The sequence below is a fragment of the Micromonospora sp. NPDC002575 genome (genome assembly GCF_042889525.1).
In the GTDB taxonomy this organism is placed as follows: Bacteria; Actinomycetota; Actinomycetes; order Mycobacteriales; family Micromonosporaceae; genus Micromonospora; species Micromonospora carbonacea.
Map to the genome: position 1 here is coordinate 1 of NZ_JBIARA010000012.1, position 56,480 is coordinate 56,480.

General features: G+C 73.5%; 51 protein-coding genes, 2 tRNA genes and 1 pseudogene (1 of these 54 running past the window's edge). 20 read left to right on the top strand and 34 right to left on the bottom strand.

The features are described from left to right. The first annotated feature begins 560 nt into the window (after positions 1–560). Positions 561–788 (top strand): hypothetical protein, encoded by a 228-nt coding sequence (locus ACFYWL_RS18650; protein WP_386974198.1) that lies wholly within the window; start codon positions 561–563, stop codon positions 786–788. A gap of 16 nt (positions 789–804) precedes the next feature. Here the strand turns inward: ACFYWL_RS18650 and ACFYWL_RS18655 are convergent, their stop codons facing one another. The 6 genes from ACFYWL_RS18655 to ACFYWL_RS18680 form a co-directional block, all read right to left on the bottom strand. Continuing rightward, positions 805–1,602 carry a carbon-nitrogen hydrolase family protein gene (locus ACFYWL_RS18655; RefSeq protein WP_386974201.1) on the bottom strand — a complete coding sequence of 266 codons (798 nt, stop codon included), beginning with the start codon at positions 1,600–1,602 and terminating at the stop codon, positions 805–807. A gap of 88 nt (positions 1,603–1,690) precedes the next feature. After that, the gene (clpX, locus tag ACFYWL_RS18660) at positions 1,691–2,986 is read right to left on the bottom strand and encodes an ATP-dependent Clp protease ATP-binding subunit ClpX (protein ID WP_386974204.1); all 1,296 of its coding nucleotides are present in this window, start codon (positions 2,984–2,986) and stop codon (positions 1,691–1,693) included. A 209-nt stretch (positions 2,987–3,195) separates the two neighbouring features. Next, positions 3,196–3,858 (bottom strand): ATP-dependent Clp protease proteolytic subunit, encoded by a 663-nt coding sequence (locus tag ACFYWL_RS18665; protein WP_386974207.1) that lies wholly within the window; start codon positions 3,856–3,858, stop codon positions 3,196–3,198. A gap of 14 nt (positions 3,859–3,872) precedes the next feature. Continuing rightward, positions 3,873–4,514 carry an ATP-dependent Clp protease proteolytic subunit gene (locus ACFYWL_RS18670; protein WP_386974210.1) on the bottom strand — a complete coding sequence of 214 codons (642 nt, stop codon included), beginning with the start codon at positions 4,512–4,514 and terminating at the stop codon, positions 3,873–3,875. Between the two features lie 171 nt (positions 4,515–4,685). Then, positions 4,686–6,038 (bottom strand): trigger factor, encoded by a 1,353-nt coding sequence (gene tig, locus ACFYWL_RS18675; RefSeq protein ID WP_386974213.1) that lies wholly within the window; start codon positions 6,036–6,038, stop codon positions 4,686–4,688. A gap of 145 nt (positions 6,039–6,183) precedes the next feature. Continuing rightward, positions 6,184–6,257: transfer RNA gene (locus tag ACFYWL_RS18680), tRNA-Pro, on the bottom strand. Between the two features lie 249 nt (positions 6,258–6,506). Between ACFYWL_RS18680 and ACFYWL_RS18685 the strand changes: the two genes are divergently transcribed. Further along, positions 6,507–6,580 (top strand) — tRNA-Gly (locus tag ACFYWL_RS18685). A 771-nt stretch (positions 6,581–7,351) separates the two neighbouring features. Here ACFYWL_RS18685 and ACFYWL_RS18690 read toward each other — a convergent pair. After that, a complete protein-coding gene (locus ACFYWL_RS18690) occupies positions 7,352–9,877 on the bottom strand; it encodes a CHAT domain-containing protein (RefSeq protein WP_386974216.1) in 2,526 nt (841 codons plus the stop codon). A gap of 49 nt (positions 9,878–9,926) precedes the next feature. Between ACFYWL_RS18690 and ACFYWL_RS18695 the strand changes: the two genes are divergently transcribed. After that, on the top strand, positions 9,927–11,567 hold the full coding sequence (locus ACFYWL_RS18695; protein WP_386974218.1) for a glycosyltransferase family 4 protein: 1,641 nt from the start codon (positions 9,927–9,929) through the stop codon (positions 11,565–11,567). Between the two features lie 42 nt (positions 11,568–11,609). On the opposite strand, the gene ACFYWL_RS18700 is transcribed toward ACFYWL_RS18695, so the two are convergent. Together ACFYWL_RS18700 and ACFYWL_RS18705 are read right to left on the bottom strand one after the other, a co-directional pair. Continuing rightward, entirely contained in the window at positions 11,610–12,434 is an 825-nt protein-coding gene (locus tag ACFYWL_RS18700) for a helix-turn-helix domain-containing protein (RefSeq protein ID WP_386974221.1), read from the bottom strand. 112 nt (positions 12,435–12,546) lie between these two features. Further along, positions 12,547–12,900 carry a hypothetical protein gene (locus tag ACFYWL_RS18705; protein ID WP_386974223.1) on the bottom strand — a complete coding sequence of 118 codons (354 nt, stop codon included), beginning with the start codon at positions 12,898–12,900 and terminating at the stop codon, positions 12,547–12,549. 480 nt (positions 12,901–13,380) lie between these two features. Here ACFYWL_RS18705 and ACFYWL_RS18710 point away from each other — a divergent pair, with 480 nt between their 5' ends. Further along, positions 13,381–13,881, top strand: a complete 501-nt coding sequence (locus ACFYWL_RS18710; RefSeq protein ID WP_386974225.1) for a DUF1772 domain-containing protein — start codon at positions 13,381–13,383, stop codon at positions 13,879–13,881. A 196-nt stretch (positions 13,882–14,077) separates the two neighbouring features. On the opposite strand, the gene ACFYWL_RS18715 is transcribed toward ACFYWL_RS18710, so the two are convergent. The 3 genes from ACFYWL_RS18715 to ACFYWL_RS18725 all read right to left on the bottom strand — a co-directional run bounded on the left by ACFYWL_RS18715 (position 14,078) and on the right by ACFYWL_RS18725 (position 16,989). Beyond that, the gene (locus ACFYWL_RS18715) at positions 14,078–15,517 is read right to left on the bottom strand and encodes an RICIN domain-containing protein (RefSeq protein ID WP_386974228.1); all 1,440 of its coding nucleotides are present in this window, start codon (positions 15,515–15,517) and stop codon (positions 14,078–14,080) included. A 127-nt stretch (positions 15,518–15,644) separates the two neighbouring features. After that, a complete protein-coding gene (locus tag ACFYWL_RS18720; protein ID WP_386974230.1) occupies positions 15,645–16,394 on the bottom strand; it encodes a cellulose binding domain-containing protein in 750 nt (249 codons plus the stop codon). A gap of 124 nt (positions 16,395–16,518) precedes the next feature. Further along, positions 16,519–16,989: a MarR family winged helix-turn-helix transcriptional regulator gene (locus tag ACFYWL_RS18725; protein ID WP_386974233.1), complete on the bottom strand. Its 471-nt coding sequence runs from the start codon at positions 16,987–16,989 to the stop codon at positions 16,519–16,521. Between the two features lie 77 nt (positions 16,990–17,066). Between ACFYWL_RS18725 and ACFYWL_RS18730 the strand changes: the two genes are divergently transcribed. From ACFYWL_RS18730 to ACFYWL_RS18740, 3 genes are all read left to right on the top strand, one after another. Continuing rightward, complete coding sequence (locus ACFYWL_RS18730; RefSeq protein WP_386974237.1) at positions 17,067–17,663, top strand: YceI family protein; 597 nt, start codon at positions 17,067–17,069, stop codon at positions 17,661–17,663. 41 nt (positions 17,664–17,704) lie between these two features. After that, entirely contained in the window at positions 17,705–18,469 is a 765-nt protein-coding gene (locus ACFYWL_RS18735; protein ID WP_386974239.1) for a pirin family protein, read from the top strand. Between the two features lie 90 nt (positions 18,470–18,559). Next, a complete protein-coding gene (locus tag ACFYWL_RS18740; protein ID WP_386974242.1) occupies positions 18,560–21,283 on the top strand; it encodes an Hsp70 family protein in 2,724 nt (907 codons plus the stop codon). Between the two features lie 129 nt (positions 21,284–21,412). Here the strand turns inward: ACFYWL_RS18740 and ACFYWL_RS18745 are convergent, their stop codons facing one another. Together ACFYWL_RS18745 and ACFYWL_RS18750 are read right to left on the bottom strand one after the other, a co-directional pair. Continuing rightward, positions 21,413–23,293 carry a propionyl-CoA synthetase gene (locus tag ACFYWL_RS18745; RefSeq protein WP_386974245.1) on the bottom strand — a complete coding sequence of 627 codons (1,881 nt, stop codon included), beginning with the start codon at positions 23,291–23,293 and terminating at the stop codon, positions 21,413–21,415. 280 nt (positions 23,294–23,573) lie between these two features. After that, positions 23,574–24,128, bottom strand: a complete 555-nt coding sequence (locus ACFYWL_RS18750) for a hypothetical protein (protein WP_386974247.1) — start codon at positions 24,126–24,128, stop codon at positions 23,574–23,576. Positions 24,129–24,237: 109 nt separating this feature from the next. On the opposite strand from ACFYWL_RS18750, the gene ACFYWL_RS18755 reads away from it, so the two are divergent. Beyond that, positions 24,238–25,470 carry a GNAT family N-acetyltransferase gene (locus ACFYWL_RS18755; RefSeq protein ID WP_386974249.1) on the top strand — a complete coding sequence of 411 codons (1,233 nt, stop codon included), beginning with the start codon at positions 24,238–24,240 and terminating at the stop codon, positions 25,468–25,470. 122 nt (positions 25,471–25,592) lie between these two features. Continuing rightward, positions 25,593–25,916, top strand: coding sequence for a hypothetical protein (locus tag ACFYWL_RS18760; protein WP_386974252.1), 324 nt, complete (start codon positions 25,593–25,595; stop codon positions 25,914–25,916). Positions 25,917–25,949: 33 nt separating this feature from the next. On the opposite strand, the gene ACFYWL_RS18765 is transcribed toward ACFYWL_RS18760, so the two are convergent. The 3 genes from ACFYWL_RS18765 to ACFYWL_RS18775 form a co-directional block, all read right to left on the bottom strand. Then, the gene (locus ACFYWL_RS18765) at positions 25,950–26,417 is read right to left on the bottom strand and encodes a ribose-5-phosphate isomerase (protein WP_386974255.1); all 468 of its coding nucleotides are present in this window, start codon (positions 26,415–26,417) and stop codon (positions 25,950–25,952) included. 79 nt (positions 26,418–26,496) lie between these two features. Continuing rightward, a complete protein-coding gene (locus ACFYWL_RS18770) occupies positions 26,497–27,696 on the bottom strand; it encodes a DUF1015 family protein (protein WP_386974258.1) in 1,200 nt (399 codons plus the stop codon). A 163-nt stretch (positions 27,697–27,859) separates the two neighbouring features. Beyond that, positions 27,860–28,483 carry a disulfide bond formation protein DsbA gene (locus ACFYWL_RS18775; protein WP_386974260.1) on the bottom strand — a complete coding sequence of 208 codons (624 nt, stop codon included), beginning with the start codon at positions 28,481–28,483 and terminating at the stop codon, positions 27,860–27,862. 222 nt (positions 28,484–28,705) lie between these two features. On the opposite strand from ACFYWL_RS18775, the gene pepN reads away from it, so the two are divergent. Beyond that, positions 28,706–31,261 (top strand): aminopeptidase N, encoded by a 2,556-nt coding sequence (gene pepN / locus ACFYWL_RS18780; protein ID WP_386974263.1) that lies wholly within the window; start codon positions 28,706–28,708, stop codon positions 31,259–31,261. 256 nt (positions 31,262–31,517) lie between these two features. On the opposite strand, the gene ACFYWL_RS18785 is transcribed toward pepN, so the two are convergent. From ACFYWL_RS18785 to ACFYWL_RS18840, 12 genes and pseudogenes are all read right to left on the bottom strand, one after another. Next, a complete protein-coding gene (locus ACFYWL_RS18785; RefSeq protein WP_386974266.1) occupies positions 31,518–31,925 on the bottom strand; it encodes a DUF5130 family protein in 408 nt (135 codons plus the stop codon). Then, entirely contained in the window at positions 31,912–32,196 is a 285-nt protein-coding gene (locus ACFYWL_RS18790; RefSeq protein WP_043966299.1) for a hypothetical protein, read from the bottom strand. The genes ACFYWL_RS18785 and ACFYWL_RS18790 overlap by 14 nt, the downstream gene beginning before the upstream one ends. A 73-nt stretch (positions 32,197–32,269) precedes the next feature. Next, positions 32,270–33,733, bottom strand: a complete 1,464-nt coding sequence (locus ACFYWL_RS18795) for an amidase (RefSeq protein WP_386974268.1) — start codon at positions 33,731–33,733, stop codon at positions 32,270–32,272. A 54-nt stretch (positions 33,734–33,787) separates the two neighbouring features. Then, on the bottom strand, positions 33,788–34,852 hold the full coding sequence (locus ACFYWL_RS18800; RefSeq protein ID WP_386974270.1) for an amidohydrolase family protein: 1,065 nt from the start codon (positions 34,850–34,852) through the stop codon (positions 33,788–33,790). Continuing rightward, the gene (locus tag ACFYWL_RS18805; protein WP_043966295.1) at positions 34,852–35,376 is read right to left on the bottom strand and encodes a 3-hydroxyanthranilate 3,4-dioxygenase; all 525 of its coding nucleotides are present in this window, start codon (positions 35,374–35,376) and stop codon (positions 34,852–34,854) included. The genes ACFYWL_RS18800 and ACFYWL_RS18805 overlap by 1 nt, the downstream gene beginning before the upstream one ends. A gap of 16 nt (positions 35,377–35,392) precedes the next feature. Further along, a complete protein-coding gene (locus ACFYWL_RS18810; protein ID WP_386974273.1) occupies positions 35,393–35,821 on the bottom strand; it encodes a RidA family protein in 429 nt (142 codons plus the stop codon). A gap of 208 nt (positions 35,822–36,029) precedes the next feature. Further along, positions 36,030–36,800, bottom strand: a pseudogene (locus ACFYWL_RS18815) (2-keto-4-pentenoate hydratase); the annotation flags it as partial. After that, entirely contained in the window at positions 36,797–37,591 is a 795-nt protein-coding gene (locus ACFYWL_RS18820) for a 2-keto-4-pentenoate hydratase (protein ID WP_386974276.1), read from the bottom strand. The pseudogene ACFYWL_RS18815 and the gene ACFYWL_RS18820, both read right to left, overlap by 4 nt. Continuing rightward, entirely contained in the window at positions 37,588–39,069 is a 1,482-nt protein-coding gene (locus ACFYWL_RS18825) for a 2-hydroxymuconic semialdehyde dehydrogenase (protein ID WP_386974644.1), read from the bottom strand. Before ACFYWL_RS18825 ends, ACFYWL_RS18820 begins: the two co-directional genes overlap by 4 nt. A gap of 23 nt (positions 39,070–39,092) precedes the next feature. Further along, on the bottom strand, positions 39,093–40,427 hold the full coding sequence (locus ACFYWL_RS18830) for an FAD-dependent oxidoreductase (RefSeq protein ID WP_386974279.1): 1,335 nt from the start codon (positions 40,425–40,427) through the stop codon (positions 39,093–39,095). Then, entirely contained in the window at positions 40,424–41,704 is a 1,281-nt protein-coding gene (kynU, locus tag ACFYWL_RS18835) for a kynureninase (RefSeq protein ID WP_386974281.1), read from the bottom strand. The genes ACFYWL_RS18830 and kynU overlap by 4 nt, the downstream gene beginning before the upstream one ends. Positions 41,705–41,718: 14 nt before the next feature. Then, positions 41,719–42,894 carry a tryptophan 2,3-dioxygenase gene (locus ACFYWL_RS18840; protein WP_386974285.1) on the bottom strand — a complete coding sequence of 392 codons (1,176 nt, stop codon included), beginning with the start codon at positions 42,892–42,894 and terminating at the stop codon, positions 41,719–41,721. On the opposite strand from ACFYWL_RS18840, the gene ACFYWL_RS18845 reads away from it, so the two are divergent. From ACFYWL_RS18845 to ACFYWL_RS18855, 3 genes are all read left to right on the top strand, one after another. Beyond that, positions 42,884–43,318: an Lrp/AsnC family transcriptional regulator gene (locus ACFYWL_RS18845; RefSeq protein WP_043966285.1), complete on the top strand. Its 435-nt coding sequence runs from the start codon at positions 42,884–42,886 to the stop codon at positions 43,316–43,318. The genes ACFYWL_RS18840 and ACFYWL_RS18845 overlap by 11 nt on opposite strands. Positions 43,319–43,619: 301 nt before the next feature. Continuing rightward, positions 43,620–44,120 carry a hypothetical protein gene (locus ACFYWL_RS18850; RefSeq protein WP_386974646.1) on the top strand — a complete coding sequence of 167 codons (501 nt, stop codon included), beginning with the start codon at positions 43,620–43,622 and terminating at the stop codon, positions 44,118–44,120. A 12-nt stretch (positions 44,121–44,132) separates the two neighbouring features. Continuing rightward, positions 44,133–45,020: a class F sortase gene (locus ACFYWL_RS18855; RefSeq protein WP_386974288.1), complete on the top strand. Its 888-nt coding sequence runs from the start codon at positions 44,133–44,135 to the stop codon at positions 45,018–45,020. Between the two features lie 42 nt (positions 45,021–45,062). Here ACFYWL_RS18855 and ACFYWL_RS18860 read toward each other — a convergent pair whose 3' ends face one another. Beyond that, positions 45,063–45,605: an HNH endonuclease gene (locus ACFYWL_RS18860; protein WP_386974291.1), complete on the bottom strand. Its 543-nt coding sequence runs from the start codon at positions 45,603–45,605 to the stop codon at positions 45,063–45,065. 263 nt (positions 45,606–45,868) lie between these two features. Between ACFYWL_RS18860 and ACFYWL_RS18865 the strand changes: the two genes are divergently transcribed. The 3 genes from ACFYWL_RS18865 to ACFYWL_RS18875 all read left to right on the top strand — a co-directional run bounded on the left by ACFYWL_RS18865 (position 45,869) and on the right by ACFYWL_RS18875 (position 49,179). Beyond that, the gene (locus ACFYWL_RS18865) at positions 45,869–46,948 is read left to right on the top strand and encodes a mechanosensitive ion channel family protein (protein WP_386974293.1); all 1,080 of its coding nucleotides are present in this window, start codon (positions 45,869–45,871) and stop codon (positions 46,946–46,948) included. 325 nt (positions 46,949–47,273) lie between these two features. Next, a complete protein-coding gene (locus ACFYWL_RS18870; protein ID WP_386974296.1) occupies positions 47,274–48,659 on the top strand; it encodes an MFS transporter in 1,386 nt (461 codons plus the stop codon). Between the two features lie 100 nt (positions 48,660–48,759). Next, positions 48,760–49,179 carry a globin gene (locus ACFYWL_RS18875; protein WP_353900860.1) on the top strand — a complete coding sequence of 140 codons (420 nt, stop codon included), beginning with the start codon at positions 48,760–48,762 and terminating at the stop codon, positions 49,177–49,179. 49 nt (positions 49,180–49,228) lie between these two features. Here the strand turns inward: ACFYWL_RS18875 and ACFYWL_RS18880 are convergent, their stop codons facing one another. The 4 genes from ACFYWL_RS18880 to ettA all read right to left on the bottom strand — a co-directional run bounded on the left by ACFYWL_RS18880 (position 49,229) and on the right by ettA (position 52,855). Next, complete coding sequence (locus ACFYWL_RS18880; RefSeq protein ID WP_386974299.1) at positions 49,229–49,813, bottom strand: YbjN domain-containing protein; 585 nt, start codon at positions 49,811–49,813, stop codon at positions 49,229–49,231. Between the two features lie 131 nt (positions 49,814–49,944). Then, on the bottom strand, positions 49,945–50,724 hold the full coding sequence (locus ACFYWL_RS18885; protein ID WP_386974302.1) for a hypothetical protein: 780 nt from the start codon (positions 50,722–50,724) through the stop codon (positions 49,945–49,947). Next, entirely contained in the window at positions 50,721–51,176 is a 456-nt protein-coding gene (locus ACFYWL_RS18890) for an acyl-CoA thioesterase (RefSeq protein WP_386974304.1), read from the bottom strand. The genes ACFYWL_RS18885 and ACFYWL_RS18890 overlap by 4 nt, the downstream gene beginning before the upstream one ends. 2 nt (positions 51,177–51,178) lie before the next feature. Next, complete coding sequence (ettA, locus tag ACFYWL_RS18895) at positions 51,179–52,855, bottom strand: energy-dependent translational throttle protein EttA (RefSeq protein ID WP_386974307.1); 1,677 nt, start codon at positions 52,853–52,855, stop codon at positions 51,179–51,181. A gap of 212 nt (positions 52,856–53,067) precedes the next feature. Here ettA and ACFYWL_RS18900 point away from each other — a divergent pair, with 212 nt between their 5' ends. From ACFYWL_RS18900 to otsB, 4 genes are all read left to right on the top strand, one after another. After that, positions 53,068–53,346 carry a hypothetical protein gene (locus ACFYWL_RS18900; protein ID WP_043966268.1) on the top strand — a complete coding sequence of 93 codons (279 nt, stop codon included), beginning with the start codon at positions 53,068–53,070 and terminating at the stop codon, positions 53,344–53,346. Further along, the gene (locus ACFYWL_RS18905; RefSeq protein WP_052503876.1) at positions 53,343–53,729 is read left to right on the top strand and encodes a hypothetical protein; all 387 of its coding nucleotides are present in this window, start codon (positions 53,343–53,345) and stop codon (positions 53,727–53,729) included. The genes ACFYWL_RS18900 and ACFYWL_RS18905 overlap by 4 nt, the downstream gene beginning before the upstream one ends. 140 nt (positions 53,730–53,869) lie before the next feature. Continuing rightward, entirely contained in the window at positions 53,870–55,270 is a 1,401-nt protein-coding gene (locus ACFYWL_RS18910) for a trehalose-6-phosphate synthase (RefSeq protein ID WP_043966266.1), read from the top strand. Continuing rightward, positions 55,267–56,480, top strand: partial view of a trehalose-phosphatase gene (otsB, locus tag ACFYWL_RS18915; protein ID WP_386974312.1) — the start only. Its footprint extends 1,393 nt past the window's final position; only the first 1,214 of its 2,607 coding nucleotides appear in the window; the start codon lies at positions 55,267–55,269; the stop codon falls past the right edge of the window. Before ACFYWL_RS18910 ends, otsB begins: the two co-directional genes overlap by 4 nt.

Below are 56,480 nucleotides of genomic sequence, written 5' to 3' on the forward strand. Positions count from 1 at the left end.
CAAACGCTCGGCCAGTCCGGGGTATCAAACAATCTTGGCACTGGCTTATCAAGCACCCTGTTGAGTTCTCAAAGAACAACCACACACCATCCGAAGGTTCTACACCGTAGAACCGCCTTCCGGGGCAACCTCTCCATCCTACCCGATCTCACCCTCGCGGTCAACCCTGTTTCCAAAGTTGACGCTTGGCTTCGTTCGGACCCACGTCAACGCACGCCGCATAGCGGCGGTCGCTTCTGTCGTGGAGAGCCGCAGACCGGCCGATCGCCGCTTCGCGGCCATCCGCCCGGCTCCTGCCGGCTTCAGCACTCTACCCGGTCGGCTTCGCGATCGCAACTCCATCTCGCCGGAGTCGCCTCGCACCGCCCGGAACAGCCTCGCTCGACGTCTCCGCCGTGAGCCTGTGCCCGCTCTCAGCCGGTTTGTCCGGCCTCCCGCGTGCAGAGAGAAAGTTACGCGTACCGCCCCGCGAAGGCAAATCAACGACTGTCACTGTCCTGACCAGAAAGGCCCCGTCGGCGCAGACCGAATGTGCGCCTGCGCATGTCAGAGTGTCTGGCATGGATGACGCCTTCCCCCGCCCGGTGCCGCCGCTCGCCGAGGAGGCCCTGCTCGGACTGCTGATGCCGTTCTGGCAGTTGGTCATCGGCGCAGTGGTGGTGGCGGTCGTCCTGCTCTCCGTGGGTCGGCTGGCGCGGCGCGGACGCTCCCGGATGTCCGCCGCGCTGCTCATCACGGCCACCGCCATCGCCGGGCTCACCGTGCTCGGCGTCCTCCTCCAGGGCTGACCCCGCCCAGGAAGGCTCAGAGCCGGCGGTTGGCCAGGCTGGGCAGCTCGGTGCGGATCGTCCGGAGCCGGTCCAGGTCGAGGTCGACGACGGTGAGGCCGGGACCGTCGGGCACCTGGCCGAGGACCGTCCCCCACGGGTCGACGACCATGCTGCGGCCGAAGCAGATGCGCCCCGGCTCGTGGTCGCCGGTCTGGCCGGCGGCGGCGACGAAGCACTGGTTCTCGATGGCCCGCGCCCGCAGCAGGACCTCCCAGTGGTCGCGCCCGGTGTGCACCATGAACGCGGCCGGCACCACCAGCAGCGTGGCGCCCGCATCCGTGGCCAGGTGGCGGTACAGCTCGGGGAACCGGAGGTCGTAGCAGATCGACAGGCCGACCCGGACACCCTCGACGTCGACCACCACCGGCTTGTCCCCCGGTGCCACCGTCGCCGACTCCAGGTATGACACCCGGCCGGGGATCTCCACGTCGTACAGATGGATCTTGCGGTAGGTGCCGGCGAGCGTGCCCGTGCGGTCGAAGAGCAGGGAGGTGTTCCAGGTGTGCTCCCGGTCCGGGCCCGCCTCGTGGAACGAGCCGGCGTGCACCCAGATGCCGAGCCGGCGGGCGACGTCGGCGAAGAATCGACCCACGGTGCCGTCCACCGGCTCGGGCGCCGGCATCCCGGCTGCGGTGCCGAGATAGTCGACGTACTCCGGGAGGACCGCCAGGTCCGCGCCGGCCGCCGCGGCCCGGACCAACAGGGCCTCTGCGGCCGCGAGGTTGGCGGCCCGGTCGTCGCGGGAGTTCAGCTGGCAGACGGCGACGCGCATGCCCTCAGCGTACGGCTGGCGAAGCCCTCGCGACAGCCTCCACCGCCGGCGGTGGGGCCCACGCCCCCTGCCCGCCGGGCGGAGCGGGTCAGGCGGACTTCTCCTCGCGGTCCCGGCGGGCCCGGCGGCCGGTGAACTCCCGCGGCACGATCGTCGGGTTCACGTTCTCCAGGACCACCTCGCGGGTGATCAGCACCCGGGCGGCGTCGGGGTTGCTCGGCACCTCGTACATCACGGAGAGCAGGACCTCTTCCATGATGGCGCGCAGGCCCCGGGCGCCGGTGCCGCGCAGCATCGCCTGGTCGGCGATGGCCTCCAGGGCCGGCTGCTCGAACTCCAGCTCCACGCCGTCGAGCTCGAAGAGGCGCTGGTATTGCTTCACGAGGGCGTTGCGCGGCTCGGTGAGGATCCGCACGAGGGCGGACCGGTCGAGGCTGCGGACGTTGGTGATCACCGGGAGCCGGCCGATGAACTCGGGGATCAGGCCGAACTTCAGCATGTCCTCGGGCATGACCTGGCTGAAGATGTCGTCGGTCGACCGCTCGGAGACCGAGCGCAGCCGCGCGCCGAAGCCGGTGCCGCCGTGGCCCGTGCGGGCCTCGATGATCTGGTCGAGGCCGGCGAAGGCGCCGCCGCAGATGAACAGCACGTTGGTCGTGTCGATCTGGATGAACTCCTGGTGCGGGTGCTTGCGCCCGCCCTGCGGCGGCACGTTGGCCACCGTGCCTTCGAGCATCTTCAGCAGCGCCTGCTGGACGCCCTCGCCGGAGACGTCCCGGGTGATCGACGGATTCTCCGACTTGCGGGCGATCTTGTCGACCTCGTCGATGTAGATGATGCCGGTCTCGGCGCGCTTGATGTCGTAGTCCGCGGCCTGGATCAGCTTGAGGAGGATGTTCTCCACGTCCTCGCCCACGTAACCCGCCTCGGTGAGGGCGGTGGCGTCCGCGATCGCGAAGGGGACGTTCAGCATCCGGGCGAGGGTCTGCGCGAGGTGGGTCTTGCCGCACCCCGTCGGCCCGAGCAGCAGGATGTTGGACTTGGCCAGCTCGACGGCGTCGCTGCCGGAACCCGGCGCGCCGGCCGCCTCGGCCTGGATCCGCTTGTAGTGGTTGTAGACGGCGACCGCGAGCGCCTTCTTGGCCTGGTCCTGGCCGACCACGTAGTTGTCGAGGAACTGGCAGATCTCCATCGGCTTGGGAAGCTCTTCCCACTTCACCTCGCCGGACTCGGCCAGTTCCTCCTCGATGATCTCGTTGCAGAGATCGATGCACTCGTCGCAGATGTAGACCCCAGGCCCCGCGATGAGCTTCTTCACCTGCTTCTGCGACTTGCCGCAGAAGGAGCATTTGAGTAGGTCGCCGCCGTCACCGATCCGTGCCACCTACGTTCTCCCTGCACTCATCGGCCGGTGCACCGGCCATGACCTGCGGACGCTGCGCTCCGTCCGTCTCCGTTCGCTTGCCGGACCGTCCCGACGCAGCGGTACGGGCCCGACGTTACCCGCTGGCGGAGGTTTCTCCGACCCCCAAATCGGGCGTGTCAGAGGCCGGCCGGGAACGCGCCCGGCCGACCTCCGACCCCATGCTCGTCTCACCTGGCCGCGTTGGCGGCGAGCAGCCCCTTCTTGCGGCTGGTGAGGATCGTGTCGACCAGCCCGTACTCGCGGGACTCCTCGGCCGTCATGATCTTGTCACGGTCGATGTCCTTGCGGACCTTCTCCACCGGCTGGTTGCAGTGCCGGGCGAGCATCTCCTCCAGCTGCGTCCGCATCCGCAGGATCTCCCGGGCCTGGATCTCGATGTCCGAGCCCTGCCCGTAGCCGCCCTCGGTGGCCGGCTGGTGGATGATGATCCGCGAGTTCGGCAGCGCCATCCGCTTGCCCGGCGTGCCGGCGGACAGCAGCACCGCGGCGGCGCTGGCCGCCTGCCCCAGGCAGACGGTGGAGATGTCCGGCCGGACGTACTGCATCGTGTCGTAGATCGCCGTCATCGCGGTGAACGAACCGCCCGGCGAGTTGATGTACATGATGATGTCGCGGTCGGGGTCGGTGCCCTCGAGCGTCAGCAACTGCGCCATCACGTCGTTGGCGGACGCGTCGTCCACCTGGACGCCGAGGAAGATGATCCGGTCCTCGAAGAGCTTGTTGTACGGGTTCGACTCCTTCACCCCGTACGACGTGCGCTCGACGAACGACGGCAGGACGTAGCGGTTGTGCACGGCCGCGAACTGGGGCGGCAGGCTCAGGTCGGTCATCGTCAGCTCCTCGGTCAGCTCAGGGTCCCGGCGCCTTCCGGAACCTGCGCGGCTCCGGTGATCACCTTGTCGATGAAGCCGTAGTCCATGGCCTCCTGGGCGGTGAACCAGCGGTCGCGGTCCGAGTCCGCCTCGATCTGGGCCTGGGTCTGGCCGGTGTGGAAGGCCACCCGATCCTGGAACATCCGCTTCGTGTACAGCATCTGCTCCGCCTGGATGGCGATGTCCGACGCGGTGCCGCCCATGCCACCGGACGGCTGGTGCATCATGATCCGCGCGTGGGGCAGGGCGTAACGCTTGCCCTTGGTGCCCGCGCAGAGCAGCAGCTGCCCCATGGAGGCGGCCATGCCCATCGCCACCGTGGAGACGTCGTTGTCGATGTACTGCATCGTGTCGTAGATCGCCATGCCCGAGTAGACCGAGCCGCCGGGCGAGTTGATCCAGAGGAAGATGTCCCGGTCCGGGTCCTCCGCCGCGAGCAGCAGCAGCTGCGCGCAGATGCGGTTGGCCACCTGGTCGTTCACCTCGCTGCCCAGGAAGATGATGCGCTCCCTGAGCAACCGGTTGTAGACCGAGTCGTCGAGGTTGCCAATGTTCTCGCCACCGCGGGCATCGATCGCCCGGAGCGGCTTCGCTGGGATGTGCATGTCGGTCATGGCAGCCCTTCGCTCTCCGTACCGTCCTACCCGACACTAACCGCTCGCCCGGGCGGCAGAGTCCCGGTCGGGGCGCTTTTCGCTCTCAGCGCAGCCCCTCCGGGACGTACCCGGGAAAGGGCTCGGGCCGCCACCCACCGCAACCGGTGGACGGCGGCCGCACCCGAAGTGTCAGTGCTCGTGGTCGTGGTCGTGGGCCTCTTCGCCCTCGGCGCGGATGGCGTCGAGGCTGACCTCGTTGCCCGCCGTGTCCTTGATCTTGATGCGCTCCATCACCGAGGCCAGCGCCTTGCCGCGCCGCACGTCGCCGAAGACGGCCGCCGCCGTGCCCGAGCGGACCAGCTGGTCGTAGTACTGCTGCGGGGGCATCCCGGCGCGCTGCGCGCGGTGGACGATCTCGTGGCCGAACTCGTCGTCGGAGACCTGGACCTCCTCGGCGTCGGCCAGGGTGTCCAGCAGGAGCTGGATCTTGACGCCGTCGGTCGCCGCCTCGTTGAGCTCGGCGTCGATCTGCTCCTCGGTCTTCTCCTCGGCCGCGAGGTATTCCTCCAGGGAGGCGCCGATCCGCTCCAGCTGGTCGATCATGGCCTGCTTGCGGCCCTTGACCTCCTCGCGCACCACGCCCTCCGGCGCCGGCACCCCGGCGGCCTCGACGAGCTGCTCCAGGGCCTTGTCGCGGGCGGCGTAGATCTGCTCGACCCGCTTGCCCCGGGTGACCCGCTCGCGCACGTCGGCGCGCAGCTCCTCGATGGTGTCGAACTCGCTCGCCATCTGGGCGAAGTCGTCGTCCAGCTCCGGCAGCTCCTTCTCCTTGACCGTGCGCACGGTCACCGCCACCTCGGCGTCCCGGCCGGCGAAGTCGCCGCCGACGAGCTGGGTGGTGAAGGTGGTGCTCTCGCCGGCGGCGAGACCGACGAGGGCCTCGTCCAGCCCCGGCAGGAGCTGCTTGCTGCCGACCTCGTGGGAGATGTTGGTCGCCGAGCCGCCCGGGACGTCCTCGCCGTCGACCGTGGCGTTCAGGTCGATCTGCACGTAGTCGCCCTCGGCGGCGGCCCGCTCGACGGTCTTGAGGGTGGCGAACCGCTCGCGCAGGCTCTTCACCTGCTCCTCGATCTCGCTGTCGTCGATCTTGAGCTCGTCGACGGTGACCTCGATCGAGTCGAGCTCCGGCAGGGTGATCTCGGGCCGGACGTCCACCTCGGCGGTGAAGTTGAGGGAGTCACCGTCGTTGAACTCGGTGATCTCGACCTCGGGGCGGCCGAGGGTCTTCAGGTCGTGCTCGCGGACCGCGGCGAGGATGTTCTGCGGGATGGCCTCCTGCACCGCCTCGTTGAGGACGGTGCCCCGGCCCACCCGCTGGTCGATCACGGCGGCCGGCACCTTGCCCCGCCGGAAGCCGGGCACCTGCACCTGCGAACCGATCTCCCGGTACGCCTTCTTGAGGCTCGGCTCGAGCTCGACGAACGGCACCTCGATGGCGAGCCGCACGCGCGTCGGGCTCAGAGTCTCGACGGTGCTCTTCACAGGCGTACTCCTTGACGGATCTCAGTTGAGTCTGGGCGTGATTCAGCCCATCGAGTGTAGGCGAGCCGGCGCGGCTCCTCGGCAGCGCCCGGGGCACCAGGCGGGAACCGGCGGCTCCCGGGGGTGCCCCGGCCGCGGACGACAGTCGGGGTGGCGGGATTTGAACCCACGGCCCCTCGCTCCCAAAGCGAGTGCGCTACCAAGCTGCGCCACACCCCGTGGCGACCAGAAGTGTATGCCGTCTGCGCGCGCCGGGGGTGCCGGGGCCGGGCGGGCGGCGCGGCGCGCGGGGTCCGCGCCGGGTCCGCGCCGGGTCCGCGCCGCCATGTCGGCGACATGGCGGTATCCCGGCGCGCGGATACCGCCACCTCGCCGGCATGAGTTGGATCATGGGTACGGGTGGACAGCCCGCGCGCCGAACCCGGGCACCGGGTAGGCTGTCGGCGCGCCCCGTGCACCGGGGCGCACGCGGGCGTAGCTCAATGGCAGAGCTTCAGTCTTCCAAACTGACGGTGCGGGTTCGATTCCCGTCGCCCGCTCCACACCCTCCGGCCGGCAGGGCTGTTCCACGCTCCGGCCCGACCCGGGAAACCACTGCTGCCGCCGCTTCGACAGCCGACTCGCCCGCGTCCCCGGCCAGCCGACCGTCCGCCGACCCGAGGCACCCGTGACAGCCCTCCCGCTCTGACCAGCTTTGGCGTGCGAGGTCCACGGGCTCCATCCGGGCCTGGTCAAGATCCGCACGCGCCGCCATCCGGAGCTGCCAGATCGCCTCGGCGTACCCGTGGTAGGTCTGGTGGTACTCCCGGGAGGAGAGGGTCGCGCCGGACCGGACGGCGTTGCGTACGGCGATCAGCCTCTGGTAGGCGAGCTCTCCGGCCTTGACGAGCTCCACCGTGCCCGCCACGAGCAGCCGTTCCCGGGCGGCGAAGACGTCTGCCTCGTGGACGACACGGTTGGCGCGCCGGAGGCGGCGGGATGGATCGTCGTCGTCCTGGGCGATCTCCCGTAGTCCGCTGTGGGCCGTGTCGAGCGCGACAGCGAAGTCGAGACAGTAGCCGAGGCGCTCTGCCTCCCGGCTGCGCCGACGCTCCTGGCGGCTGTGCTGCGCCTCCACGGTCACCGCGCCGGCGAGGGCGATGACAGCTCCGCAGATCGCACCGATGACGGAGATCCATTCCACGTCTCCACTCTCCACCGACGGTGACGAAACCGCTACGCGTTCCTGTCTCCAGTCCCGTCCACCGCGAGGAGGCGACAGGAGGAAACAGGGGACCGGAAGCCGCCGCGCCCGGCCGAGGGATGCGCACGGGTCACGACCCGGCTCCGACGACGCAGAGACCGGCCCAGTCGAACGGGCCGAGATCGGGATTCTCCGCGCGGATCGCCCGCTGCGCGGCGCGCAGCGCCGCCACCACCGGCACCCCCTGCCCGACCTGTTGGACGAAGCGTGCCCCGACGTGGGCCGAAGCGACGCCACCGATCCAGCCGGTGCCGGCCACCACCGTTTCGGCGCCGCCGATCAGCGCCCCGACGGCCAGGCTCAGCGGGTCGTGCCCGTACCGGCTCGACGCCGTGCCGCTCCAGCAGCCGTTCAGCACCACCAGTCGGGGTAGCCGGCGCAGGGCGAGGGCGTCCATCGTGACGCTGTCGGGGCCGAACAGCGCCGTGGCACCGGGCTGGTCGCCGTGGCCCGACAGGTAGAGCAGGGCGGGGTGGAGCCCGTCGTCGATGGCCGGCAGCGCGGCGAGCTCCCGGTGGCCGCCCGGCCAGGCATCCAGGGCGGATCGCTCCACCCGGTGGCTCGGCAGGCCGGGATCGAGCAGGCTCGCCGCCGGGCCGGTCGCCGGCACGCGAGGTCCGCCGGTCGTCGCGGACCGGGCCAGGAGGAGTTCCATGGTGCGCAGGCTCGGTGCCAGGACGACCTCGGCCACGTCGCAGAGGTACGTTCGGTCGCGCGTCAGGGCCGCGTGCGGCAGGTGCCACAGCCGTGGATCCGGAACGATCATCACCGACCGGGGACGTTCCGGGGAGCCCGCCCAGACGGCCGGATCGGGCAGGAGGAACGCGCCGAGTTCGTCCCAGACGGCGCGGGCCACGCCTCGTCCCGGTGGGACCCCGGTGGTCATGCTGTCGAGCTGCGCCGCCAGGCGGGCGGAGGCGGTACGTAGCGTCGCCCGCCACGCCCCGTGGCGGGGCCTGGTCAGCACCGACGACCACCAGCCGTCCGACCTCGGCCCGAGGGTGATGACCACCACCACGTCGGCCATCGCGTCGAGGGCGGCCGGGGCGGGCAGGTGGCCGGGCAGCGGCGGCAGCGGTATCGGATCGGCCGGTCGCCCCGAGCGAATCGACGCGGCGGCGAGCCGGGCCACCGCGAAGACCTCGTCGACCGCCGCGGGGTCGGTGGGGAGCGCGGCGATCGGAGACCGCGCGACGGCCTCCGCCGACCCGGCCGTCGCGGCCACCAACAGCTGGTTCAACAGGTCGGCGCGTCCGGTCTCGGCGATCCGCGCGGTGGCCTCCGGCTCGCCGAGTTCGGTGTGTGTCAGCAGCGCAGCCGCGTACACCTCCTCCCGCGCGGCGTGCGTCGACCACCGCTCGTCCGGATCGGGCAGCGAGCCGCGTTGCAGGTCGGCGGCGAGGAGAGCGGCCCGACCGGCGGCGTGCCGCAACGCTGGCGGCAGTAGCTGCGTGGGTGGAGCCCGGTGCAGGTCGTACAGCGCGAGCATGGTCCGGTTGAGGTCCCGCCGTTGCGGGCGGGCGGCCAGGCCCAGGACGGCCGCCAGGTGTCCGGCGATGGTCGCCGGGTCGCCGTTGGAGGCGATGAGGTTGCGGGCCATGTGCCGGTGCCAACGCAACGCCTCCAGCGTCTCGGCCCCCTCGTAGTAGGGCTGCGCCTCGCGCAGGGTGGCCGCGACGGCGGCCGGGTCGCCGAGGCTCTGCAGGACCTCGGCCCGTTCCAGCAGGACCTGACCGAGCCGGTAGGTGTCACCGCGAGCGCGGAACCGGGTTGCCAGGTCGTCGGCGAGCCGCAGCGCCTCGCCGAGCCGGCGCAGCTCACGCAGCGCCGCCACCTCGCGCAGCCGGGCGGTGAGGAGGTTCTCCTCGCTCACGCCGGCGAACGCCGCAGCGGCTCGCCGGTATGCGTCCAGCGCTGCTTCGGGTCGCCCGAGCGCGATCTCCAACCCGCCTTCCCGGTGTGCGATCAGTCCTCGGGTGAACGGGTCGAGGTCGCGGGTCTCGGCGAACTCGCGAACCTCGTGCAGGACGTTTCGCGCGACCTCCAGCTCGCCCCGATGCCGGTGCAGCGTCGCCTTCTGCATCAGGACCCGGACGTGCTGCCGGGGGATGCGGGGTTCGTCGGCGTGCCGGCGGCACACCGCGATGGCCTGGTCGCAGCAGGACAGCCCCACGTCGTACCGGCTCTCCATCTCCCGCAGCGCCGCCATCTCCCGCCAGGCGTACGCGTGGAGCCACGCCGTGCCGGCGGGCAACGACTCCCGCAACAGCACGTGGTTCCACAGCTCCGCCGCGGTGAACGCCCCGCTGAGTCGGTGCCACTGGGCGGCGAACGCGATCGCCTCGTGGCAGCGCGAGCGGTCGTCGGCGCGTAGGGCGGTCCGGCTCTCCGCGAGCAGCAGGCGGATCGCCAGCCCTGGACGCCGCTGCCGCCACGCCGCCGTCGCCTGTTCCTGGTAGAGCTCGGCCAGGAGCCGCCACTGCCGTGCGGCGTGCAGCCGTCCGGCGGCGGGCTGGTGGGGGTGGTCGGCTGGCAGCGCGACCGCAGGATCGACGAGGCGGTCGAGAAGCGCCGATCGTTGTGCGGAGTCGAGCATCGCGCCACCGTCCATTCAAGGTCGACTGTGGAATGAGACCATGGGGGCCGTGACACACTCAGTTTCCGGGCGGGCGGTCGTCAAGTTCGTCGAGGAGATCGATGCGGTCGCCCGTGGGGATCTCACCTCCCGGCTGGCGGAGGCAGGGCTCGCGCCACGGGTCGGCTTCGACCTGGGCGAACTCGGTCTCGTTCCGGAGCGGCTGCTGCCGGCCGCGGTGATCACCCTCTTCGACGACCTCGCCGCGGTGGGCGCCCACCAACTCGCCCGGGTCACCCAGACGGCGCGGGACTGGCTGGTGGCCGCCGCCGCGCCGGGCTTCGTCGAGGTGGAGATCGACGTCACCGGTCAGACGGTACGGATCTGGGCCAGCGATCCGGACCGGGCGACCGAGACCGTGGGGAAGGTCCTGTCCGGCGGCCTCGCCTCCGGACCGCTGACCTGGCACGGCGACCGGTGGGACGTCGCGCCGACGCCGGCGACCGGCCGGCTCACCGGCCCACCGCCCCGGGTACTGGCCCTGGACACCGACTGGTTCTCCGCGAAGGGCGGTCTGAGCACGTTCAACCGGTCGCTCTGCGCGGCGCTGGCCCGGGCGGGCGCGGACGTCGTCTGCGTCGTCCTCGAACCGTCCCCGGCGGAGATCGCACACGCCCGCGAGGTCGGGGTGACCCTGGTGGCGGCGCCCGCGGCGGCGACCGGCGGGCTGCGGGACGCGCTGGCCCGGCGTCCGCGGCTGACCGGCGGCTGGGAACCGGACCTGGTGATCGGACACGGCCGGATCACCGGCGGGCACGCCCGGGTCCAGGTCGAGGACCACTTCCCGGCGGCGGCCAGGGCACACATCGTGCACACCTGGTCGGATCACATCGAATGGCAACGCGGTGACCGGCCGGACAGCGGCGCCATCGCCGAGCGACGCTGGAAGGAGGACATCGAGCTGGCCCGCACCGCGACCCGTGCGTTCGGCGTGGGTCCCCTGCTGCACGATCTCCTCAGCCGCGACCTTTCCGGCTATCCCGACGTCCCCGCTCCGGGGCGGATCGATCCGGGCTTCGAGCTCGACGACGAGACCCCCCGCGTCCCGCCGCTGTGGCAGCAACGTCAGGTGATGCTGTCGGGCCGGCTGGACGACTGGTCGGTGAAGGGGCTGGATCTGGCGGCGCGGGCGGTGGGAGCGGCGGTGGAGTTGCTCAGTCTCGGCGGCACCGAGCCGGAACTGGTGCTGCGGGGCGTGCCACCGGACGACCATGGCCGGGTGCGGGAGCTGGTCCTGCAGTGGGCGGGCCGACGCACCCTGCAGGTCACTCCCCGGGCCTACTCCACCAGCGCGGACGATCTCCGGGCCGACCTGCGCCGGGCGTGCCTCGCGCTCATGCCCTCCCGTGCCGAGGCATTCGGTCTCGTCGGCCGCGAGGCCATCGTCGCCGGCACCCCCTTGCTGGTCAGCGCGAAGAGTGGGCTGGGCAGGCTGCTCCACGAGGTGCTGGCACCGCAGGACGCGGCGTTGACGGTGCTGCCGGTCGAGGACGACGAGGCGACCGACACCCGCCGCTGGGCCTTCGAAACGGCTCGCATCCTGCGGGACCCGGCAGGCGCCTTCGCCCTCGCCGAACGGATCCGGCGGACCATGGCGGCGCGGGTCACCAGCGCGTCGGGCGCGGCGGCCGTCCTGGGTACGCTCGCCTGACTGCCACCGTCGGCCGGGCGGCCGTCGGGAGCAGCGAGCCGGTCACGCGGAGGGTCGGTAGCGCTCGCCACAGTCGCGGCACCGTTCACGATCGGACCAGTCCGCCCGGCCGAGCTCTTCCGGGGTCAGCGGTGGCTGTCCCAGGTCGGCCCGCAGGGCCATCCGGAAGGCCCAGAGCCCCTCGGCGAAGGGGTGGTAGACGCGGTGGTAGTCGGCGCCGTCGAGGCGCGCGCCGGCCCGGATCGCGTCGCGGATCGCGATGAGCCGCAGGAACGCGACTTCGGCCGCGGCCACCAGGGGCGCCGCACCCAGCACCAGCAGGCGTTCGCGGATCGCGTACACCCGGGCGTCGTGGAGCGTCTCGTTGGCCGGGTCGTGGCGTGCCGACGGTGGCAGGTCGGCGCGAGCCACCGCGCGCAGGGCGTTGTGGGCCTCGTCGAGCGCGAGCATGAACGCCACGGCGGTCGCCGAGGGGATCGGCAGCTCGCCCCGGGCCAGCGGTGCGTCGGGCCGGTGACCGGTGGTGGCCTCGTCGGGGCGGGGCTGTCGCTGCCATCTCGTCGACGTGGCCCACGTCCGGTCAGCGGATGCGGCCCCCTGGGACGGCCGCGCATCGCGCGCCTGCGCCTGCGCCTGCGCCAGTCTGGCCAGCGCACCGCCTGTCCCCAGCGCCTCGTCGCAGCGCTGGGCCAACTGGACATTGCCCGGCGCTCGACCCGTCTCCACCTTGCTCAGATAGCCCCGGCTGTAGTTGACCTTCCGGGCCAGCCCGGACAGGGACAGCCCGGCGCTCTCCCGGAACCGGCGGAGGCACTCCCCCAGCCGCTCCGGACGGTTGGTCAGTGACTCGCATCCGTCGTCACGCACCGCGGTCATCGCGCAGCGTCGTCTTCGCAAGACACGTCGTAACTGTATCAATGTGAGCCTCTGTTCGACGGTGGTCCAGCGACCGCTGGGGGCCGCCGGACCACCGCCAGGGTCAGCACGCGGGGGTCGACACCTGGTTCGCGATCAGCGACGAGTGGATGTAGCCGCTCGTCGGGCTGTTGACCCGGAACCAGCGGTTGGAGGCGTAGTTGGAGTTCGGCGGGTAGACCCACTGGGAATCGACCCAGCAGACCATCGTGACGCCCGTGCCGTTGCCGTAGTAGCCGTTGGACGAGCAACCGGTGTTGGCGCAGCTGCGGATGTTGGCGCCGCCGGAGTTGGAGCTGATGTACGGTCCCGCCGCCGCCGCGGGCATGCTCGTCACCGCCACGAGAGCGCCGGCGGCACCGACGATCGCGGCGACCCGTGCGAGACGGCGGCGAACCGCCAGGTTGCTCTTCGACATCCTGGATTCTCCTCGTGTCCCGGGGCTGGCAGGGAGGCCAGCTCGCTGCCATCAGAATCGATCGGTCAGTTCCCGTTCCGGAACGGGTTTCCTGTCGCATCAGGCCAGGAGGAGACGGTGCAACGCCCGGGATCCAGCCCCGGCGGCATGACCAGCAGAACTACCGGCCGAGGAGCGTGGTCAGCGGACGAGGACTTCTGCGCCGGGCCGCTTGACGCGGCCGAGGGACGCGAGCCCTGGCGCTCACGCCCCCGCCTGGTACGGCTTTGCGACGTCTTGGGCCTCGCAGCAGGGGTAGGTCAGCGGACCCGCCACACTTCAACGATGGGTTCGACGAACGATACTGGGCAGCCGCGTGCCCGAGAGAGGCTGCGCGTTCACTGAGCCTGCGGCGGCGTCCGGAGTGTCCCGGCTGGTGCCGCCACCCACCGGCACCGCCGGCATCCAGGACACGACGTCTGAGACAAGGGGGAGTACACCATGCGACTTGCACAGCACGTGTCGCTGATCGCCGCCACCATCACCACCGGCCTCATGGCAGGGCTGTTCGCCGCCTTCGCCTACGCGGTCATGCCCGCGCTGAAAGCGGCCGAGGACCGGACGTTCGTGGACACGATGCAGCGGATCAATGTGACCATCGTCAACGGCTGGTTCATGCTGGGCTTCCTGGGCGCACCGGTGTCGGCCACACTGTCCGCCCTCCTGGCCTGGCACGGAGATGGCCGCCCCGCGTTGCCGTGGATCATCGGCGGGTTGGCCTTGTATCTGGCGATGTTCCTCATCACCATCGCCATCAACGTTCCGCTCAACGACAAGCTCGCGGCGGCCGGCGATCCCGGCCACATCGCCGACCTCGCAGCCGTACGGGTGCACTTCGAATCCAGGTGGGTCACCTGGAACATCGTCCGCGCCCTGTGCAGCACGGCCGCGTTCGGCTGCCTCACCTGGGCTCTGATCATCTTTGGTCGTACCACCGATTGAAGCGGCAGCCGAGTGCGGTCGGGCACCGCGTACTCGCTTCCGCCGATCGTGTCCGCGTAGCCGGACAACCAGTCGGCCACCGTCGCGATCCCCTCGCGTGCGGTCAGGTCCGGCTTCCTGCTGAAGGCACCCGGCGAATCACCTGATCCTGGTCGCCCCCCCCTTCTCAATGCCTCGTGACCCTCTGTGCCGCTCGTCAGGACTGGGTACGCGACCACTGCTGGTTGGCGCCGCCGTTGCAGGCGTACTGCTGGATGTCCGCGCTGTCGCCGGTGCCGGCGTTGACCACGTCCAGGCACTTGCCGCTGTGCCGGGCCCGGAGCTGGAAGTGGTCGCCGGCCGCGGCCCACTGCCACTGCTGGTTGGTGCCGCTGCCGCAGGTGTACTGGATGATGTTGGCGCCGTCGGCGGTGGACGCGTTGGCGACGTCGAGGCACTTGCCGCTGTTGGCGTTGACGACGCGGAAGTAGCCGCTGCCGGCGTCCTGGAACTCCCACTTCTGGTTACCGCCGCCGTTCCAGGTGTACTGCCTGACCTCGGCGTTGTTGGCCGTGGAGTTGCCCACCACGTCCATCACCTTGCCGCTGTGCCGGGCGGTGACGCGGTAGTAGGCGGGCGAGTTGCCGGTGACCGTCCCGGTGGCCGTGTCGATGGTGACGGACGGGTACCAGGTCAGGCTCATGCTGGTGCTGGACGGGAAGGTGATCGGCAGCCAGACGTACTGCGAGTCGCCGACGGGGCCGCCCCAGGCCCCCGCCCAGCGGTCGCCCATGTACAGGTAGCTGGTGGTGGAGGTGCCCTGGATGGGCAGCACGTAGGCCGGCTGGGAGCTGAAGGTGTTGCTGTTGCCCACGTCGGTCCAGCCGCTCCACGGCCCGGAGATGCTCGACGCGGTGGCGTACCTCGCCTGGTTCGGGCTCCAGCCCGTCGCTGCGGACGTCAGCAGGAAGTAGGTGCCGCCCCGCTTGAACATGGCGGGCGCCTCGCGGTGCGCGCCGTCCCAGAAGTTGCCCACGAGGGTGGCGACGTTGAGGTAGTCCGAGGTGAGCCGGTAGATGTTCAGGTCGTAGTTGTCGTCGGCGGCCGAGATCATGTACGCCGTGCCGTTGTCGTTGTAGAGCGTGATGTCCCGGGACATGTGCTGTCCGAGCGGCCGGAAGCTGCCGTGGTAGGTGTAGTTGCCGTCCACGGTGGCCGACGAGGCCACGGCGGCCCGCGCCTCGTTGTAGTCGGACCCGTTCTCCTTGTGCATCCACATCACGTAGCGGCCGGTGCTGGCGTTGTAGATGACCTTCGGGCGCTCGATGTTGGCGCGCTGCAACTCGGCGGCCGACGACTGGGTCAGCACGTTGTTGCGGAACTCCCAGGTGCGCAGGTCGGTGGAGCGGTAGACGGAGACCGCGCGGAAGGTGTTGTCGGGGTTGCGGTTCTCGCCGAACCAGTAGTAATAGTCGCCGACCTTGAGGACGCCGCCGCCGTGGGCGTGCACGACGCCGCCGCCGGTGTCGGTGAACTGGGTGCCGTTGGTGACGGTCACCGGCGCCGCCTGGGCGGCCGTGCCCGGCCCGACCAACGTCGCCAGGGTCACGATGAGCGCCGCCCCGAGCGACAGGAGTCGCCGTCCGCTGTTTCCCATCCGATCGTCCCTTCTGGGCCCGGACGACCATTAACCCATCGATGGTCACCCATGCGCAACAGCGTGGTAACCGGACTGTGGGACGCGCGAGGCTTTCCCGCGGGCTGACGGGTCGACGGGTCGACGGCTACCGGCCGCAGGTCAGCGCGGGGACGCCGGCCGCCCCGCTGGACCACACCATCATCCCGAACGTCGTCGACGCGCCGGGCGTCAGCGTTCCGTTGTACGACGCGTTGCGGACAACGACGTCGGCGCTGCTGGCCTCCGCCACCCCGTTCCAGGCCGCCTGGATGCGCTCGTCGCCGGGCCACCGCCAGGCCACGCGCCAGCCCTGGACCGGCTCGCTCCCGCTGGCGCGCACGGTGACCGTCGCGGTGAAGCCGCCGGGCCAGCGGTTGTCGACGGTGGCGGTCGCGGCGCACACCGACTGGTCCGTGGTGCGGGCCGGCCCGCCGATGACGTACGGGTCCCTGTTGCCGTCGGGCTCGCTGAACCGGAACCAGTAGTCGGTGTTCGGGGTCAGCCCGCCGATGGCCACCGTCCCGTTGCGCTCGGGCCCGGTGAGGGCCTGCGCGGCGGGGTTGCGCCACTGCTCGGCGTCCTCGCGGCTGGTGAAGAGGAGGACCTGCATCGGCGGGTCGTAGCCGCAGGGCGGGCTGAGCAGCATCGTGTAGGCGACGGTCAGGCTCGTCGCGGTGGTCGCCGTCACCTGGCCCCAGATCGGCAGCGCCGGCGGGCACGCCACGGTCGGGCTGGGGATCGGCGGCGTCGGGGTCTGCACCGCGGCGGGAGGCGCGGCGGCGGCACCGGCCGCGCCGGCCCAGGTGGCCAGGGTCAGGGTCGCGGCGGCGAGCACCACGCCGGGCATCCGGAACATCCGCACCTCCTCGGATCGCGGGGACGCGCGACCAAGCGACAGCCTTCCATTCGATGAGCGTCGATGCAATGAGCCGTTCCGGCCGGGCGCGGGGCAGCCGTCAGGGCAGCCGGCGGCGGGGTCGTCAGGGCAGCCGGCGCTCGGCGTCGAGGCCGTCGACGACGCGGGTGGCGATGCGCTCCAGGGCGCGTACCTCGTCGGGGTCGAGCCGGTCGAACACGAGCCGCCGGACGGCGTCGACGTGCGCGGGCGCGGCGGCCTCGATGGCCGCACGGCCGGTGGCGGTGAGCGCCACGAACGCACCCCGGGCGTCCTGGGGGCACTCCTCGCGGTCGACCAGGCCCCGCCGCTGCATGCGGCCCAGGTGGTGCGACAGGCGGCTCTGCTCCCACTGGAGGTCGCGTTGCAGTTCGAAGGGGCGCAGCCGCCCGTCGGGGGCCTCGGCGAGCTGGACCAGCACCCCGTAGTCGGCGAAGGAGAGCCCGGAGTCGGCCTGCAACTGCCGGCCCAGCCGCACCGCCAGCTCGGCCTGCATGCGCAGGTATGCCCGCCAGGCGCGCTGCTGGTCGTCGTCGAGCCATCGGGTGCCGGTCACGGTCCCAGCGTACCAGTGATGCATGACACGTCATGGAAGGAATGGATGATGCGTCATGCAGGTTGAGAGCAACGTACATGACACATCATGAGACCCCGGAGGAGATCGAGATGAGCACCGCCACCGGCACCGACCTGGCCCAGCTGACCGGCACCTACACCATCGACCCGAGCCACACCCGCATCGGCTTCGTCGCGCGGCACGCGATGGTGACCAAGGTGCGCGGCGCGTTCAACGAGTTCGAGGGCTCCGTCGCCTTCGACGCGGCCGACCCCGCCCGCACCGACGTGCGGGTGGTCATCCAGGCCACGAGCATCGACACCCGCAACGCCCAGCGCGACGCGCACCTGCGCAGCAACGACTTCCTCGCCATGGAGACCTACCCGGAGATCACCTTCGTCTCCACGGCCTTCCGGCAGACCGGCGAGGACACCTTCGACCTCACCGGCGACCTGACCGTCAAGGGCGTCACCAACTCCGTGACGATCCCCTTCACCTACGAGGGCGCGGCCAGCGACCCGTTCGGCAACCTGCGCCTCGGCTTCGAGGGCGCGGTGACGATCAACCGCAAGGACTACGGGGTGACCTGGAACGCGGCGCTGGAGACCGGCGGCGTCCTCGTCAGCGAGAAGATCACGCTGGAGTTCGAGGTCTCCGCGATCAAGAACGCCTGACCCCGCTCCCCCTCCCACCGGCGGCTTCGAGAGGACATCCCATGAGCGCCACGCTGACCCCCCGGGTGGACATCCGCCGGGCCGACGACCGGTACCGGACCGACATCGCCTGGCTCGACTCCAGGCACTCGTTCTCGTTCGGCAACCACTGGTCCCCCGACAACACCCACCACGGGCTGCTGCTGGTGAACAACGACGACGTGGTCCGGGCGGGCACCGGCTTCGAGACGCACCCGCACCGGGACATGGAGATCGTCACCTGGGTGCTCCAGGGCTCGCTGGTGCACCAGGACTCCACCGGCCACTCCGGCGTGATCTACCCGGGGCTGGCCCAGCGGATGAGCGCCGGCACCGGCATCCTGCACTCGGAGAAGAACGACTCGTGGCGGCTCGGCGGCGAGCGGCACACCGAGCCGGTGCACTTCGTGCAGATGTGGGTGGTGCCCGACGAGCCCGGCGTCACCCCCGGCTACGAGCAGTTGGAGATCGACGACGCGCTGCTCACCGGCGGGCTCGTCCCGGTCGCGTCCGGGATGGACCGGCACGCCGACGCCGCGGCCATCCGGATCCGCAACCGGTACGCCGCCCTGTACGCGGCCCGGCTCCAGCCCGGCCAGAGCGTGCGGTTGCCCGAGGCGCCGTACCTGCACCTGTTCGTGCCCCGGGGCGCGGTGACCCTCGAAGGCTCGGGCGCGCTCGGCACCGCCGACGCGGTCCGCTTCACCGCCACCGGCGGGCAGCGGGTCACGGCCACCGAGCCGGCCGAGATCCTGGTCTGGGAGATGCACGCCACCGTCGCCGGCTGAGCCGGCCCGGCGGCGGCCACGGGACCGCTGTCCGGCCCTGCGTACGATGCGGGGCCGGACAGCGGCTCGTCCCGGCGGAGGTAGCGGCAGATGGCAGGCCAGCACGAGGGGTTCGCCCTCGGCGTCGACCTCGGCACGTCCAACACCGTGGCCGTGCTGCGCTGGCCGGACGGGCGGACCCGGCCGCTGCTGGTCGACGGGCAGCCGGTCGTCCCCTCCGGCGTGTACGCCGACGCCGACGGCCGGCTGCACGTCGGCCGGGACGCCCGGCGGCTGGCGCAGGCCGACCCGGGGCGCTACGAGCCGAACCCGAAGCGCCGGATCGACGACCCGACCGTGCCGCTGGGCGACCGCGGGTACGCCCCCGCCGACCTGCTCGCCGCGATCCTGCACGCGGTGGGGCAGGCGGCCGTCGCCACGGTCGGCTTCCTGCCCCCGGCGGTGCTCACCTGCCCGGCGTCCTGGGACGACGCCCGCCGTCAGGTCCTCGCCGACGCGCTGCTGCGGGCGGGCTGGCCGCAGGCCGCCGAGCACACCCTGTCCGGCCCCACCCCGCCCGGCACCCGGCTGCTGCGCGAGCCCGTCGCCGCCGCCCGCTACTACGCCCAGGTGCTGCGCCGGCCGGTGCCCGTCGGCGGCTCGATCGCCGTGTTCGACCTCGGCGGCGGCACCCTCGACGTGGCGGTGCTGCGTAACGAGGGCGCCGACCCGTGGGGCGACTCGGGCTTCACCGTGACCGCCACCGGGGGCGTGCCCGACCTGGGCGGGCTGGACCTGGACGCGGCCCTGGTGGACCGGCTGGGCGAGCGGGTGTCCGCGACCGACCCGCAGGTGTGGCAGCGGCTCACCCGGCCGACCGACGCGCCGCAGTGGCGCGACCGGCACCAGCTGTGGGAGGGCGTGCGCGAGGCGCGGGAGATGCTGTCCCGGGCGACGGTCGCGCCGGTGGTCGTGCCGGGCCTGCCGGCGGTGGTCGAGCTGACCCGCGAGGACGTCGAACGGGTGGCCGGCCCGCTGCTGGCCCGGGCCGTCGCCGAGACCCGGCGGGTGATCGCCGCCGCCGGCCTCACCCCCGACCGGCTCGCCGGCCTGTTCCTGGTGGGCGGGCCGACCCGGACGCCGCTGGTGGCCCGCATGCTGCACGCCGAGCTGGGCGTCGCGCCGACCGTGCTGGAGCAGCCGGAGCTGCCGGTGGCCGAGGGGGCGCTGACGGATCTGCCGGCCCCCCGCCCGGCCCTCACGCCACCGGGCGCGCCCGCTCTGCCACCGGGCGCGCCCGCGCCGCCGCCGACCGTGCCCGCCCCCGCCGGAATGCCGGCCACCGCGTGGGGCCCGCCCGGCACGCCGCCGACCGTGCCCGGGTCACCCGCCACGCCCGGGACGCCGCACGCGCCCGGGACGCCGCCCGCGCCCGTCTCACCCGCCGCGCCCGGGTCGCCGCCCGTCGCCCGTCGGCGGCGCGCGCTGTGGATCACGGTGGCGGCGGTGCTCGCCCTCGCCGGGGTGGGCGTCGGGGCGACGCTGTGGTTCACCCGGGACCGCTACCCCGGGCTGGAGTTCCAGAACCTGACCGTGGTCGCACGCGTCCCGGCCGGCGAGGACCGGCCGGTCGAGACGTTCACCGCGCTGCTCGGCGACGTCGGGTACGCGGCGTACCCGCTGCCGGACGACCGGCTGGAGATCGTGGCGGTCGACGCGGGAACGGGCCGGACCCGATGGCGCAAGCAGACCACGCAGGCGGCGCAGCAGTGGGACGCGCTCGTCGCCGTGCCCGGGGCGGTGGCGGCCCTCTCCGACCCGATCGGCGTCGACGCGCCCCGCGAGCTGGTGGTGCGCGACGCCGCCTCCGGCGAGCAGCGGTGGAGCCGCAGCATCGGCGACGACGACCGCGTGATCTTCGGGCGGGACGTGGCGGTGCTGGTCGACACCGCCGGGAACCGGCTCGTCGGGCTGCGGATGCGCGACGGGGCGCAGGTCTGGGCCGAGGACAACCCGCGCGACTCGTCGGGCAACGCCCGCAGCGCCGTGCTGCCGGTCGAGACCGCCGAGGCGGCCGGCGGGCCGGCGTACGCCGACGGGACGCCCCGCGACCCGTGGCGGGGCCGGGCCGACCGGCTCGTGCAGATCGGCGCGGACCGCTCCGCCCGGCTGATCGACCTGGTCGAGGGCACGGTGCTGCGTAGCTGGCCCGGCGTCGCCGACCTCGACGACCCGATGGCCGCGCGGGACGACCGGTTGTACGTGGTCGACGACGCCGGGGTCGGCGGGTACCGGCTGCTCGGGTACGACCTGACCCGGGTGGCCGAGCCGACGGTGCTGCACAGCGCCGCCGACGACGGGCGGCGGGTGGCGGCGCTGGTGGCCTGCGGCGAGCACCGGGCGTGCCTGCTGGAGACCCCGGCCGGGGACGCGGACCGCGCCGAGGTGGTGGCCGTCGCGGAGGGCGAGAAGGCGAAGCGCTGGGCGACGCCGGGGGCCCGGGAACTGGTGCCGGTGGGCGCGCACCTGGTCGTGCGGCGGCAGTACCCGGAGGCGAGGTCCACGCTGTTCGACCCGGCGGGCCGGGCGGTGCTGCGCGACCGGGGCGGGGTGGCCGTGCGGCTCGACGCGGGCAACGTGCTGGTCTTCGCCGACCCGCTGAGCGGCGGCGAGGCCGACCGCAGCGTCGCCGGGCTGGCGGTCGGCGCCGCCCAGCCGGTCGAGCTGGGCCTGGCCGAGGACGTGCGCAGCGAGTCCTGCTCGTGGAACACCAGCGTGCTGCTGTGCGGCGCGGCGAAGGACTTCGTGCTGTACCGCTTCGCCCCGACGCCCTGACCTGCGGCGTCCGCGCCACGGGCACGCCCGGCGACCGGTGGATCGCCGCCCGGCTCCGCCCGCCGGTGCGGAGCGGGCGGAGCCGGGCGGCCGAACGTGGGCCGGAAGCCAGCCGTCGTCAGTCAGCCGTCAGTCGGTCCGGGCCAGGTCCCGGAAGACGCCGAGCGTGGCCGGGTCGTCGATGGTGGCCGGCACCGGCTCGTCCCGCCCCTCCACCAGCCCGCGCATGGTGCGGCGCAGGATCTTGCCGGAGCGGGTCTTCGGCAGCGCCGGCACGACGGTCACCCGGCGGAACGCGGCGACCGGGCCGATCCGCTCCCGCACCAGGGCCACCAGCTCGGCGGCGAGGGCGTCCGGGTCGACCTCGACGCCGGCCTTGAGCACCACGTATCCGCTGGGCACCTGGCCCTTCAGCACGTCGGCGACGCCGATCACCGCGCACTCGGCCACCGCCGGGTGCCCGGCCAGCACCTCCTCCATCGCCCCGGTGGAGAGCCGGTGCCCGGCCACGTTGATCACGTCGTCGGTGCGGCCCATCACGTACAGGTAGCCGTCGTCGTCGAACCGGCCGCCGTCGCCCGTCAGGTAGTAGCCGTCGAAGGTGCTCAGGTACGACCGGACGTACCGCTCGTCGTCGCCCCAGAGGGTCGGCAGGCAGCCCGGCGGCAGCGGCAGCCTGATCACGATCGAGCCGTCGACGCCCGCCGGCACCTGCGCGCCCTGCGCGTCGACCACCCGCACGTCGTAGCCGGGGACCGGCACCGAGGGCGAGCCGGCCTTGATCGGCAGCGGTTCGAGGCCGCGCGGGTTCGCCGCCACCGGCCAGCCCGTCTCGGTCTGCCACCAGTTGTCCACCACCGGCACGCCCAGCCGCGCCCCCGCCCAGGCGAACGTGTCCGGGTCGAGCCGCTCCCCGGCGAGGAAGAGCGTACGCAGGCTGGTCAGGTCGTAGCGGCGGATGCGGGTGCCGTCCGGGTCCTGGCGGCGGATCGCCCGGATCGCGGTCGGCGCGGTGAACAGGGCGGCCACCCGGTGCTGCGAGACGACCCGCCAGAACGCCCCCGCGTCCGGCGTGCCGACGGGCTTGCCCTCGTACAGCACCGTGGTCGCCCCGGTGAGCAACGGGCCGTACACGATGTAGGAGTGGCCGACCACCCAGCCGACGTCGGAGGCGGCCCAGAAGACGTCGCCCGGCCCGATGTCGAAGACGTTGCGCATCGACCAGCGCAGCGCCACCGCGTGCCCGCCGTTGTCGCGCACGACGCCCTTCGGCCGGCCGGTGGTGCCGGAGGTGTAGAGCACGTAGAGCGGGTCGGTGGCGGCGACGGGGACGCAGTCGGCGGGCTCCGCGCCGTCGAGGGCGTCGTCCCAGGTGACGTCCCGGCCGGGGGTCAGCGGGGCGGGGTGCTGGGGACGCTGCACGAGCACGCACCGCTGCGGGGCGTGCTCGGCCTCGGCGAGGGCCGCGTCGAGGATCGGGTGGTAGGGCACGATCCGGTCCGCCTCGATGCCGCACGAGGTGGCCACGACCACCTTGGGCCGGGCGTCGTCGATGCGGACGGCCAGCTCGTGCGCGGCGAAGCCGCCGAACACCACGGAGTGCACCGCGCCGATCCGGGCGCAGGCCAGCATGGCGACCACCGCCTCGGGGACCATCGCCAGGTAGAGCAGCACCCGGTCGCCCCGGCCGACCCCGAGCCGGCGCAGCGCCCCGGCGAACCGCGCGGTCGCGTCGCGCAGCTCGGCGTACGTGTAGGTGCGGGTGACGCCGGTGACCGGGCTGTCGTGGATCAGCGCCGGCTGGTCGCCCCGCCCCGCCGCCACGTGCCGGTCGAGGGCGTTGTGGCAGGTGTTCAGCTCCCCGTCGGGGAACCAGCGGTACAGCGGGGCCCGGCTGTCGTCGAGGATCCGCTGCGGGGGCCGGTGCCAGTCGATCTCCGCCGCCGCGTCCCGCCAGAATCCGGTCGGGTCGGCGATGCTCCGCTCGTACGCTGCTCGATACGCGCCCATCGGGTCATGATCGCGGGGCGCGGCGGGTGGGGACGACGGCCGGCCGGCTCCGGTGCGCCGGACGTACCCCTCGGGTCGCCGAACGGCGCTGCGGCCGGTCGCCGCGGCCGGGCCGGGCGACCGGCCGGGCCCGCGGGGCAACCGGGGCCGCCGGGGCGGATGAAGGCCCGCCGGGCGGGTATGCCGCGTCGGCCTGGTGGGGAACGGCCCGCGTCGCGCGGGCCGCGACGGCGACGCCCGGGCGGCCCGGCTCTTCGCCGACCGCCCGGGCGCACCGGCTTCAGTTGCCGGTGACCCAGTTCCAGGCGGAGACGATCCACTCGGTCTGCTGGAGGTAGGCGATCCCCAGCCCGACCAGGAAGACCGCCGTCACCAGGTGGGCGCCGCGCGCGCTGCGCCGGACCCGCCCGAGCTGCCGCTCCAGGACGACCCGGCCGAGCAGCCGGGACAGCCCGAACAGGCCCGCGGCGACCAGCAGGCTCAGCAGGAACGTGAGCACCGGCGCCCCCAGGTTGCCCCGCCCGGAGATGGCCCAGATGCCCCAGCAGACGAAGGCGAAGAGGGCGCCGGCGGCGCTCCACTCGCCGCCGACCCGAAGCTGCTTGAGGTGCCAGCTCAGCGGCCGGCGGGGCGCGGACACGTTAGACCACTGCCCGTCGTGCCCGCCGTGGCCGCCGTGCTCGACGGTGGGAAACTGCTCGGTGCGCGGCGGGCGTCGCTGGCCGACCGATGCCACGCCCCGGCGGAAGGCGTCGGGCTGCGGCGGCACCCCGACACCCGGCTGCGGCGGCACCTCGACCGTGCGCTCCGCCCACGGCTGTGTCTGGTCTGCCATCTCGTGTCCTCCCCCTGACCGATGCCGGCGTCGCCGGCCCGCCATCTCCGAGGGTAACCAGCCGGCAAATCCGCTCGCCCGTGCGTGCGCCGTGGGATAGACACGGCGGATGACGGATACTCCCCTGCCGATCACCGTCGGCCGGCCCGACGACTTCGACGAGCTGGCCCGCCTGGTCGAGATCGCGTTCCACACCACCCTCGACGCCGAGACGCGGGACGCCGAGCGGAGCATCTTCGAGCCGCGACGGAGCCTGGTGGCCCGCGACGGCGCGGACCTCGTCGCGTCCGCCGGGGCGTACACCCGGGAGCTGACCGTGCCGGGGGCGATCGTCCCCGCCGCCCACGTGACCATGGTCGCGGTGCTGCCCACCCACCGCCGCCGCGGCCTGCTCACCCGGCTCATGCGCCGGCAGCTGCGCGAGGTCCGCGCCGCCGGCCGGGAGCCGGTGGCCGTGCTGTGGGCCAGCGAGGGCCGGATCTATCCCCGCTTCGGCTACGGCCTCGCCGCCCAGCAGCTCACCGTCGAGTGCGCCACCACCGAGCTGCGGCTGCCCGCCCCGACCGCCGCCGAGGGCCGGCTGCGCCTGGACCGCCCGGCCGCGCGGCGGGCCGAGCTGGCCCGGCTGTACGACCAGCAGCGCGCCGACCGCCCCGGCTGGTCCGACCGGGACGAGCGGTGGTGGCGGTACGTGCTCGGAGACCTGCCCGGCCATCGCGACGGCGCGACGGAGCGGCGGGTGCTGCTGCACGAGGCCCCGGACGGCGAGGTCGACGGGTACGCGCTGTGGCGTTCCCGGCGCGGCTACGACGCCGCCGGCCCGTGCGGGGTGACCGTCGTCGAGGAGCTGGTGGCCACGAACCCGACGGCCCGCCTGGCGCTGTGGCGGCTGCTGCTCTCGCTCGACCTGACCCGCCGGCTGTCCTACCAGGGGCCGGTGGACGACCCGCTGCTGCGGCTGGTCAACGAGCCGCGGCGGCTGGAGCCCCGGGTGGACGACGCGCTGTGGGTGCGGGTGGTGGACGTGCCCGCCGCCCTCGCCGCCCGCCGGTACGCCGCCGCCGTCGACGTGGTGATCGAGGTGACCGACGAGCTGCTGCCGGAGAACACGGGGCGCTGGCGGCTGACCGGCGGCCCGGACGACGCCCGCTGCGTGCCCGCCGACGCCCCGGCCGACCTGGCCTGCGATGTGCGGGCGCTCGGCGAGCTGTACCTGGGCGGGGTGGCCGTCACGGCGCTCGCCGACGCCGGACGGGTCACCGAGCTGCGCCCCGGTGCCCTCGCCGCCGCCGGCCCGGCCTTCTCCTGGCGTCGGGCCCCGTCGGCGATGGGCACCTTCTGACGCCCGGCCCGGGGCGGGGCGGCGCGGCGGCCGACGGGCGCGGGCCTCACGCCGGGTGCGAGGGGCCGCGCCGACCCGGTGGGCGCGGGCGCGGGGGCGGCCCCGGGCGGTACGGTCGACGGATGGGTGACGCGGAGCGACGGCGACGCCGGTCGAGGCACCACACCGACGGCGAGGCCCTCGCCGCGACGGCCGGGACGCAGGACGTGGCGGCCGAGCCGCCGCGCCGCCGGCCCGCCCCCGGCGGCGACGACCGGGACGGCGGCGAGCGGGGCCTGCGCGGCCTGGTCGGGCCCGGCTCCTCGCAGGTGGGGCCCCGGGCGGCGATGCGGGCCCGGGACGCCGCCCGGCCGACGGAGGCGGACCTGGCCGAGGCGGAGCGGCGGGTGGTCGTCGTCCGGCGCAACTGGGTGCCCCGCGAGGACCTGCCCCGCTCCGGCCGCTGAGCGGGGCGGGGCAGGGCGGGTCCTCGCGCCGGGTCAGGGCAGCTCGGGCAGCTCGTGGCTCTGCTCGTACGCGGCGACCTGCTCGATCCGGCGGGCGTGCCGGGGGTTGCCGGAGAACGACGTGGTGAGGAACGCCTCGACGATGGCGGTCGCCTCGTCCAGGGTGTGCTGGCGGGCGCCGACGGCCACGATGTTCGCGTCGTTGTGCTCCCGGCCGAGCTGGGCGGTGTCGATGTTCCAGGCCAGCGCCGCCCGGACGCCGGCGACCTTGTTGGCGGCGATCTGCTCGCCGTTGCCCGAACCGCCGATGACGACGCCGAGGCTGCCCGGGTCGGCGACCACCCGGGTGCCCGTGTGCAGGCAGAACGCCGGGTAGTCGTCGTCCGGGTCGAAGACGTGCGGCCCGACGTCGACCACCTCGTACCCCTGCTTGGCGAGGTGGCTGGCCAGGTGCACCTTCAGCTCGAAACCGGCGTGGTCGGATCCCAGATAGACGCGCATACCGCGCAGTCTGTCAGGCCGGCTCACGCGCCGACGCGCGGGCGGCGGCGCGGAGCCGGTTTCGTCACATGAGCGCAGGTCAGCGGGGCAGCTCGGCCACCACGAGGCCGCCGCGGGCCTTCGGGGTGAACCAGGTGCTCTTGCGCGGCATCTTCTCCCGGGCGAGGTTCACCGCGACGAAGTCGTCGACGGTCACCGGGGCGATCAGCACGGCCAGCTCGGCCCGGCCCGCCTCGACCTCGCCGGTCAGCCAGCTCGCCGGGTAGTCGCCGCCGACGTACGTGATGCGCTTGTCGCCGGGGTCGAGGCCGAGCGCGTCACGCAGCAGCACCCGCTCGACCAGGGCGTGGTCGAGGTTCTCCAGCCGGCCGCCGTCGACGTGCGGCAGGCGCACCGCGTACCCCTGGTCGGGGAGCCGGAGCACGACGGTGCCGCCGGCCGTCGGGACCTCGACCGGGCCGTCGATCGGCTCGACCTCGGCCCCGGCGGCGCGGAGCCGGTCGAGCAGCTCGGCCGGGGTGACGGTCAGCTCGCTGACCAGCCGGTTGTAGGGCTGGATGGCGACCGACGCGGGGGTGGTCACCACGGCCAGGAAGCGGGGCAGGCCGCCGGTCTGGGCGGCGAGGCTGCGGTGGTTGCCGTCGGCGACCACCAGCTCGCCGCCGCCGGCGAGCGCGGTCAGCGCGTCCTGCTCGGGGCCGGGGCCGAGCAGCCACACGGCGTGCGTGCGCCCGGCCTGGTCGGTGTCGGTGGCGGCGGGCGCGCCGGCCGACTCGGTGGCCGCCGCGAGCGCGGCGTGCAGCTCGTCGCCCCGGCCGGTCTGGAGCAGGAGCACGGGCGAGAGCAGGTGCCCGAGCGCCTCGGCGAGCGCGACCCGCTCCCGGACCTTGGCGATGAAGACGTCCTCGTTGCGGATGACCAGGCCCGGCTCGTCGGCGCTGGTGGAGATCTGGTCGGTGTCGACCATGGCGAACAGCCCGTACGCGGTCTCCTCCCCCGGCGCGCTGATCCGGTAGAGGACCACGACCTGCTCGGCCGGGGTGTAGCTGCCGTCGGCCTTCGCCTCGGCGAACCGGGCCACCGCGTCGGGGAGCGCGTCGAGGAACGACTTCCCCAGGCTCTCCGGCGCCCGGTGGGGCATCTCGATGCCGAGGGCACTGTGCGGGTTCGCCTCGATGATCGCGGTGATCTCCGCGTCGTCGGCGAACTCGTCGTAGTTCTGCGCGCCGGTGCCGCCAGTGGTGATCCAGGCCCGGGCGATCGGATGCACGACCGTCATGTCCGCTGACGCTACCGCCGCACGGTCACGCCACCCCCCGGCACCCCACCCCGGTCCACCAACTGAGCGGGGCGCCGCCCGGGGGCGCGCCGGCCGGCGCGCCCCCGGGCGGTGGTGAGGAGGGGACCCTTCTCTACCGCAGGCGTTAAGAAGGGGCCCTTCCTTACTCGAAGCTCGGGCCGACCTCGCGGGAGCGCTTCAGCTCGTAGAAGCCGGGCGTGCCGGCGACCAGCAGGACGCCGTCCCAGAGCCGCCCGGCGGCCTCCCCCTTCGGGCGCGGGGTGACCACCGGGCCGAAGAACGCCACCGGCGAGCCGTCGGGGCCCGGGGCGTGGATCACCGGGGTGCCCACGTCCTGGCCGACCGGCCGCATGCCCGCCTCGTGGCTGGCCCGCAGCGCCTCGTCGTAGTCGGTGGACTCGGCGGCGTCGGCCAGCTCCGGGCCCAGCCCGGCGTCGGCGAGCGCGGCCACGTACAGGTCGCGGCCCAGCTCCTCCTTGCCGAGGTGGATGCGGGTGCCCAGCGCCGTGTAGAGGGCGCGGACGGCGTCGGGGCCGTGCTGCTGCTGCACCGCGACGCACACCCGCACCGGGCCCCAACCGGTCTTCAGGAGCTGCTGGTACTGCTCGGGCACGTCCCGGCCCTCGTTGAGCACCGACAGGCTCATCACGTGGAAACGGATGTCCACGTCGCGGACCTGTTCCACCTCCAGCAGCCAGCGGGAGGTCACCCACGCCCAGGGGCAGATGGGGTCGAACCACATGTCGACGGCGACACGCTCGGTCACGTGAGGTTCCCTTCGCGACGGGAGGGCCGAAAGCCGGCGCCTCGTCCCTCGATCCTCACCCCACGGCGCATCGACCGGTAGCGGAATGAGAGCGTGAGCTCGACCACCGCGAGGTGCCCTCGCATGGAAGACTCGGATCGGAACCGGTCGCCACGAGCGAGCGGTGGGCTGGCGCCGCGGCGGCGCACGGCGAGAGTGGGATGGAGACGAACAGTGCCGGGAGTGCGCAACCTGACCCAGGTGGAGGCCACCGAGCGGGCCCGCCTGCTTGAGGTGACCGGGTACGACATCAGTCTGGACCTGTCGACGGCCGTGCAGGCGGCCGACGGACGCACCTTCCGGTCGGTGACCGAGGTCCGGTTCCGTTGCGCCGAGCCGGGTGCGGCCACCTTCATCGAGGCCGCCGCCGAGTCGGTCCGGTCGGCCACCCTCAACGGCGTCCCGCTCGACCTGTCGGGCTGGTCGGCGGAGAAGGGGCTGGCGCTGCCCGGCCTGGCCGCCGAGAACACCCTCGTCGTGGACGCCGACTTCGCGTACTCCAACAGCGGGCAGGGGCTGCACCGCACGGTCGACCCGGTCGACGGGGAGACCTACCTCTACAGCCAGTTCGAGACGGCCGACGCGCAGAAGGTGTTCGCCTGCTTCGACCAGCCCGACCTCAAGAGCGTCTACACCTGGCACGCCACCGTCCCGGAGCACTGGCGGGTCGTGTCCAACATGCCGGTGGCGCGCGAGGAGCCGGCCGGCGAGGGGCTCAAGGCGGTCCACTTCACCTCCTCCGCGCGGATGAGCACCTACATCACCGCGCTCTGCGCCGGCCCGTACCACGAGGTGCGCGACAGCCACGACGGCATCGACCTGGGGGTCTACTGCCGGGCGTCGATGGCGCAGCACCTCGACGCCGACGACCTGTTCCTGGTCACCAAGCAGGGCTTCGACTTCTTCCACGAGCAGTTCGGGGTGCGCTACCCGCTGCCCAAGTACGACCAGCTCTGGGTGCCCGACTTCAACGCCGGGGCGATGGAGAACTTCGGCTGCGTCACGCACGCCGAGTCGCACTACATCTTCCGCTCCCAGGTCACCGACTTCGAGTACGAGCAGCGGGCCAACACGATCCTGCACGAGCTGGCCCACATGTGGTTCGGCGACCTGGTCACCATGCGCTGGTGGAACGACCTGTGGCTCAACGAGTCGTTCGCCGAGTGGGCCAGCCACTGGTGCAACGCCAACGCCACCCGGTTCTCCGACGCGTGGACGACGTTCCTGTCGATCCGCAAGAACTGGGGCTACCGGCAGGACCAGCTCTCCTCCACCCACCCGGTCTACTGCGAGATGCCGGACCTGGAGGCCGTCGAGGTCAACTTCGACGGCATCACGTACGCCAAGGGCGCGAGCGTGCTCAAGCAGCTCGTCGCGTACGTCGGCGAGGAGCCGTTCCTGGCCGGGCTGCGGGCCTACTTCGGCAAGCACGCCTGGGGCAACGCCACCTTCGACGACCTGTTGTCGGAGCTGGAGACGGCCTCCGGCCGGGAGCTGCGCAAGTTCGCCGCCCAGTGGCTGGAGACGGCGCAGGTCAACACGCTGCGCCCCGAGGTGACGATCGGCGCGGACGGCGCCTATGAGCGGGTCGTGGTGCGGCAGGAGGCCCCGTCGGGGCACCCGACGCTGCGCACGCACCGCATCGGCGTGGGCCTGTACGACCTGACCGACGGCCGGCTGGTCCGCCGCGACCGGGTCGAGGTCGACGTCACCGGCGAGTCGACCGAGCTGACCGACCTGGCCGGGGTGCGGGCCGCCGACGTGCTGCTGCTCAACGACGACGACCTGACGTACGCGAAGCTGCGCCTGGACGAGCGGTCGATGGCCACGGTGGTGCAGCACATCGCCGGGTTCGAGTCGTCGCTGTCGCGGGCGCTGTGCTGGATGGCGGCGTGGGACATGGTCCGCGACGCGGAGCTGTCGGCCCGCGACTACCTGGCGCTGGTGCTGGCCGGGCTGCCCGCCGAGACCGACATCAACCTGGTCACCGCCACCCTGCGGCAGTCCGTGGTCACCACCCTCAACCTGTACGCCGACCCGGCGTGGGCCCCGACGGGCTGGGCGGAGCTGGCCCGCGCCGCGAAGGCGACGCTGGCCACCGCCGAGCCGGGCAGCGGGCTCCAGCTCGCCTGGGCGCGCGCGTACGTGCAGGCGTCCCGCTCGGCGGAGGACCTGGCCGCCGTCCGGGGCTGGCTGGGCGGGGTGGACGTGCCCGAGGGGCTGGCCATCGACACCGAGCTGCGTTGGGTGATCCTCCAGTCGCTGGTGAGCAAGGGCGTGGGCGGGCCGGCGGAAATCGAGGCGGAGCTGGCCGGCGACCGCACCGCCAGCGGCGAGCGGGAGGCCGCGTACGCGCACGCGCTGGTGCCGACCGCCGAGAACAAGGCGGCCGTGTGGGCGCAGCTCACCGGCCCCGACGCGCTGCCGAACTGGCGCAACCGGGCGCTGTTGCAGGGCTTCGCCCCCGCCGTGCAGGCGGAGCTGGTCGCGCCGTACCGGGAGCGGTACTTCGAGGTGGTGGACCAGGTCTGGGCGCAGCGTGACAGCGAGCCGGCGCAGGAGTTCGTGCAGCTGGCGTACCCGACGCAGCAGGTCGCCGAGGACACGGTGGCCGCGACCGACGCGTGGCTGGCCGCCGCCGGCGACAAGCCGGCGTCGCTGCGGCGGCTGGTCGCCGAGGGCCGCGACGCCGTCGTGCGCGCGCTGAGGGCCCGCGAGCGCGACGCCCGCAGCGCCTGACACAACGTGGTACGCGGCCCGGGGCCGGCGGCGGACGCGAGTCCACCGCCGGCCCCGGGGCGTTTGGTGTGGCGTGAGGAGGTGGCCGCGATGGCACAGCCGGACGCGCTCGCCCCGCCGAACGCACGGACGCCCGGCCCGCTGTCGCGGACCGGGCGTCGCCGGGTGAGTGCTGCTCGCCGTGGGCTCCTGCTCGCCGTACGGGTGGTGAGAAGGGTGCCCTTCTCGACCGTATGCGTTAGGAAGGGGCCCTTCCTTACGCCCGGCCGGCGTGGCTGGCGAGCTGGTCGAGGCCGCTGATGATGCCGCCGGCCAGGTCGCCGCCGCCGAAGGCCGCGACCATGGAGAGCGCGGCGAGCTTCGCGTACGTGTCGGGGATGCGCTTGCGGGCGTGCCGCCCGGTGACGATCTCCAGCTGGCGCTGGTTGGGCGACACCGCGATCAGGACCGACCGGTCGGGCTCGGCGAGCTGGCGGTGCAGCCGCTGGGCGTGCGCGCGGATCGGCTCGTCGAGCCCGCCGACGTAGACCGAGAAGACCAGCCCGGTCCCCTGGTCGGCCAGGCGGAGCGCCTCGTCGATGCGCAGCAGCTGGCGGGTCGAGAACGGCCCGTCCAGCACCTCGGGCGGGGTGCCCGCCTCGGCCTGCTTCTCACCAACGGTCACTTGCGCCTCCGGTTCCACCAGCCGGCGCCTCGACGCCGGCCCGGTCAAGCTTGTGGCTGGTCAGCGCCGGCGCCTGCGCGCCCGCCGCCAGCGCGGTGCCGGCCGAGTCGGCCAGCTGCTCCGGACGGCCCAGGAACCAGACCGGAGTGAAGTCGAAGGGTCGACCCGGCCGGTAGCGCTTGGCGCCGCCACCGGAGGACCGGCCACCGGCGAACGCCAGCGCGGTGATCACCAGCACCACGGCCGCCGGGATGCCGACGAAGATCAGCAACGTCTCGGTAACAGACAATCCCAACGCCCCCAGGCGGAAAGAGAGACCAGGAACTTCCGGGTCGGTTGGACGATCATGACATCGGCTCGCCGACTCCGCTCGTATTCACGTTAGCGGAGCCCACGGCCCGCCAGACTGCGGGGTGGCGATCCCACCCGCCGCTGGCGTGCTCAAGCTGCGCGGCGACGCCGAGAAGGGTCGCGTCGGCGCCGAACCGGCCGGTGAGCAGAACCCCGACGGGCAACCCCTCGGCGGTGCGCCCCACCGGCAGCGAGACGGACGGTTCGCCCGTGACGTTGAACACGGCGCAGTACGGCGAGAACCGCCGCTGCAGGTCGAAGTCGCGCTCCGGGTCGCCGTCGGCGGTGAACCAGCCCACCGGGGCCTGCGGCGCGGCGAGGGTCGGACAGAGCAGCAGGTCACAGCCGGCGGTGCGGCGGGCGGCCCGGCGCACCTGCGCCTGGAGCTCGCCGAGGGTGCTCGTCAGGGCGCCGGCGGAGATCTCCGCGCCCCGGGACCGCAGGAGGCGGGTCAGCGGCAGCAGCCGGCTCTCCCGCTCGGGCGGGACGGGGGCGAGCGCCAGGACGTACCACACGATCTCGAACAGCGGCCACACCTCGGGGCCGAACGGCGCGGGGACGTCGACCACCTCGTGCCCGGCCTCGGTGAGCAGCGCGGCGGCGGTGTCGACGGCGGCCACGCAGTCGGGGTGGACGGGCTCCTCGGCGAGCATCGGGGCGGTGAACCGGCCGACCCGCAGCCGGCCGGGCGCGGCGCTGCGGGCCGCGCCGAGGTAGCCGCCGTCGGGCGCGGGCGGCGGCAGGTAGGGCTCGCCGGGCACCGGCACCGCCATGACGTCGAGCAGGGCGGCGACGTCGGCGACGGTGCGCCCCAGCGGCCCGTTGATCGGCAGCCCGAACGCGCCGAAGCCCACCGGCCCGCCCGGCACCGTGCCCCGGCTCGGCTTGTGGCCGACGAGGCCGCACAGCGAGGCGGGGATGCGCAGCGAGCCGCCGCCGTCGGAGCCCTGTGCGACGGGGACCAGCCCGGCGGCGACGGCCGCCGCCGCCCCGCCGCTGGACCCGCCGGCCGTGTAGGTCAGGTCCCACGGGTTGCGGGCCGGCGGCGCGACGAGGCCCTCGGAGTAGAGCGAGCAGCCCAGCTCGCTGGTGGTGGTCTTGCCGAGGCTGACCAGACCGGCGGCGCGGATCAGCCGGACCACGTCGGCGTCGAGCGGGGGCACCAGGTCGGCGAAGGCCGCCGAGCCGAACGTGGTGCGCACCCCGGCGGTGAGCGTCAGGTCCTTGATCGCGGTGGGCACGCCGTGCAGCGGGCCGCGCTCCTGCACGGGGGCGGCGTCGGCCGCCCGCGCCGCCTGCCGGGCCGCCTCGCCGGTGACGGTGACGAACGCGCCGACGGTGTCGCCGAGCGCGTCGACGCGGGCCAGGTGGTGCTCGACCAGGTCCACGCTGGAGCACTCGCCGCGCGCGATCGCGGCGCCCTGCTCCAGGGCGGTCAGGTCGTGCAGCTCGGCCACCCCGCCATCCTGCCCGACCCCGCCCCGCCCCGCCGCCCGACACGACCGAGCCGGTCAGGTCAGGCGCGGCGACCTGCCGAGGAAGCGCAGGGCGTTGGTGGAGAGGAGCTTGGCGCGCTGCCCGGCGGTGAGGAAGCCGGCCTCGCGGACCACCCGCCCCGCCGGCCGCTCCCCCAGCGGGTACGGGTAGTCGCTGCCGACCAGCACCCGGTCCTCCCCCATGGTGTCGACCAGCAGCCGCAGCGCCGCCGGGGCGAACACCACCGAGTCGACGCAGAACCGGTCGACGTAGGCGCTGGGCGGGGCGGCCGACGCGCCCCGGACCAGGTCGCCCCGGCGGTGCCAGGCGTTGTCGGCCCGGCCCAGCCAGAACGGGAAGCTGCCGCCGCCGTGGGCGAAGCAGATCCGCAGCGTCTCCGGCACCCGGTCGAACACCCCGCCGAGGATCATCGCCAGCACCGACAGGTGCGTCTCGGCGGGCATCCCGGTCAGCCAGCGGGCCATCCACCGGTCGAGCCGGGGGCCATCCGGCATGTCCCACGGGTGCACGAAGACCGGCGCGCCGACGTGCGCGCAGTGCTGGAGGAAGGCGACCACGCCCGCGTCGTCGAGGTCCCGGTCGCCGACATGGTTGCCGATCTCCACCCCGGCGTGCCCGGCCGCGAGGCAGCGGTCCAGCTCGGCGCAGGCCGCGTCCGGGTCCTGCAACGGCACCTGGCAGAACGGCACGAGCCGGTCGCCGCCGCCGGCCGTGACCTCCAGGGTCAGGTCGTTGAAGATCCGGGCGACCTTCGCCGCCTGGCCGGCGGGCCGGTCGTAGCCGAAGAAGACCGGCGTCGGCGACACCACCTGCACGTCGATCCCGTCGGCGGCCATGTCGGCCAGCCGGGTCGGCGCGTCCCAGCACTCGGCCCCGACCGGCCGGAACTCCGTCCCCCCCACCATGATCATGGCGGCCCGCTCGGAGTCGACCCGCAGCCAGGGCCAGCCGGACCCGCCGCACGCCGCGCCGAGGTCCGGCCACCCCTTCGGTACGACGTGCGTGTGCACGTCCACGACGGGCTGCCCCGCGGCGGGGCCGGATGCGGCTTGCCCGGGTGCGGCGGGGCTGGCTGTCATCAGCCCTTGCCCGGGTGCAGCGCGCCGCACTCGCCGCAGGTGCGGGCGGCCTCGTCGGCGTAGAACGCGCCGAACACCGGGGGCAGGTCGGCGGCGATGTCGCGGACCTGCAACTCCACCTCGTGCACCTTCGCGCCGCACTGCGGGCAGTACCACTGGAACTTCTCCAGCGTGCCCTCCTCGCGGACCCGCTCGACGACCACGCCGATCGAGCCGGGCTCGGGGCGCTGCGGCGAGTGCGGGGTGTCGCGCGGCAGCATCCACATCTGACCCTCGCGCACGTGCACCGTACGCGGCCCCTCGGGCGTCATCAGGTTGACGTGCATGTTGCCCTTGACCTGGTAGAAGAACTCCTCGTACGGGTCGACGTGGAAGTCGGTGCGCTGGTTGGGCCCGCCCACGACCATCACGATGAAGTCGTCGCCGCCGGGGAACATCTCCTTGTTGCCCACGGGCGGCTTCAGCAGGTGCTGGTTCTCGGCGATCCAGCCGGGAAAGCTGAACGGCTCGGCGATCTCACTCACGACTGCCCCTCCGAACTCACGACTGACCTCCCGACGGAAGAAGCGCCACGGCCTGCATCTCGATCAGCAGGTGCGGGTGCGGAAGCTGGTGCACGGCCACCGTGGTCCGGGTCGGCCCGTCCGCGTCGAAGAACTCCGCCCACACCTCGTTGTAGCCACCGAAGTCGTTCATGTTGACCAGGTAGGAGGTGACCTGCACCAGGTCGGCCAGGTCCGCGCCGACCGAGCGCAGCAGGTCCCGGAGGTTGCCGACGACGGCGCGGGTCTGCTCCCGGATGTCCAGGTCGGTGGTGCCGAACTCGTCCACGGCGACACCGGCGAACGTGTTGTCGGGCCGCCGCGACGACGTACCGGAGACAAAAACAAAGCCACCAGCCACCTTGACGTGCGGAAACGCCCCCCGCGGCACGGCCTTCCCGGCAACCACCCGAGCCCGCCCGCTCACCGGAAACCACCTCCCCGCGCCGCGGCGCCCGCGACGACCCGGACCACGAAGGGGTTCCGGGCAGCCCGACCCGCGCAGGGATCAAGCCTGACCGCCCGGAGCGGGTCGGGCTGCCCGGAACCCCCCACCGCACCCACCACGCCGCTCACGACGCCGTCCCGAGCGACGCCGCCCCGAGCGACGCCGCCCCGAGCGACGCCGCCCCGAGCGACGCCGCCCGCAGCGACGCGACGCCCAGCTTCTCGACGACGGCCCGCACGTGCGCGCCCGGCCGCAGCGGCACGGCGGCCGTCGCGGCCCCGGCGAGGAACACCCAGCCGGAGCGCAGCCGCACCCCGTGCCGGCCGGCGAGGCGCAGCCCCTCGTCCAGGGCCCGGCGCGGGTCGCCGAGGATCGCCGCGGTCGAGCCGACCTGCGCGATGCGCCCGTCGACCTCCAGCAGCACGCCGAGGTTGTCGAGCCCGTCGGGCACCGGCGACCACGGGCCGATCGCGAACGCGCCCGCCGAGGTGTTGTCGGCGATCACGTCCGGCAGGGAGAAGGCGAAGTTCGCGTACCGGGAGTCGATCAGCTCGATCGCCGGGGCCACGGCGCGCACCGCGTCGGCGAACGACCCGACGGGCTCGCCCGGCTCGGGCACCCGGTCCAGCAGGAACGCCACCTCCGGCTCGACCCGGGGGTGGATGAAGTCGGCCACGTCGACGGTGCCGCCGTCGGGCACCCGCATCACGTCGGTGAGCCGCCCCCAGATCACCTCGTCGACGCCGACCTGGGCCATCTTCGCGCGGCTGGTCAGCCCCATCTTCAGCCCGACGAGGCGCTCGCCCCGGTCGAGCCGGCGCTGCACGAGGGCGGCCTGCACCGCGTACGCGCCGTCGACGTCGAGGCCGGTCTCGGCGGCGAGCTGGCCGATGGCGGTGGCCGTGTCGGCCGCCTCGCCCAGCCTCGCGGCGATGCCGGCGGTGTCCACCCCGATCATGACTTCTCCTCGCTGAAGCAGGTCCGCACCGAGCCGAGGCCGGAGATCCGCGCCTCGTACGCCGCGCCGGGCGTCACCGGCACCATCGGGCCGAGCGCCCCGGAGAGCACCACGTCGCCGGCGCGCAGCGGGTCGCCGGCGCGGGCGAGGGTGCCGGCGAGCCAGCCGAGGGCGTGCAGCGGGTTGCCGAGGCACGCCGCGCCGGCGCCGACCGAGACGGGCTCCCCCGCCTGCTCCAGGACCATCCCGCACAGCCGCAGGTCCACGTCGGCGAGCCGGCGCGGCGCGGTGCCGAGCACGAACAGCCCGCTGGAGGCGTTGTCGGCGACGGTGTCCACGATGGAGATGTCCCAGCCGGCGACCCGCGAGTCGACGATCTCGATGGCCGGCAGCACGTGGTCGACGGCCCGCAGCAGGTCGACGGTGGTGGGCCGCCCGACGGTGAGGTCCGCGCCGAGCACGAACGCGATCTCCGCCTCCACCCGGGGCTGGAGCAGCCGCCCGATCGGCACCTCGTCGCCGTCGGCGACGGCCATCGCGTCGGTCAGCACGCCGAAGTCGGGCTCGTACACGCCGAAGGTGTCCTGCACGGCCCGGGAGGTCAGGCCGATCTTCGCGCCGACCCGGCGCTCGCCCCGGCCGTGCCAGGCCCGCGCCTGGCGCTGCTGCACGAGGTACGCCGACGCGACGTCCCCCTCGGGCAGCAGCCGGCCGCGCAGCGGCGGGCAGGGTTTGCCACTCGCCCGGGCCTCGGTCAGCTCCCGGGCGGCGGCTTCGATGTCGACGGTCATGTCAGGTCCACGCAGACGTTGGTGAGTTCGGAGTAGAAGTCGAGGGAGTGCACGCCGCCCTCGCGGCCGATGCCGGACGCCTTGACCCCGCCGAACGGGGTGCGCAGGTCCCGCAGGAACCAGGTGTTGACCCAGACGATGCCGGCGTCGAGGCGGGCACCGGCCCGGTGCGCCCGGCCCACGTCCCGCGTCCACACGGTCGCGGCGAGGCCGTACTCGGTGCCGTTGGCCAGCGCGTACGCCTCCTCCTCGGTGTCGAACGGGGCGACGTGCACCACCGGGCCGAAGATCTCCTCGCGGTTGGTGCGGGCGTCGGGGCCGAGGCCGGTGAGCACGGTGGGCCGCACGTACGCGCCGCCGTCGCGGGCGTCGCCGAAGGCGGGCGTGCCGCCGCCGGCCCGGAACTCGGCCCCCTCGGCGCGGGCCAGGTCGTGGTAGCCGAGCACCTTGTCCCGGTGCTGGCGGGAGATCAGCGGCATGTTGACGGTGGCCTCGTCGGCGGGCCACCCGTACGCGAGCGCGTCGGCCGCCTTCGCCAGCCGCCCGACGAACTCGTCGAACACGGGCCGCTGCACGTAGATCCGCTCGGTGCACAGGCACACCTGGCCGCCGTTGGTGAAGCTGGACCGCACCGACCCGGCGACGGCGGAGTCGAGGTCGGCGTCGGCGAAGACCAGGCCGGCGTTCTTGCCGCCCAGCTCGAACGAGACGGCCTTCACCCCGTCGGCGGCGGCCCGCATGATCGCCCCGCCGGTGGCGGACTCGCCGGTGAAGGTGATCGCGTCGACGCCGGGGTGGCGGGTGAGGAACTCGCCGGCCGAGTCGGGGCCGAAGCCGTGCACCAGGTTGAACACCCCGGCGGGCACCCCGGCGGCGGCCAGCACCTCGGCGAGCAGGGTCGCCGAGGCGGGGGTCTCCTCGCTGGGCTTGACCACCACGGCGTTGCCGCAGGCCAGGGCCGGGGCGACCTTCCAGGTGAGCAGCAGCAGCGGCAGGTTCCACGGCACGATCACGGCGACGACGCCGACGGGCTTGCGCACGGCGTAGTTCAACGCCCGCCCGCCGGTGGGGGTGACGGTGGTGAACGACTCCGTCGGTGCGGTCGCCACGATCTCGGCGAACGCCCGGAAGTTGGCCGCGCCCCGGGGCACGTCCAGCGTGCGGGCCTGGCTGATCGACTTGCCGGTGTCGGCGACCTCGGCGGTGACCAGGTCGGCGAAGCGGCGTTCCAGCTCGTCGGCGACGCGGCGCAGCACCTCGGCGCGGTCCCGCTCCCCCAGCCGGCCCCACGGCCCGCGCAGCGCCGCCCGGGCGGCGGCCACCGCGTCGTCGACCGTCGACCGGTCGGCCTCGGCCACCTCGAAGACCGGCTCCCCGGTGACGGGGCTGCGCTTGGTGAACCGCCGGCCCGCGTCGACGAACTCCCCGCCGACGAAGTGCCGCAGCAGCGGCGGCCCGCCGACCGCCCGCCCGGCCATCAGGCCCGGATCCCACGTCACGCTCACCGCCGCCCCCTGTTCCACGCCGCGCCGACCGCGCCGGCCAGCAGCGCCGCCGTGCCGGCGGCCACCGCCCCGAGCGCCGCCTGCTGGCGACGCACCCGCCGCCGCACCCGCGCGTACGGGGTGGTGGAGAAGGACACCAGCTCGTACTGGGAGACGTACCGCCCGGGCAGGGCCCGTTCCAGCGCGTGGTCGAGGCGGCGGCGGGCCTGGAAGACCGGGGAGGCCACCTTGTCGCGCATCTCCACGAAGTTGGCCAGCGCCATCCGGGCGATCGCCTCGGCGTCGTCCTGCCGCCGCGCCTGGAACAGCGGCAGCGCCGCCGCCCAGTCGTCGGCGCACTCGTCGAGGCAGCGGTCCAGCGCCACCACGTCCTCGAACGCGCAGTTCGCGCCCTGGCCGTAGAACGGCACGATGGCGTGCGCGGCGTCGCCGAGCAGCCCCACCCGCCCGCCCGCCTGCCAGGGGGCGCAGCGGACGGTGCCGAGCACGCCGACCGGGTTGTGCTGGTAGTCGTCGACGAGGTTGGGGGCCAGCGGCGGCAGGTCCGGGTAGTGGGTGGCGAAGTGCCGCTCGATCGCCGCCGGGCTGGTCAGCGAGGCGAAGCTCGCCGTGCCGTGGGTGGGCCAGAACAGCGTGCAGGTGAACGAGCGGTCCGGGTTGGGCAGGGCGATCATCATCGACGTGCCGCGCGGCCAGATGTGCAGGGCCGCCGGGTCGAGGGCGAACTCCCCGCCGACCGGCGGGATCGTCAGCTCCTTGTAGCCGTAGTCGAGGAAGTCGAGGCTCTCTTCCAGCACCCCGTACGCGAGGAGTTGCCCGCGCACGGCGGAGCCGGCCCCGTCGGCGCCGAGGACGACCGGCGCGGCGGCCGTGGTCTTGCCCTGCGGGGTCTCGAAGGTCATCTCGCCGGTGGCCGGGTCGAGGCCGACGAGCCGGTGGTCGAACGCGACCCGCACCCCGGGCAGCGCGGTGGCGGCGGTGAGCAGGGCGTTGTTGAGCGCGCCCCGGCTGATCGAGTTGATCGCCCGGTCCCCGGTGGCGCTGTAGGACTGGAACGCCGGCTCACCGACCACGGGGTGGATCATGCGCCCGCGCATCGGCAGCGCGTCGGCAAGCACCTGCTCGGCGAGGCCGACGCGGCGCAGCGCGTCGAGCCCGCGCTCGGACAGCGCCAGGTTGATCGACCGGCCCCGCTCGACGCGGCCGGTGCGCGGGTCCGGCCGCCGCTCGTAGAGGGCCACCCGGTAGCCGCGCCGGGCCAGGAAGCAAGCCAGCAGGCAGCCGGCCAGCCCGGCCCCGACGACGGCGATCTCCTCGCGTTCGGGGTTCATGGGGTCACCTCCGCGACCGTCGCGGCCAGCGCGTCGGCGACCCGCCAGCAGTCGTGGTACGTCGAGTAGAGCGGCACCGGGGCGAACCGGACGACGTCCGGCTCCCGGGCGTCGGCGATCACCCCGTGCTCGTGGCGCAGCCGCTTGGTCAGCTCCCCGGCGCTGCCCGCGCCGACGCGCACGGAGAGCTGGCAGCCCCGGCGGGCCGGGTCGCGCGGGGTGACCACGGCCAGCGGGCGGGTCGCGGTGACGTCGTCGAGCAGCCGCTCCAGGTAGCCGGTGAGCCGCACGCTGCGCTCCCGCAGCGCCGGCATGCCGATCGAGTCGAACAGCTCCAGCGAGGTGCGCACCGGGCCCATGGCGAGGATCGGCGGGTTGGACACCTGCCACGCCTCGACGGTGGCCGGCGGCCGGGAGGTGGGGGTCATCTCGAACCGGGTGGCCGCCTCGGTGCTCCACCAGCCCTCGAAGCGGGGCAGGTCGGCCCGGCCATGGTGCCGCTCGTGGACGAAGACGCCGGCCGGCGCGCCCGGGCCGGAGTTGAGGTACTTGTAGGAGCACCAGGCGGCGAAGTCGACGTCCCAGTCGTGCAGCGCGAGCGGCACGTTGCCGGCGGCGTGCGCCAGGTCCCAGCCGACGACCGCACCGGCGGCCCGGCCGGCGGCGGTGATCGCCGGGATGTCCAGCAGCTCGCCGGTGAGGTAGTTGACCCCGCCGAGCAGCACCAGCGCGATCGCGTCGCCCTCGGCGGCGAGCAGGTCGGTCACGTCGGCGGTGCGCAGGGCGTCCTCGCCGGGGCGCGGGCGCAGCCGCAGCACGGTGGCGTCGGGGTCGAGGCCGTGGAAGCGGGCCTGGCTGCGCACCGCGTAGCTGTCCGACGGGAAGGCGGCGTCCTCGATGACGATGCGGGTGCGCCGCCCGGCCGGCCGGTAGAAGCTGACCATCAGCAGGTGCAGGTCGACGGTCAGGGAGTTCATCACCACGGCCTCGGTGGGCCGCGCGCCGACCAGTCGGGCGACGGGCCCGGTCAACAGCTCGTGGTACGGCAGCCAGGGCCGCTGCCCCTCCAGGTGCCCCTCGACGCCGAGCCGACCCCACGCGTCCAGGTCGGCCAGCAGCTCGGCGCGAGTGGCCCGGGGTTGCAGGCCGAGCGAGTTGCCGGCCAGGTACGCGGCCTCCGGGTAGCGCCCGCCGTCGGCCGGCGGCACGTGGAACAGGTGCCGGTGCCCGGGGTCGGCCTTGTCGAGGCGGTGCGCCTCGCTCTCCGCGGCGGTCATCGTGTCCTCCCCGCTCACATCGCCGTCCGGGCCGACCACAGCTCGGGGAAGACCACCCGGGACATGCTGCGCTGCAGCCAGGCCAGGCCGGCGGAGCCGCCGCTGCCGACCTTCGCGCCCATGGTGCGCTGGACCGCCTTGACGTGGTTCCACCGCCAGTCGCCGAACTGCTCGGCCACCTCGGCCAGCGCCTCGCCGAGCAGCCGCAGCTCGTCGCCCGGCCCGCTCGCGCCGGCGTCCCCGCCGGCCTCCGCGTCGCCGGCTCCCCCGCCAGCCGCTTTCCCGCCGGCCGCTTCCTCGCCGGCTGCTTTCCCGCCGGCCGCTTCCTCGCCGGCTGCTTCCTCGTCGTCGTAGATCGCCACCCAGGCGGCCTCCACCGCCGGGTGCGGCCGGTGCTCCTCGGCGACGTCGCGCCCCAGCACCTCGGCCGGCACGGCGAAGCCGCGCCGGGCCAGCAGGGCGACCACGTCGTCCCACAGGCTCGGGGCGGCGAGCGTGGCGCGCAGCTCGGCGTGCACCTCGGCCTGCCGGCGGAACGGCCGGATCAGGGCCGCGTCGCGCAGGCCGAGCGTGAACTCCAGGTGCCGGTACATCGCCGACTGGAAGCCCGAGCCCTCGCCGAGCAGGTCGCGGAACCGGTTGAAGTCGGCCGGGGTCATCCAGCGCAGCCCCTTCCAGGCCGCGTTGAGCCCCTCCAGGTGCAGCGCCGCGCGGCGCAGCGGGGGCAGGGCGGCGCGCACCCGGTCGGCGCGCAGGCAGCGCTGGGCCTCGCGCAGCTCGTGGCGGGTCAGCCCGAAGTACAGCTCCATGATCTGGCTGACCATCAGGAAGGACATCTCGCCCGGGTCGTCGCTCAGCGGCTGCTGCAACCGGTGCAGGGTGCTGGCGTGCACGTACGCGTCGTAGGGCACCCGGTCGGCGAAGTCCAGGGTCGGTTCGCCGCCGTTACGGGCCGCCCGGGCCGCCCGCTGCCGCGGGGTCGCCGGGCGGACGGCCACGGCCGGTGCGGGCACCCGCAGGTCCGTCTGCTCCACCTGTCGTCTCCTCCATGAGCCGGGTAGCGTCATGGTGCCCCGGTCGACGGGCCGAACGGAATGCCGATTCGACGGCACTGCCCGCCTTCGACCTGCGAAGCCAAAGGCGAAACCCCCATCCACCTTTCGGAGAGGAAGGCCACCCGTGGACGACATGGACTGGGCGCTGCTGCGGGAACTCCAGGCCGACGCCCGGCTCTCGTACAGCGAGTTGTCCCGCCGGGTGCACCTGTCGCCGCCGGCCGTGGCCGAACGGGTCCGCCGGCTGGAGGAGTCGGGGGTGATCACCGGCTACCACGCCCACGTCGACCTGGCCCGCGCCGGCCGCACGGTGGTCGCCCTGATCCGGATGTCCTGCTATGGGTCGCGCTGCATCCTCAACGACCCGGACGTGCCGGGCTGGCCGGAGATCATGGAGATCCACCGGATCACCGGCGACGCGTGCAGCGTGCTGCGGGTCGCGGCCGGCTCGATCGGGGACTTCGAACGGGTGATCGACCGGCTCGCACCGTACGGCCAGCCGTCGAGCACGATGGTCCTCTCCACCCCCCTGGCCTGGCACCCCGTCACCCGCCTGTAAGGAAGGGCACCTTGTTAACGCTTTCTGTATAGGAAGGGCCCCCTCCTAACACCTGCCGACCCGCCGCGCCGACCGGTGCCGGCGGGGGTTTGCCCCCACGTCAGGGGGAATGCAGGGCGGACTTGTCCCGGGGAGGATTCCGGTGCCTCGGCACCGGGAGGGGGGAACAATGCGGGGGCTCACCGCGTCACAGCGTGCCCGTCCGGCCAGGTGCGCCGCACCGGCCGCCACGACCCGTCGTCCGGCCACGGAGGCCACACCCGCCCCAGCCCGTCCGATCGGGCGCGCCGCGCGCGCCGCACTGACCGTACGGGCCGTGCTGACCGTGCTCGGCGTGATCGGGGCGTTCGTCCTGGTCGCCGGCGCGCCGGCGCGGGCCGGGGAGAACACCTTCGTCGAGGTCACCCCGAACAGCGCGCAGGCCGGCACCCGGGTCAACATCCGGGCGAGCTGCGACAACGACAACAACCGCCAGGCGGACGTGCAGTCCGACGCGTTCGGGCGGGTCATGCTCCGGCCGAACAACGGCTTCCTGACCGGGGCGGTCACCATCCCCGGCAACAAGCAGGCCGGCGACTACTCCGTCGAGCTGCGCTGCGCCAACGGCGGCACCGCGACCACCACCCTCACCGTGCTGAACATGACGCAGCCGAGCAAGGGCCCGAACACCGGTGCCGGCGGCACGGCCGGCGAGGGCCGGGGCACGGGCTCGCTGCTGCTGGTCGGCGGCCTGGTGGCGGCGGCCGTCGCGGCCGGTTTCGGTGCCTTCGGCTCCCGCCGGCAGACCGGGACGCGGTCCTGACCGGGAGCCGTCATGGCCCGACGTACCCGCGCCGACGCCGCGGCCCGACGCGAGCGCGACCGGCGGGACCGCGACCGGCGAACCCCGCGCAGGCCGGTCCGGGCCGCAGCCCGGCGCGTGGCCCGGGGTTGCGGGCGGTTCGCCCGGGTGGCCCGGCAGGCGTTCTCGGCCAGCGTCACCACCGTCGGTCCGCCGGGCCGCGCCGGGACACCCGGCGGCACCGGGCCCGTCGGCGTGGGGGCCCGATCCGGTACGGCCGCCCGGCGGTGGCAGCGGGCGGTCCGCCGGGGCCCGGGGTTCCCGGTGCTGTTCGTCGCCACCCTGATGGTGCTGATCGTGGCGATGCTCGGCGTCCAACGGGTGACGGGGCACAGCCTCCTGCCGGACCGCTTCATCGCCGGGCTGCGGCCCCCGCCCAAGAAGTTCCCGGTGCTGCCGGCCAGCCGGCCGGTGGGCATCGCGAGCGCGCCGATCGGCCTCGACGCCCCGGTGCACGACGTGGGCATCGCCGCGGACGGCAGCATCGGGGTGCCGGACGCCGACCGCGCCCAGGAGGCCGGCTGGTACGACCAGGGCCCGACCCCCGGCCAGTACGGTCCGGCGGTGATCGTCGGTCACGTCGACACCCGCACCGGGCCGGCGGTCTTCCACGAGCTGAAGGAGCTGCGCTCCGGCGACCGGGTCGAGGTGCGCCGGGCCGACCGCTCCGTGGCGGTCTTCGAGGTCGACGAGGTGCGCCGCTACGCCAAGGCCCGGCTGCCGGTGGACGAGGTCTACGGCGACTTCAGCCGGCCGGGGCTGCGCCTGATCACCTGCGGCGGTGCGTGGGTCGGCGGCGAGACGGGGTACGCCGACAACGTGGTGGTGTACGCGTCCCTGGTGAAGGCCCGCACCACGTGACGGGCACCGCGCCGGGGGCGGGCGCGCGAGCGCGCGGGTGGCTCAGGCCGCCGCCTCGGTCTCGGCCTCGCGCAGGTCGAGCCAGTCCGCCCAGCGCGGATCGGGGGCCCGGTGCCCGAGCACCCGCCAGGCCGTCCCCTTCGGCACGGCGGGCGGCGCGTGCAGCCGCCAGCCCAGCTCGGCCGGGGTCTTGTCGCCCTTGGTGTGGTTGCACCGGGCGCAGGCGGCCACCACGTTCTCCCAGGCGTGCCGGCCGCCCCGGCTGCGCGGGAACACGTGGTCGATGGTCTCGGCGGGGCCCCGGCAGTAGGCGCAGCGCCAGCCGTCCCGGGCGAAGATCGCCCGCCGGGAGAGCCCGACGTGGGCGCGGTAGGGCACCCGCACGAACCGGGTGAGCCGGACCACCGAGGGCACCGGGAGCGCGTCGCGGGCGCTGTGCAGGATGCCCTCGCCGTCGGCGACGCAGACGGCCTTGGCGGAGAGCACGAGGATGGCGGCGCGGCGCACCGACACGACACACAGCGGCTCGTAGGTGGCGTTGAGAACCAGCGCGCCGGAGCCCACCGTGGGTCGTATGTCAGGCATCGAGCTCACCCTCCCGGTCCAGCCGCTCCCACCGCTGGCACGCCGGGCGTGCCCCGCGCAGGGCGGAACGACGCCGGCGTCGGCGGGATCACCGACGTCCGTTGCGCCAATCGTCCCTGATAAGGCCCCGGATTGCACGTACTAATCCGGGTCCCTGGTGGAAGCATTCCGCGGCTGTGTCAAGATGACCGGTTCCGCACGGTCCGCTCCGGGGTGCGCGCCCCGCTGCCGCCCGGTCGCGGGCCGTGGGGTACGAAAGCAGGGTGAGCGCCCCCAGCCTGTTTCTCGCCGCCCTTCCCGCCGCCGCGGCCGTCGCCGTGGCCCCCGGAGCCTCCCCGGATCCGTCGCCGAGCGCGGACTGCCAGGGCAGCGCCTCCTGCGAGTGGCTGTACGAGACGAGCGGCTCGGCCTGGTTCGCGGAGGGCAGCTACTGGATCCTGCTCAAGCCGCTGCGGGTGCTGCTGATCCTCGCGCTGGCCTTCCTCGCCCGGTGGGCGCTGCACCGGATGCTCAAGCGGCTGGTCCGGACCACCGCCGACGGGGTGCCCACGCTGCTGCGCCCGCTGCGCGAGCGGGTGCCGACCGCCGCCCACGAGCCCGGTGAGTTCATCCCCGAGCGGCGGCGGCAGCGGGCCGAGGCCATCGGCTCGGTGCTGCGCAGCATGGTCACGGCGTTCGTCTTCGGCATCGCGCTGCTGATGATCCTTCGGGAGTTCAACTTCGACCTGGCGCCGCTGCTGGCCAGCGCGGGCATCGCCGGCGTGGCGCTCGGCTTCGGCGCGCAGAGTCTGGTCAAGGACCTGATCGCCGGCCTGTTCATGTTGGTCGAGGACCAGTACGGCGTGGGCGACACGGTGGACCTGGGCGAGGCGACGGGCGTGGTGGAGTCGGTCGGCCTGCGGGTGACGACGGTCCGCGACGGCCGGGGCGTGCTCTGGTACATCCGCAACGGCGAGATCGTCCGGGTGGGCAACAAGAGCCAGGGGTGGGCGCTGGTCGTGGTGGACCTGCCGATCGGGTTCGCGGGCACCGAGGAGGCGACGGCGGTGCTGCGCACGGCCGCCGCGTCGGTGGCCCTGGACCCGGAGCTGGCCCCGGAGATCGTGGAGCAGCCGGACGTGCTGGGCGTCGAGCAGATGACGGTGGACGGCGCGGTGATCCGTACGGTCGTGAAGACCACCGCGGACGGGCAGTTCGCGGTGGGCCGGGAGCTGCGCCGGCGGCTCGCCGAGGCGCTGGAGAACTCGGGCATCACCGCCAGGATCGCCGCCGCCCGCCTCTACCCGGGCGTCCCCCTGCGCGCCCCGGACGACACGGCGACCGGCCAGGGCGGGGCCACCTGATCCGGCTCCGCCGCCACCTGATCACACTGTGCCGCCGCTGCCCCCGCAGCCGGCCCCAGCACCGCCCCAGCCACCGAGAACCGTCGATGACCTGCGGTTTTGTTGACCGAGAATACAGGGGTCGCGGACCGCGCGGCCCCTCGGGTATCGTCCGTTCGTTCAGTCGGAGATGCGACGATCAATCCGTTCGCCCTAGCTAGTTGTCAGACGATCGGGCAGAATCCGGTACGCACGCCACCTGCCGGAGCGTGATCACGTCTCGCTGATCCGTAGATCTGACGACGGTTCCCGGTCAGGCCATCACGAGTGGCCCACCGTGGGAACGATGGAGGCCACGGTGTCCGACGAGCGACCCTCCCAGGAAGGGCCGGCCACCTTCCGCGAGGTGTTCGCCCAGCGGGAGTACAGGGCGGTCTTCACCGCCAGCGCGCTCTCCTGGATCGGCGACTTCATCGCCAAGGCCGCTGTCACGGTGCTGGTCTACCGCGAGACGCAGTCCGTGGCCTATTCGGCCGCCGCGTTCGCGGTCAGCTTCCTGCCCTGGTTGATCGGCGGCCCGATGCTGGCCACGCTGGCCGAGCGCTACCGCTACCGCTCGGTGATGGTGGCGTGCGACCTGATCCGCATGGCCCTGATGGTGCTGGTCGCCGTCCCGGGCAACGAGCCGTGGCTGATCCTCTGCCTGCTCTTCGCGACCACCCTGGCCAACCCGCCCAGCCAGGCCGCCCGGTCCGCGCTGATGCCGCTCATCCTGACCGGCGACCGGCTGGTGGTCGGGCTCTCGCTCAACAGCAGCACCGGCCAGGCCGCCCAGGTGCTCGGCTATCTCATCGGCGCGGCCCTCGCCGCGTTCGACCCGACCCTCGCCCTGCTGGTCAACGCGGCCACGTTCGCCCTCTCGGCGGCCCTGGTCCGCTTCGGCGTCCAGGACCGGCCGCCGGCGATGACCAGCGCCCACCGCAGCCATCTGCTGCGGGAGACCGGCGACGGCTTCCGGATCGTCTTCGGCACGCCGGTGCTGCGGGCGATCGCCCTGCTGGTCTTCAGCGCCATGCTCTTCTCCATCGTGCCGGAGGGGCTGGCCGCCGCCTGGGCCCGCGAGGGCGTCGACGACGGCATGGACAGCGGCGCCGCCCAGGCCGTGATCATGGCCGCCAACCCGGTCGGCTTCATCCTGGGCGGGCTGCTGGTCAGCCGGGCGGTCGCCCCGGCCCGCCGGCTCGTGCTGATCCGGCCGCTGGCGGTGCTCGCCCCGCTCGTCCTGGTGCCGTCGCTGCTCGACCCGCCGCCGCTGGTGGTGGCGCTGCTCGCCGGCCTGTGCGGCTTCGCGGTCGCCGGGCTGCTCCCGGTCGCCAACGGCCTCTTCGTCCGCGCGCTGCCCAGCGGCTACCGGGCCCGGGCGTTCGGCGTGATGGCCACCGGGGTCCAGGTGATCCAGGGCCTCGCGGTGCTGGTCACCGGCCTGCTCGCCGAGCGCTTCCCGATCCCGGTGGTGGTCGGGGGGTGGAGCGCGGCCGGCGTGCTGCTGATGCTGCTCACCGCCGCGGCGTGGCCGACGCGGGCGGCGATCGACGCGGCGGTCGAGGCCGCCGGCAACGCCGGCGCGCCGGCCCCGGCCGGGGGTGGCGAGCCCCGGCCCGCCGCACCGGGCGACCGGCGCGAGGGGGGCACGCCGGGCGAGCGCGGCCGGGCCAGCCAGGCGGTGAGCTGAGCCACCCCGCGGCCCGCCCCGGTCCCCGCTGTGACGAGGTCGGCAGCGCCCCGGCCGGTACGCCCCCGCCGGTTCCGGCCGCGCCTGGCAGGATGGAACGGTGAATCCCACCGGTGAGTCCGAGCGTGCCGTGACCCTGTTCGAAGCGGTCGGCGGCGAACCCACCTTCCGCAAGCTGGTGGACGAGTTCTATGCCGGCGTCGCCACCGATCCGCTGCTGCGGCCGATGTATCCGGAGGAGGATCTGGGCCCCGCCGCGGACCGGCTGACGCTGTTCCTCATGCAGTACTGGGGCGGCCCCAACACCTACTCCGCGCAGCGGGGGCACCCCCGGCTGCGGATGCGGCACGCCCCGTTCCGGATCGGCGCGGCCGAGCGCGACGCCTGGCTGCACCACATGCGACGGGCCGTGGACCGGCTGGATCTGCCGCCGGAGATCGCCACCGCGCTCTGGGACTATCTGGAGCGGGCCGCCTACTTCATGGTGAACGTCATGGAGGACCCGGCCGGGCCGGCCTGACGCGGTCCCGCCCGGGTCGCCGGCGGCGGCCCGGGCGGGACCGTACGGGTCAGAGCAGGGCGCCCTCGTCGTGCAGCCAGTCCACGAAGGTGGTGGCCACCGCGGCGCCGCAGTCGAGCATCTCCACCAGCAGCGCGTCGTGCGCCCCGGCGCCGAGCGGCACCTGGAGCTCCGCGTAGATGGGCAACTGCCCCCGCTCGGTGGGGTCACCGATGTATGCCTTGCAGAACCGTCGGGTGTGGTTCCACTCGTTGACCACCCGGTAGGCCCGGTCGGCCCAGTCCGGTGGGACGGTGGCGTGCGGGCGGGCCCGCATCACCAGGATCTCGTCCTCGGGACCCTCCAGGGTGACCAGCACCGCGTGCCGCTCCCACATGGCCAGTAGGTTGCCGTCGCCGTCGGCCAGGTAGCGCACGTCCAGCAGGTCGAGCGCGTCGCAGACCCGGCGAAGGGTGACCGGCTCGACGGTGGCCGACATGTCGGCGATCATCGGCCGATCGACGGACGGGCAGTCGTCGCCCGGTTGACGTGGGGCCGGTGGACCGACCCGGACGGTGCTGTCCACTGTGATCCCGCTTCGAGTTTCCGGTTCGCCGCCAACGGCGGGACCGGGGCGCCATGACCACCACGGCATCGCTCGCGCACCTCACTCCCCAGCGGATCCAGCCGCCTACGGTGCGTTGGATCCGAGGATGGACGGTACCCGGACAGCCGGGTTGTGGCATCCCCCCAACGACAGCCCCGGGCCAGAAGAATGACCACCGGTCATACTTTCGGATGACCCCCGAGCGGCGTAACGGCTAGATCCGCGACCTTCTGCGACCACACGGCTCCGTATGGTCCCACCAGACCGACCCATCGGCCGGCCGTTCTCACCTGAACGTCACCGCCTGCGGGCCCCGCACCGGGGCCGGCGGCGGCGCTGCCGGGGCGGCCCAGGAAGCCCATCCGCACCAGCCCCTGGACCAGCCGCTGGGCGATCTCGACGGGGGGCCCGGGCGGATCGTCCGGGGTCACCACCACCGCGACGTGGTCGAGCAGGGCGTCCCGCAGCGCCCGCTGCCCCACCGCCCGGCCGGCCACCCCGTGCGCGGCGGCCTCCCGCAGCGTGCCGGCCGCCGCCTCGGCGATCCGCCACAGTTCCCCGGCCGGCAGCAGCTCCACCGACCGGCTCACCGGCGGCGGCAGCGGCCAGCGCCACTGCGCGTCCCGCCGCACGGGCAGGCCGCCCGCGCCGGACGACAGCGCGGCCAGCAGCTCCCGGGCGGCCACCGTGACGTCGCCGCGCCCCGCCCCGGCCACCGTCCGGACGGCCAGCACGCCCCACGGCAGCCGGGCCCAGAGCGCCGTCCGGCCGCCCGCCGCGCCCGGCTCGCCCACCGGCGGGGCCGGGCGCAGCCGGACCGGCGCGGCCGGGTCGAGCCGGACCAGCCGGGCCAGGAACGCGCCCGCGTCGGCCACCCCGGTCAGCCCGTGCCCGCCGGCCGGGCCGGGATCCGTGCCGGCCGGGCCGGGCCGCTGCGGACGCGCCGGGGCGTCGCTCACACCGGCCTCCCGGCCGGGCCGCCGGGGGCGTACGACAACAGGAAGGCCCGCTCCTCGTCGGTGACCCGCCGGGGCCGCTGGGCGACCAGGTCGAACGGGACCAGCACCGAGCGGGCGGTGCTGGCGAGGGTGTCGCCGTCGTACAGCTCGTAGGCGACGGTGAACCGGGCGGCCCGGATCTCCTCCACCCACAGCTCGATCCGGACGGTCGGGGCGGCCTCGGCCGTGGCCCGGCCGAGCGCGTAGTCGACCGGGCGCAGGTAGTCGACCTCGTGCCGGCGGATGACGACGCCGTCGGCGAACGAGCCGACCCCCCACGCCTTGCCGCCGGCGAACATCAACGCCACCCGGGCCTCCTCGTAGAGGGTGAGGAAGCGCGAGTTGTTGACGTGGCCGTACGCGTCCAGGTCGGACCAGCGCAGGGTGCAGTGGTAGACGAAGCGGTCCGCCATGCTCAGTCGCGGGTGAGCTTGCGGTAGGTGACCCGGTGCGGGCGGGCCGCCTCCGCGCCGAGCCGGTCGACCTTGTTCTTCTCGTACGCCTCGAAGTTGCCCTCGAACCAGAACCACTTCGCCGGGTTCTCGTCGTCGCCCTCCCAGGCCAGGATGTGCGTGGCGACCCGGTCGAGGAACATCCGGTCGTGGGAGATGACCACGGCGCAGCCGGGGAACTCCAGCAGGGCGTTCTCCAGGCTGGAGAGGGTCTCGACGTCGAGGTCGTTGGTCGGCTCGTCGAGCAGGATGACGTTGCCGCCGATCTTGAGCGTCAGCGCCAGGTTGAGCCGGTTGCGCTCGCCGCCGGAGAGCACCTTGGTCGGCTTCTGCTGGTCGGGCCCCTTGAACCCGAACGCCGCGATGTACGCCCGCGACGGCATCTCGACCTTGCCGACCATGAGGTGGTCCAGCCCGTCGGAGACGACCTCCCAGACCGTCTTGTCGCCGGCCAGGCCCTGCCGGTTCTGGTCGACGTACGACAGCGAGACCGTGGGGCCGACCTTGACCTCGCCGCCGGTGGGCTGCTCCAGCCCGACGATGGTCTTGAACAGGGTGGTCTTGCCGACGCCGTTGGGGCCGATGATGCCGACGATGCCGTTGCGCGGCAGCGAGAACGACAGGTTGTCGATCAGCACCCGGTCGCCGAACGCCTTGGTCAGGTTGTGCGCCTCGATGACGGTGCTGCCCAGGCGCGGGCCCGGCGGGATCTGGATCTCCTCGAAGTCCAGCTTCCGGGTCTTCTCCGCCTCGGCGGCCATCTCGTCGTAGCGGTCGAGGCGGGCCTTCGACTTGGTCTGCCGCGCCTTGGCGTTGGAGCGGACCCACTCCAGCTCCTCGGAGAGGCGCTTCTTCATCTTGGCGTCGCGCCGGCCCTCGACGGAGAGCCGGGCGGCCTTCTTCTCCAGGTAGGTGGAGTAGTTGCCCTCGTACCCGATGGCCCGGCCCCGGTCCAGCTCCAGGATCCAGCCGGCGACGTTGTCGAGGAAGTACCGGTCGTGGGTGATGGCCAGGACGGTGCCGGCGTACTTGGCCAGGTGCTGCTCCAGCCACTGCACGCTCTCGGCGTCCAGGTGGTTGGTGGGCTCGTCGAGCAGCAGCAGGTCGGGGGCCTCCAGCAGCAGCTTGCACAGCGCCACCCGGCGGCGCTCGCCGCCGGAGAGCTGGGTCACGTCGGCGTCCGGCGGCGGGCAGCGCAGCGCGTCCATGGCCAGTTCGAGCTTGGAGTCGATGTCCCAGGCGTCGGCGGTGTCCAGCTCCTCCTGGAGCCTGCCCATCTCCTCCATCAGCTCGTCGGAGTAGTCCGTCGCCATCTGCTCGGCGATCTTGTTGAACCGCTCCAGCTTCGACTTGATCTCGGCGACCGCCTCCTCGACGTTGCCGAGGACGGTCTTGGCGTCGTTGAGTGGCGGCTCCTGGGCGAGCAGGCCGACGGTGTAGCCGGGCATGAGCCGGGCCTCGCCGTTGCTCGGCCGGTCGAGCCCTGCCATGATCTTGAGGAGGCTGGACTTACCGGCACCGTTCGGACCGACCACACCGATCTTGGCCCCCGGCAGGAAGTTCAGCGTCACGTTGTCCAGCACGACCTTGTCGCCGTGCGCCTTGCGCGCCTTTTCCAGGACGTAGATGAACTGGGCCACGGTGCGGGCTACCTCCGTCGATTGGTGGTCTCACGTTCGGGTGCGGGCGCGGGCTCCGTGGGCCGCTCGCCGCCGCCGGCCGGGGGCCGGCCACAACGCACGCCATCGTCAATCCTGACAGGTACGCCGGGCTGCGCCCACATCACCCCGCCCGGCCGGCGCGCTGGCGCGCCTCCTTGCCTCGACCGGTATAACCGGATAGCTTTCGCGGTATGACCAAGAAGATCGCCATCAGCGTTCCCGACGACGTGGCGGAGCGCTTGGCCGAGGAGCCCAACGTCTCGGCGTTCATCACCGAGAGCGTCCGGCAGCGGATGGCCGGGGAACGCACCCGTCGGGCGCTGCGGCAGGTCGGCTTCCGGTTGACCGAGGCGGGCCTCACCGAGGCCGGGCAGCGGCTCGACGAGGCACAGGCGAAGATCACGCCCGAGCTACGGGCCAAGGCGGCGGCGCTGCTGGGCGAGGCTTCCCGCGGGCGGCTGGCCTCGTGAGCGAGGCCGGCCTGGTGCTCGACACCTCCTGCCTGCTCGCCTACTCCGAAGGGACCGAGGCGGTCGGCGAACAGATCGCCAAGGTCGCGGACAAGCTCCAGGTCGTGGTCGTCCCCGCCCTCTGCCTGGCCGCCGCGTACCGGCAGGTGACCAGCGACGGCTGGCCGCTCCTGGACATCCTCGGCGACCTGGAGCAGGTGGTCGTCACTCCCGTCGAGCACGACATGTGCGCGATCCTCGGTGGCTGGTCGCGCACCCTGGGAAGCATGGACCTGGCCCAGGCGGCGATGGAGGCCGCGCGCGCGACGACACCGATCATGACGGACCGGCGCGAGGTGCTGGGTGAGGTGCTGCCGAAGGAATGGCCGATCATCGATCTGTGAGCCGGGCGGCCGGCGTGATCGTCTTCACGGTTCCGCCAGCGTGGGACGGGTAGGTAACTCCGGCACGGGGTCCCAGACGCCGCAGCTACGCTCAGTACGCTCAGCGCGGTGGACCCGTCAGCACCCGGAGGTGGCCGAACGTGACCGTCCGTAGTTCCTTTGTCGTAGTGGCGAACCGACTACCGGTCGACGAGGTGAACACCCCCGAGGGGCGGCAGTGGCGACGCAGCCCCGGTGGCCTCGTGACCGCCCTGCACCCCGTCCTCGCCGAGCACCAGGGGACGTGGGTCGGCTGGGCCGGCGGCACCGGCCCCGCCCCCGAGCCGTTCGACCTGGAGGGCATCCGGCTGCACCCGGTGCCGCTGAGCGCCGACGAGCTGGAGCGCTACTACGAGGGCCAGTCGAACGCGACAATCTGGCCGCTCTACCACGACGCGGTGGAGACACCGGCGTACAAGCGGCGCTGGCGCGAGGCGTACCGGCTGGTCAACGCGCGGTTCGCGGAGGCCGCAGCGGAGGTCGCGGCCGACGGGGCGACGGTCTGGGTGCAGGACTACCAGCTCCAGCTCGTTCCCGCGATGCTCCGCGAGCTGCGCCCCGACCTGCGCATCGGGTTCTTCCTGCACATCCCGTTCCCGCCGATCGAGCTGTTCATGCAGATGCCGTTCCGCACCGAGATCCTGCGCGGGCTGCTCGGCGCGGACCTGATCGGCTTCCAGCAGCGGCTGGCCGCGCAGAACTTCGTCCGGCTGGCCCGGCACCTGCTCGGGCTGCGCTACGAGGGGCAGATGATCCAGGTCGACGGCCGCCAGGTGAAGGCGGGCGCGTTCCCCATCTCCATCGACACCCGGGAGATGGAGCGGCTGGCCGAGGACCCGGCCATCCAGTCCCGGGCCAAGCAGATCCGCGAGGAGCTGGGCAACCCCCGGACGATCATTCTGGGCGTCGACCGGCTCGACTACACGAAGGGCATCGAGCTCCGGCTCAAGGCATTCCGCGAGCTTCTTGCTGACGGAAAGTTGACAGTTCCGGACGCGGTTATGGTGCAAGTGGCCACGCCGAGCCGCGAACGGGTGGAGCACTACCAGGCCCTACGGGTCAAGGTCGAGCGCGAGGTTGGCCGGATTAATGGGGAATTCGGCCGGGTCGGCGTGCCGGCGGTGCATTACCTGCATCAGTCGTACAGTCGCAGTGAGTTGGCGGCGATGTACGTGGCCGCCGACGTGATGATGGTGACCCCGCTGCGAGACGGAATGAATCTGGTGGCCAAAGAGTACGTGGCATCGCGCGCCGACCAGGGCGGCGCGCTCGTGCTCAGTGAGTTCGCCGGCGCCGCGACAGAGCTGCGCCAGGCGTTCCTGTGTAACCCGCACGACCCGGACGCGGTCAAGGACGCGTTGCTCAAGGCCGTGCACGTGGAGAAGCCCGAGGCCCGCCGTCGCATGCGGGTCATGCAGCGCCACCTGCGTACCCACGACGTGGGGCACTGGGCGAAGTCGTTCCTCACCGAGCTCGGTGTGCCTGATTCGGAGGTTGCGTGAACACGTCCGTCCACGAGGGGGCGGCCCCGGCCGCGGGAGTGCTGGATCCGGAGCTGCGGGCGGCCATCGGACGGATAGCCCGCGTGCCGCAGCTCCTCGTCGCCTGTGACTACGACGGCACCCTCGCGCCGATCGTGGAGGACCCGAGCAAGGCCGTGCCGCTGCCCGAGTCGGTCGCCGCCGTCCGCGCGCTCGCCGCGCTGCCGCAGACCACCGTCGCCGTGGTCTCCGGGCGGGCGCTGCGCGACCTGGCCGCGCTCTCCCGGCTGCCCAGCGAGGTCCACCTCGTCGGCAGCCACGGCTCCGAGTTCGACATCGGCTTCGTCGAGCGGCTCTCCCCCGAGCTGATCGCCGTGCGCACCCGGCTGCGCGACGCGCTGCGCGAGATCGCCAACGCCCACCCGGGCGTCCGGCTGGAGCGCAAGCCCGCCAGCGTCGCCGTGCACACCCGCGGGGTGGACCCGCAGGTCGCCGCCGCCGCCATCGACGCGGTCCGCACCGGCCCCGCCACCTGGGACGGCGTCACCGTCACCCAGGGCAAGGAGGTCATCGAGCTGTCCGTGGTGGCGACCCACAAGGGCACCGCCGTCGACCAGCTCCGCACCCAGCTCTCGGCCAGCGCCGTGCTGTTCATCGGCGACGACGTCACCGACGAGAACGCGTTCGGCAACCTGCACGGCCCCGACATGGGCATCAAGATCGGCCCCGGCGAGACGAAGGCCGACTACCGCGTCGGCGAGCCGATCGAGGCCGCCCGGGCGCTGGGCCTGCTGCTGGAGACCCGACGGCACTGGCTGTTCGGGGAGCGGGCCGTCCCGATCGAGCGGCACTCGATGCTCGCCAACGGGCGTACGGTCGCGCTGCTCACCCCCGAGGCCAAGGTCACCTGGCTCTGCCACCCCAAGCCCGACTCCGCGGCGATCTTCGCCGACCTGGTCGGCGGCAGCCCGGCGGGGCACTTCAGCGTCGCCCCCGAGCGCGGCGGCATCCCGCTGGGGCAGCGCTACCGCTCCGGCACGATGACCGTGGAGACCCGCTGGTCGGGCCTCACCGTCACCGACTGGCTGGACAAGCCGGCCCGGGAGACCACCCCCGACGGCCCGGCGGTCGTCACCGGCGACTCCGCCCTGGTGCGGGTGCTCACCGGCACCGGGAAGGTGCGGGTGGAGTTCGCCCCCCGGCCCGAGTTCGGCCAGGTCGCCACGCAGCT

Bases quoted from the DNA above. Each gene is read 5' to 3' on its own strand.
- ACFYWL_RS18740 (WP_386974242.1), top strand. From the start codon at position 18,560: ATGGCAGGCCAGCACGAGGGGTTCGCCCTCGGCGTCGACCTCGGCACG.
- ACFYWL_RS18735 (WP_386974239.1), top strand. From the start codon at position 17,705: ATGAGCGCCACGCTGACCCCCCGGGTGGACATCCGCCGGGCCGACGAC.
- ACFYWL_RS18720 (WP_386974230.1), bottom strand. From the start codon at position 16,394: ATGTTCCGGATGCCCGGCGTGGTGCTCGCCGCCGCGACCCTGACCCTG.
- ACFYWL_RS18710 (WP_386974225.1), top strand. From the start codon at position 13,381: ATGCGACTTGCACAGCACGTGTCGCTGATCGCCGCCACCATCACCACC.
- ACFYWL_RS18830 (WP_386974279.1), bottom strand. From the start codon at position 40,427: ATGAACCCCGAACGCGAGGAGATCGCCGTCGTCGGGGCCGGGCTGGCC.
- kynU (WP_386974281.1), bottom strand. From the start codon at position 41,704: ATGACCGCCGCGGAGAGCGAGGCGCACCGCCTCGACAAGGCCGACCCC.
- ACFYWL_RS18760 (WP_386974252.1), top strand. From the start codon at position 25,593: ATGGGTGACGCGGAGCGACGGCGACGCCGGTCGAGGCACCACACCGAC.
- ACFYWL_RS18665 (WP_386974207.1), bottom strand. From the start codon at position 3,858: ATGACCGACCTGAGCCTGCCGCCCCAGTTCGCGGCCGTGCACAACCGC.
- ACFYWL_RS18900 (WP_043966268.1), top strand. From the start codon at position 53,068: ATGACCAAGAAGATCGCCATCAGCGTTCCCGACGACGTGGCGGAGCGC.
- ACFYWL_RS18650 (WP_386974198.1), top strand. From the start codon at position 561: ATGGATGACGCCTTCCCCCGCCCGGTGCCGCCGCTCGCCGAGGAGGCC.
- ACFYWL_RS18715 (WP_386974228.1), bottom strand. From the start codon at position 15,517: ATGGGAAACAGCGGACGGCGACTCCTGTCGCTCGGGGCGGCGCTCATC.
- ACFYWL_RS18705 (WP_386974223.1), bottom strand. From the start codon at position 12,900: ATGTCGAAGAGCAACCTGGCGGTTCGCCGCCGTCTCGCACGGGTCGCC.
- ACFYWL_RS18840 (WP_386974285.1), bottom strand. From the start codon at position 42,894: ATGTCGTCCACGGGTGGCCTTCCTCTCCGAAAGGTGGATGGGGGTTTC.
- ACFYWL_RS18825 (WP_386974644.1), bottom strand. From the start codon at position 39,069: ATGGCCGGGCGGGCGGTCGGCGGGCCGCCGCTGCTGCGGCACTTCGTC.
- ACFYWL_RS18855 (WP_386974288.1), top strand. From the start codon at position 44,133: ATGGCCCGACGTACCCGCGCCGACGCCGCGGCCCGACGCGAGCGCGAC.
- ACFYWL_RS18870 (WP_386974296.1), top strand. From the start codon at position 47,274: ATGGAGGCCACGGTGTCCGACGAGCGACCCTCCCAGGAAGGGCCGGCC.
- ACFYWL_RS18765 (WP_386974255.1), bottom strand. From the start codon at position 26,417: ATGCGCGTCTATCTGGGATCCGACCACGCCGGTTTCGAGCTGAAGGTG.
- ACFYWL_RS18880 (WP_386974299.1), bottom strand. From the start codon at position 49,813: ATGCCGTGGTGGTCATGGCGCCCCGGTCCCGCCGTTGGCGGCGAACCG.
- ACFYWL_RS18820 (WP_386974276.1), bottom strand. From the start codon at position 37,591: ATGACCGTCGACATCGAAGCCGCCGCCCGGGAGCTGACCGAGGCCCGG.
- ACFYWL_RS18670 (WP_386974210.1), bottom strand. From the start codon at position 4,514: ATGACCGACATGCACATCCCAGCGAAGCCGCTCCGGGCGATCGATGCC.
- ACFYWL_RS18730 (WP_386974237.1), top strand. From the start codon at position 17,067: ATGACACATCATGAGACCCCGGAGGAGATCGAGATGAGCACCGCCACC.
- ACFYWL_RS18800 (WP_386974270.1), bottom strand. From the start codon at position 34,852: ATGACAGCCAGCCCCGCCGCACCCGGGCAAGCCGCATCCGGCCCCGCC.
- ACFYWL_RS18750 (WP_386974247.1), bottom strand. From the start codon at position 24,128: ATGGCAGACCAGACACAGCCGTGGGCGGAGCGCACGGTCGAGGTGCCG.
- ACFYWL_RS18655 (WP_386974201.1), bottom strand. From the start codon at position 1,602: ATGCGCGTCGCCGTCTGCCAGCTGAACTCCCGCGACGACCGGGCCGCC.
- ACFYWL_RS18755 (WP_386974249.1), top strand. From the start codon at position 24,238: ATGACGGATACTCCCCTGCCGATCACCGTCGGCCGGCCCGACGACTTC.
- ACFYWL_RS18770 (WP_386974258.1), bottom strand. From the start codon at position 27,696: ATGACGGTCGTGCATCCGATCGCCCGGGCCTGGATCACCACTGGCGGC.
- ACFYWL_RS18745 (WP_386974245.1), bottom strand. From the start codon at position 23,293: ATGGGCGCGTATCGAGCAGCGTACGAGCGGAGCATCGCCGACCCGACC.
- ACFYWL_RS18690 (WP_386974216.1), bottom strand. From the start codon at position 9,877: ATGCTCGACTCCGCACAACGATCGGCGCTTCTCGACCGCCTCGTCGAT.
- ACFYWL_RS18860 (WP_386974291.1), bottom strand. From the start codon at position 45,605: ATGCCTGACATACGACCCACGGTGGGCTCCGGCGCGCTGGTTCTCAAC.
- ACFYWL_RS18890 (WP_386974304.1), bottom strand. From the start codon at position 51,176: ATGGCGGACCGCTTCGTCTACCACTGCACCCTGCGCTGGTCCGACCTG.